General features: G+C 38.8%; 37 protein-coding genes, 3 tRNA genes and 1 pseudogene (1 of these 41 cut by a window edge). 25 read left to right on the plus strand and 16 right to left on the minus strand.

Annotated features, from left to right (window positions below; all coding sequences use genetic code 11):
* Together ppk1 and LUA86_RS07065 are read right to left on the minus strand one after the other, a co-directional pair.
* Positions 1-1,355: the 5' portion of a polyphosphate kinase 1 gene (gene ppk1 / locus LUA86_RS07060; protein WP_231459907.1), read on the minus strand. Its footprint begins 688 nt before the window's first position; only the first 1,355 of its 2,043 coding nucleotides appear in the window; its start codon is at positions 1,353-1,355; its stop codon lies off the left edge, out of view.
* The gene (locus LUA86_RS07065; protein ID WP_231459908.1) at positions 1,355-2,578 is read right to left on the minus strand and encodes a Pycsar system effector family protein; all 1,224 of its coding nucleotides are present in this window, start codon (positions 2,576-2,578) and stop codon (positions 1,355-1,357) included. The genes ppk1 and LUA86_RS07065 overlap by 1 nt, the downstream gene beginning before the upstream one ends.
* A 306-nt stretch (positions 2,579-2,884) precedes the next feature.
* On the opposite strand from LUA86_RS07065, the gene LUA86_RS07070 reads away from it, so the two are divergent.
* Positions 2,885-2,958: transfer RNA gene (locus LUA86_RS07070), tRNA-Ile, on the plus strand.
* A gap of 381 nt (positions 2,959-3,339) precedes the next feature.
* Here the strand turns inward: LUA86_RS07070 and LUA86_RS07075 are convergent.
* Positions 3,340-3,912 carry a UPF0758 domain-containing protein gene (locus LUA86_RS07075; RefSeq protein WP_231459909.1) on the minus strand — a complete coding sequence of 191 codons (573 nt, stop codon included), beginning with the start codon at positions 3,910-3,912 and terminating at the stop codon, positions 3,340-3,342.
* A gap of 118 nt (positions 3,913-4,030) precedes the next feature.
* Between LUA86_RS07075 and LUA86_RS07080 the strand changes: the two genes are divergently transcribed.
* Positions 4,031-4,432: a hypothetical protein gene (locus LUA86_RS07080; RefSeq protein WP_231459910.1), complete on the plus strand. Its 402-nt coding sequence runs from the start codon at positions 4,031-4,033 to the stop codon at positions 4,430-4,432.
* A 370-nt stretch (positions 4,433-4,802) separates the two neighbouring features.
* On the plus strand, positions 4,803-5,210 hold the full coding sequence (locus tag LUA86_RS07085; RefSeq protein WP_231459911.1) for a response regulator: 408 nt from the start codon (positions 4,803-4,805) through the stop codon (positions 5,208-5,210).
* 577 nt (positions 5,211-5,787) lie between these two features.
* Here LUA86_RS07085 and LUA86_RS07090 read toward each other — a convergent pair.
* Positions 5,788-6,132, minus strand: coding sequence for a hypothetical protein (locus tag LUA86_RS07090; protein ID WP_231459912.1), 345 nt, complete (start codon positions 6,130-6,132; stop codon positions 5,788-5,790).
* A 359-nt stretch (positions 6,133-6,491) separates the two neighbouring features.
* On the opposite strand from LUA86_RS07090, the gene LUA86_RS07095 reads away from it, so the two are divergent.
* From LUA86_RS07095 to LUA86_RS07145, 11 genes and pseudogenes are all read left to right on the plus strand, one after another.
* Positions 6,492-7,397, plus strand: a complete 906-nt coding sequence (locus tag LUA86_RS07095; protein WP_231459913.1) for a site-specific integrase — start codon at positions 6,492-6,494, stop codon at positions 7,395-7,397.
* A gap of 245 nt (positions 7,398-7,642) precedes the next feature.
* A tRNA-Met gene (locus tag LUA86_RS07100) sits at positions 7,643-7,715 on the plus strand.
* Positions 7,716-7,748: 33 nt separating this feature from the next.
* A tRNA-Glu gene (locus LUA86_RS07105) sits at positions 7,749-7,820 on the plus strand.
* A gap of 154 nt (positions 7,821-7,974) precedes the next feature.
* The gene (locus LUA86_RS07110) at positions 7,975-8,220 is read left to right on the plus strand and encodes a DUF6364 family protein (protein ID WP_231459914.1); all 246 of its coding nucleotides are present in this window, start codon (positions 7,975-7,977) and stop codon (positions 8,218-8,220) included.
* Between the two features lie 2 nt (positions 8,221-8,222).
* Positions 8,223-8,645 carry a PIN domain-containing protein gene (locus LUA86_RS07115; RefSeq protein WP_231459915.1) on the plus strand — a complete coding sequence of 141 codons (423 nt, stop codon included), beginning with the start codon at positions 8,223-8,225 and terminating at the stop codon, positions 8,643-8,645.
* Positions 8,646-9,607: 962 nt separating this feature from the next.
* Positions 9,608-10,162, plus strand: coding sequence for a hypothetical protein (locus LUA86_RS07120; RefSeq protein ID WP_231459916.1), 555 nt, complete (start codon positions 9,608-9,610; stop codon positions 10,160-10,162).
* Between the two features lie 369 nt (positions 10,163-10,531).
* Positions 10,532-12,754, plus strand: coding sequence for a S41 family peptidase (locus LUA86_RS07125; RefSeq protein WP_231459917.1), 2,223 nt, complete (start codon positions 10,532-10,534; stop codon positions 12,752-12,754).
* A 142-nt stretch (positions 12,755-12,896) separates the two neighbouring features.
* Positions 12,897-14,249, plus strand: coding sequence for an alpha/beta fold hydrolase (locus LUA86_RS07130; RefSeq protein WP_231459918.1), 1,353 nt, complete (start codon positions 12,897-12,899; stop codon positions 14,247-14,249).
* 597 nt (positions 14,250-14,846) lie between these two features.
* Positions 14,847-19,028 (plus strand): tetratricopeptide repeat protein, encoded by a 4,182-nt coding sequence (locus tag LUA86_RS07135; protein ID WP_231459919.1) that lies wholly within the window; start codon positions 14,847-14,849, stop codon positions 19,026-19,028.
* 351 nt (positions 19,029-19,379) lie between these two features.
* Positions 19,380-19,664: pseudogene (locus LUA86_RS07140) on the plus strand (VOC family protein); the annotation flags it as partial.
* A 362-nt stretch (positions 19,665-20,026) separates the two neighbouring features.
* Positions 20,027-20,650, plus strand: a complete 624-nt coding sequence (locus LUA86_RS07145) for a cupin domain-containing protein (RefSeq protein WP_231459921.1) — start codon at positions 20,027-20,029, stop codon at positions 20,648-20,650.
* A 156-nt stretch (positions 20,651-20,806) separates the two neighbouring features.
* Here LUA86_RS07145 and LUA86_RS07150 read toward each other — a convergent pair whose 3' ends face one another.
* On the minus strand, positions 20,807-21,694 hold the full coding sequence (locus LUA86_RS07150; protein ID WP_231459922.1) for a DUF2268 domain-containing putative Zn-dependent protease: 888 nt from the start codon (positions 21,692-21,694) through the stop codon (positions 20,807-20,809).
* A gap of 380 nt (positions 21,695-22,074) precedes the next feature.
* On the opposite strand from LUA86_RS07150, the gene LUA86_RS07155 reads away from it, so the two are divergent.
* From LUA86_RS07155 to LUA86_RS07185, 7 genes are all read left to right on the plus strand, one after another.
* A complete protein-coding gene (locus tag LUA86_RS07155) occupies positions 22,075-22,443 on the plus strand; it encodes a hypothetical protein (protein ID WP_231459923.1) in 369 nt (122 codons plus the stop codon).
* 82 nt (positions 22,444-22,525) lie between these two features.
* A complete protein-coding gene (locus LUA86_RS07160; protein WP_231459924.1) occupies positions 22,526-23,221 on the plus strand; it encodes an ABC transporter ATP-binding protein in 696 nt (231 codons plus the stop codon).
* A 9-nt stretch (positions 23,222-23,230) separates the two neighbouring features.
* Complete coding sequence (locus tag LUA86_RS07165; protein ID WP_231459925.1) at positions 23,231-25,738, plus strand: TonB-dependent receptor; 2,508 nt, start codon at positions 23,231-23,233, stop codon at positions 25,736-25,738.
* Complete coding sequence (locus LUA86_RS07170; RefSeq protein WP_231459926.1) at positions 25,738-27,183, plus strand: DUF3526 domain-containing protein; 1,446 nt, start codon at positions 25,738-25,740, stop codon at positions 27,181-27,183. The genes LUA86_RS07165 and LUA86_RS07170 overlap by 1 nt, the downstream gene beginning before the upstream one ends.
* A gap of 4 nt (positions 27,184-27,187) precedes the next feature.
* Complete coding sequence (locus LUA86_RS07175; protein WP_231459927.1) at positions 27,188-28,549, plus strand: DUF3526 domain-containing protein; 1,362 nt, start codon at positions 27,188-27,190, stop codon at positions 28,547-28,549.
* Positions 28,550-29,019: 470 nt separating this feature from the next.
* Entirely contained in the window at positions 29,020-29,250 is a 231-nt protein-coding gene (locus tag LUA86_RS07180) for a transposase (RefSeq protein WP_255713387.1), read from the plus strand.
* Positions 29,251-29,262: 12 nt separating this feature from the next.
* Positions 29,263-29,571, plus strand: a complete 309-nt coding sequence (locus LUA86_RS07185) for a hypothetical protein (protein WP_231459928.1) — start codon at positions 29,263-29,265, stop codon at positions 29,569-29,571.
* 339 nt (positions 29,572-29,910) lie between these two features.
* Here the strand turns inward: LUA86_RS07185 and LUA86_RS07190 are convergent, their stop codons facing one another.
* The 4 genes from LUA86_RS07190 to LUA86_RS19300 all read right to left on the minus strand — a co-directional run bounded on the left by LUA86_RS07190 (position 29,911) and on the right by LUA86_RS19300 (position 31,223).
* Entirely contained in the window at positions 29,911-30,255 is a 345-nt protein-coding gene (locus tag LUA86_RS07190) for a hypothetical protein (protein ID WP_231459929.1), read from the minus strand.
* A 61-nt stretch (positions 30,256-30,316) separates the two neighbouring features.
* Positions 30,317-30,496, minus strand: coding sequence for an integrase core domain-containing protein (locus LUA86_RS19290; protein WP_370634325.1), 180 nt, complete (start codon positions 30,494-30,496; stop codon positions 30,317-30,319).
* Positions 30,481-30,957 (minus strand): integrase core domain-containing protein, encoded by a 477-nt coding sequence (locus LUA86_RS19295; RefSeq protein ID WP_370634326.1) that lies wholly within the window; start codon positions 30,955-30,957, stop codon positions 30,481-30,483. Before LUA86_RS19295 ends, LUA86_RS19290 begins: the two co-directional genes overlap by 16 nt.
* Entirely contained in the window at positions 30,957-31,223 is a 267-nt protein-coding gene (locus LUA86_RS19300) for an ion transporter (protein ID WP_370634327.1), read from the minus strand. Before LUA86_RS19300 ends, LUA86_RS19295 begins: the two co-directional genes overlap by 1 nt.
* A 105-nt stretch (positions 31,224-31,328) precedes the next feature.
* On the opposite strand from LUA86_RS19300, the gene nhaA reads away from it, so the two are divergent.
* The 3 genes from nhaA (at position 31,329) to LUA86_RS07210 (ending at position 35,316) form a co-directional block, all read left to right on the plus strand.
* Positions 31,329-32,633: a Na+/H+ antiporter NhaA gene (gene nhaA / locus LUA86_RS07200; protein WP_231459931.1), complete on the plus strand. Its 1,305-nt coding sequence runs from the start codon at positions 31,329-31,331 to the stop codon at positions 32,631-32,633.
* 37 nt (positions 32,634-32,670) lie between these two features.
* Complete coding sequence (locus LUA86_RS07205) at positions 32,671-34,008, plus strand: TIGR00341 family protein (RefSeq protein ID WP_231459932.1); 1,338 nt, start codon at positions 32,671-32,673, stop codon at positions 34,006-34,008.
* Between the two features lie 78 nt (positions 34,009-34,086).
* Complete coding sequence (locus tag LUA86_RS07210) at positions 34,087-35,316, plus strand: sodium:proton antiporter (protein ID WP_231459933.1); 1,230 nt, start codon at positions 34,087-34,089, stop codon at positions 35,314-35,316.
* Between the two features lie 710 nt (positions 35,317-36,026).
* Here the strand turns inward: LUA86_RS07210 and LUA86_RS07215 are convergent.
* The 6 genes from LUA86_RS07215 to LUA86_RS07240 form a co-directional block, all read right to left on the minus strand.
* Positions 36,027-36,866 carry an endonuclease/exonuclease/phosphatase family protein gene (locus tag LUA86_RS07215; protein ID WP_231459934.1) on the minus strand — a complete coding sequence of 280 codons (840 nt, stop codon included), beginning with the start codon at positions 36,864-36,866 and terminating at the stop codon, positions 36,027-36,029.
* 21 nt (positions 36,867-36,887) lie between these two features.
* The gene (locus LUA86_RS07220) at positions 36,888-38,663 is read right to left on the minus strand and encodes a RagB/SusD family nutrient uptake outer membrane protein (RefSeq protein ID WP_231459935.1); all 1,776 of its coding nucleotides are present in this window, start codon (positions 38,661-38,663) and stop codon (positions 36,888-36,890) included.
* Positions 38,664-38,691: 28 nt separating this feature from the next.
* A complete protein-coding gene (locus LUA86_RS07225; RefSeq protein ID WP_231459936.1) occupies positions 38,692-42,000 on the minus strand; it encodes a TonB-dependent receptor in 3,309 nt (1,102 codons plus the stop codon).
* Between the two features lie 846 nt (positions 42,001-42,846).
* Positions 42,847-43,749, minus strand: a complete 903-nt coding sequence (locus tag LUA86_RS07230; protein ID WP_231459937.1) for an alpha/beta fold hydrolase — start codon at positions 43,747-43,749, stop codon at positions 42,847-42,849.
* A gap of 72 nt (positions 43,750-43,821) precedes the next feature.
* Complete coding sequence (locus tag LUA86_RS07235) at positions 43,822-44,241, minus strand: nuclear transport factor 2 family protein (protein ID WP_231459938.1); 420 nt, start codon at positions 44,239-44,241, stop codon at positions 43,822-43,824.
* A 40-nt stretch (positions 44,242-44,281) separates the two neighbouring features.
* Positions 44,282-44,845, minus strand: coding sequence for a TetR/AcrR family transcriptional regulator (locus LUA86_RS07240; RefSeq protein ID WP_231459939.1), 564 nt, complete (start codon positions 44,843-44,845; stop codon positions 44,282-44,284).
* 698 nt (positions 44,846-45,543) lie between these two features.
* Here LUA86_RS07240 and LUA86_RS07245 point away from each other — a divergent pair.
* Complete coding sequence (locus LUA86_RS07245) at positions 45,544-45,993, plus strand: VOC family protein (protein ID WP_231459940.1); 450 nt, start codon at positions 45,544-45,546, stop codon at positions 45,991-45,993.
* Positions 45,994-46,421: 428 nt separating this feature from the next.
* On the opposite strand, the gene LUA86_RS07250 is transcribed toward LUA86_RS07245, so the two are convergent.
* The gene (locus tag LUA86_RS07250) at positions 46,422-48,164 is read right to left on the minus strand and encodes an ABC transporter ATP-binding protein (protein WP_231459941.1); all 1,743 of its coding nucleotides are present in this window, start codon (positions 48,162-48,164) and stop codon (positions 46,422-46,424) included.
* Positions 48,165-48,503 lie beyond the last annotated feature (339 nt).

Consider the following 48,503-nt stretch of genomic DNA (forward strand, 5'->3'; position numbering starts at 1 on the left):
TTAAAATTTCCGGTGGCAAGTAAGCCTGTGTAATGCATACGGTTTCCTTGCTGTTTTTTAACCAATGCAATTTTAGCATGAACTTTTAAGGCAGTAACGCTGTATACAATTTCAACGCCTTGTTCCTTCATTTTCTTAGCCCATTTTATGTTATTAGCTTCATCGAAACGAGCTTTTAATTCAACTAAAACGAAAACTTTTTTACCATTTTTTGCTGCGCTGATTAATGCATTTATAATTTTAGAATCGGTAGCAACACGGTAAATAGTTAGGTAAATCTCTTTAACATCTTTATCAATAGCTGCCTCATTAAAAAATCTTAAAATGGTATCGTAGCTTTGATAAGGCGTATGTATGATAATATCCTTTTTGCTTATTTCATCTAGTAATGAATTTTGGACCAAATCGCAGTGACATATTTTAGTCCAATCTTTATTTGATAAGGCAGCGTTTTTAACCGGAAAAGACATTAAATCTTTTAAGTTATGATATTGACCGCCTTCAACCAGGTTAGCCTTTTTAAGATTGAAAAGCTTACGAAGGAGCTTGATTACATTTTTAGGGATGCCAGGCTGATGTAAAAAACGGGTGGCCAAGCCATTGTCTCTTTTAGAAAGCTGAATTTCAAGTTGCTCTGATAAGCTACCAGAATATTCGTCCTTTAAATCAATTTCAGCATCGCGGGTGATTTTGAAGCTAAAACAACCTGTTATTTCTGCATCACTAAAAACCACTTCTAAATTGAAGCGGATAATATCGTCTAAAAATACAATATAGGTTTTGTCTTCTTTATCAATTTTATAGAAACGAGGAAGTTCATTTGAAGGTATATTTAAAATAAAAGCCTTTTTTTCATCACCTCTGGTAACCGTTACCAAAAAATATAACTGATTATTTGAAGGGAAGAAAATTGTATTCTTTTTTACTGATACTGGTTGCAAAAAGGCTAAAACCTGACTTAAAAAATATCTTCTGGTTTCTTTCTGGATTTCTTTAGGAAATTTACGACCGTAAACAACCTCAATATTTTGGTCTTTTAATTTTGGGATAATATCTTTTTGAAGCGCCTTACCATACCTTTCCTGCTGCCCGGATATCATCGTATTTGCTGTTTCTACCAAATCTGCATTGATGTGCAAATCGTTATCCTCTTTACTGCTTATTTTCTCTAAAGCAAGTAAAACAGGCATCCTTACGCGATAAAACTCATCCAGATTGGAAGAAAAAATAGATAAAAACTTGATGCGTTCTAAAAGCGGAACGCTATCTCGTTCAGCTTCCATTAAAATACGCTCGTTAAATTTAAGCCAGCTTAAATCACGATTAAATAGTTTGCTTTGAACTGCTGTTTTCATTAAAGTTTACCGTAAGCAGCGTAAGCAACAACAAATGCAAGTACGGCTGCAATTAAGCCAAACATGAAAACGTTATAAGCCAAACGAATTAATTTATATTTTCTTCCTAATACCACCCCTTGCGAGTAAACATCAGTTATCAGGGTGCCATACAAGAAATCTTTATCGTTCATTACTTTAACCATACCATCGGTATAATCTGGTAAAGACATTTTATAAAAGTTACCGAAGAATAATAAGTTTACTTTTTTCTGCTCCATTTCTTCTGGTGTAAAAATTCCCGGCGGAATTGATGGGCGGGTTGATAGAATAGAAACCACCACGCATGTTAAGCTTACTACAAGCAATATGAATGTTGGAATAATTAAATTACTATGATTATCTAATTTATTTAATAATAAACTCACAATTAAAGAAAGCATAATGGAGTTTACAGTTATTAATATGTGTGCTTTATTATCGGCCATATCACTTAACCTTTGATTATTTGCAGAGGTTATTCTAAACATAGTTTCAATACCTTTATCAGGCTTGTCTTTTTTATCCTTTTTCTTGTCTTTAGGATTATCTATTTCTTCTGACATATGGGTATGTAAATCTGGCTCTACAATATTTACTTGTGCAGACTTAGCTGATAGTTTATTTTTTATCTTATCAACGTTCTTTTGCTTTTGATCGTTTAAGAGCAGTTTTGCATAATCGGTATGGTATTGGTGTGCTTCAAGAAACCTTATATCATCTATGCGCCAGTTTTTTTTGCTGATATCTTTATTGTAAATTAATTCAACTTCCTTGTGCATCAGTTTTCCTTTCTGTCTGAAATCTGCTGAGCCTAAATGGAATAAATCTGCATCGCACAAAATATTTTCAATTAAGTTTGAAGGTTTTTGAGGAATCTTTGTGCTTAAGATAGCGTTCGATATTTTTTCCCGAACCGCTTTATTTACCTCTTTAGATTCGAGATAACTGTTGGCTAACTCTGCTCCTTTTGCTTCATGATAAAGATTATCTTCAAAATAGCCGGTATCATGAAACCATGCGGCTACAGTTACAATAAAAAAGTCTTCATCATTTAACTGATAATGATTGGCTATCTGCTGTGCTGCTTTTACAACACTTTGTGTGTGTTCAAGATTGTGATATACCAATCTATCATCCTGATGGGTATTAAAATAATCGTTGATATGCTCTTCTACATCAATCTGTAGTTGCTTGTAATCCATGAATATAAAGCTAAAATATTTTGTTAATCTGGTATTTTGGTCATTTGTTAAAATGCCAAGTTTGCTTGTATAAATTTACGGTAATTTTAACAATAATTTAATTTGCTATTGTTAGTACAAAAAAGATAATTTATTTTTCAATACAACAATCTATAATCAAATTAACTTAATAATTGTTTTTTAAAACAAGCAAATCATTGAAAATGAATGGTAAAAAATTTTTGGAAGAAAATTAGTTAAAAACTTTTTCGCAAATTGAATGCAAATTTGTAACATTGCACTCGCAAAAAACAATATGTTTTTTCGGGGCCTATAGCTCAGTTGGTTAGAGTAGAAGACTCATAATCTTTTGGTCGCTGGTTCGAGCCCAGCTGGGCCCACAAAAAAAAATCACCCCTTGAGACACTCTTAAGGGGTTTTTTTATGCCCTTTAAGACTCAATAAGGAACCACTGCATCAGCGGTCAATCTTCCTGTGATTTCCATAATTAAAAAATTTAAATGTTACATTTTTTATTTCTCCTCCCTTTTCCAAACGTCTTTTCAAAAGAAAAACTGAAAAAAGAAAGTCCGGAAAAACGGTTACCTAGCGACAAAGAGCTATAAGTCCCGAAGGGGGCTCGCTAGCGGCGCGCGAGCATTATGCGCTCGCAGTAAGCGGAGTGACCGAAATTCACGGCCTTTTATCCGTTTTATTGAAAAGAATCGCTTTATTTTATCCCAGCTAATTGACTCATTTATAAACAGAAGAAACTTCCGATCTCATCCAGTTGCGCACATCCTCCTGCCCAGTTCCAGGGCCGCTAATATGGCGCAGGATTTAGCCACACCAATACCCTTGAACGTAGATAAGCTTTCAAAATCTTGCGCGTATATGCGGTCAAGTCGTCCTCCGGCTGCTTTTAAAATTTCTTCTGAAGTGGCCACTGCATTTTGACTGGCGCTACCCGTACCAATCAGCATCGAGATAAGTTCAGCGTCGTTTACTCCTTGCGCTCCGTAGGACACAAATTTTTCCCTTGGCTGCATCTCTGCAGCTGAGGAGCTAATCCCTTTTCGGCCCTTTATGCTAGTTTTGGATAATTGCTGAATGCCTCCTATTCCCTGATAATCAAGATGGGCTGCAGACTGGAAAAGCGAAGAAAAAGCGGAAACAAGAAAGTGGAAATCTTCTTCAAAAACCACTACATTTGACCTTCTGTATCCACCACTCTGCAACTTATCACTCCGGGTAATGCAGATGTAATGACTATCGTTAATTGCGCGCTTAAAGTCGATAAAATAGTTTCTTTTTCCGGATGAAAAGTTTTCACTACTAAGGTTTTCAGTTCTCATGTCTATCATTTTTGGTACACACAAAATTTGGATTTGAATATTTGCTAATCGGTTGTATATTAGCCTATCCGGTCCAATCGGATAAAAAACGGATAGAGTAACCCTAAATTTATTCGGAATGCCGCCATTAAAAGAAACCTTACGACTATGCAGCTATCAATATTGCGGCAATTCATTCGAGGGAAGAAGCGATAAATTGTTTTGCAGTGATCAATGCCGAAACCGTGCAAGACGCGATCAACTCAAAAATGAGCGATGGAATGCCCCTTTATTTTACACCAAAATCAACGAGATTCTTCGACATAATCATAAGATACTCCAAAGCATTTATGAGCAAAAAGGTGATTCAACTGTAGTCACGGATTTTCTGCTTCGGGACAGCGGTTTTAATTTTGCATTCATCAGCCGAATACTCCAAACTTCAAAAGGTATTTATAACTTTTGTTTTGATTATGGATGGCTTGAACTGGAAAACAACAAGATTTTAATCGTAAAAAATGAAAAAATGGTCCAGTTCTGAACTTGTTTATCTTAAGCAAATAAAGGAGTAGCCCTGAGCTGAGCTAAAAAATTAAACCCAAACAACAAGCATCCGTCAGTAAAAACCAAGGTAAATTCACCGTCATAAAGAGATTCAATACGGCCATAATCACTCAAGGACTAATACGCCTAACACCCGGAAGGCTTCAGCACCGAAAACTTTATAAAAGCGCCATCGGCAAATAAAAATCGCCCAGACTATTTTCAAAATCGTCATAGCATATTAATGCGGCCTGCCAAAAGAGATCACTGTTTTGGATTACATCCGGATTTTTTCCTGGCAATATAAAAGAGAACTATCGATAAATTCAAGTCAGGTGCTTGTTGAAAGCCTACCTAACATTAAGTATTTGCTAATTATTAAAAACCAATTGATTGATGCACTTGTCTTAGATTCAGGTAAAAATAACATGAGCACAATACTTTTATTAGAAGATGATCAGGGAATCAGAGAAATGATACATATTGTTTTAGAATCTGAAAATTATAATGTAATCTCATTTTGCAACATTGCGGACTTTAGTAACAGAGATAAAAAAATTGAAGCCGACTTATTTTTACTTGATATCAGATTGCCCGACGGTTCAGGACTCGCTGTATGCCATGAAATTAATGCAGTTCAAAACACACCGGTTCTGGTGATGAGCGCACATGCCCGTCTGGAAGAGATTGAGAGCAAGTGTCAACCAGCAAATTTTATTCAAAAACCCTTTGATATCGATTATTTACTCAGTCAGGTTAAAAAATATATCAATTAGAAATAGCCACTATAATCATTTTAATCAAAAAAAATATCGAAATCAAAACTTCCGCTAAACCACGATAAACGACTATTTTCAAATTTAAATTGAGGCACACTTGAATATTTCAGCGAAAGTGTTCGGTCATTCCGCATTTTCACTTTCCAACCATTTCGCTCCAAAGTAACTTATTGTTTCGAGTCAAACTGTTCGATTTAACGCCTGCGTTAATTCCATTCCTACTCCTAAGCTAAAACATCAGCATCCTGCTCACCTGAATTTAAAGTCTCCAGTGCAGCGTTGATTAATTTAGCGACCCCCATGAAATCCTCCCGAATGTAGTTAAAACGAGCTCGTTTGGAGAATTGAGCAGTCAAATTTAAATTGGATGACCTTTTGGACAGGATCCAGATGAATAGTTAGGCAGAAGATTTTTCTGTTATGCCGGGATTGGAATGGGAAAGAAATTCTAACAGTCCTATTTATCTGTCGAAGGGGAAATAGACACTTTAGACAAAATCCGGCTGAAAATTTACCGAACAGTTTGGACCGAAATAGATGGGTCACTTTCGCTGAAATATCCACTTAAGCGCCATCAAATATATTTGATACTTTGAGCAGTCAATTCAATTTGCTTAAAAGCCAGATATTCTTCGGTGGTTTGCAGCTTGTTCAGCTGATAATCATTTAATGAGGTATTGTATAACATCCATTGTGAGAGTTGCAAGTCCCCGTCATATAATGAAAGTTCCATTTCTTTACGAACCACTTTTGCAGAACCGGCTAACCATTTTAAAAAAGCATTACCAAATATTTTTCCTTCAGAAAAAACTAAATGCTGAGCAGCATTGTCAAAAGGTTGCAAACCAGCAACACTTTTAAATATTGCAACATCATTTGAGCCTTTAAACCTCAACTGTACATAAATCCCCTTATCCATACAATCTATAAATAAACAAATAAAATCCCAACTAGCCTACCTCTAATTCAGCAAACGCTTTGAATCACAGTCAAACCTGTTAGGTTTTCTGAAATCCAAAGGGCGGATTTTAGTAGGCAACTACAGCAGCTAAATTTATGAAAAAGCTAACAGACTTGCTTCGATTTATATTTGAAATCAAGTTGATAGCTTCCTTAACATGAATTAAATCCATTAGGCTATACTTAATCCATTGACAAACTTACTAAAATCATAAACCTGTCAGATTATCCACTCCCGCAGTCTTTTAAAATTTATGCTCCGGGACTGTATCCCCACAGGGCGAACTAAGGAGGCATAAAACTCAGCAGCATCTCGGCTTGTCAGAAGTCATTGCACAGGTTTCGACAGTACTTAAGCATACCAAACCCACCTTTTACTCATTTTGGCAGGAGCAGATCCAACTTTGGAAGCTGTCCAAGGCAGAAAATACCCTTAAAACCTATAGGTCCACGCTGAATATATTGAAAGAATTCAACCCGCGATTAAACTTTAGTGACCTAACTTATGATTGCATAGAAAAGTTTGAATTATATCTGAGGAGTATAAGAGGAAACGGTGTGGGTGGTGCATTTACAAAACAAAAGACCCTGAAATCCATGATTAATCAGGCCATCCTTAAAGGGCACATGAAGTGCAACCCATATCAAAACTTTAAGATAAAAGCTGCTGTCGGCAGAAGGGAGTTTTTGTCTATTCAAGAAGTTAAGACAATAAAAGATATGTGTATCGAGGAAAAAAATGGTTTCCTGAATAGAGTCCGGGATATCTTTTTATTTAGCTGCTTCACCAGTTTGAGATTTTCAGATACCATGAATTTAAAATACGGGCATATTCGACAAAACCCTGACCGTATCGAAATGGAAATAATGAAAACCAGCAAGCTCTTAACGATACCATTAAGTGCAAACGCAGGCAAGATTCTGGAAAAATACATGGTTTCGAGTCCCACTAACCCAAAACTATCCATTTTGCCAAAGATGGCCAATCAGGTAATCAACCGGGAATTGAAAGTATTGATTAAGAAAGCCAGTATCGCCAAACACATCAGTTTTCACTGTGCCCGCCACTCACTCGCCAGTAATTTAATAGAAAGTGGCACTTACATCAATCATGTAAAAGAACTACTTGGACGCACAAGTATGCTTCAGACCCAGATTTATGCAAAAAGCCTCAAGGCGGATTTATATGCATCAGTCAGCAGGTTAAATGAATTTTATCAATAATAATCTTAAAAGGTCCAGATTTCTGCTACCCATCGATATTCTTACTGTTAGCATTCAAGAAAAGACAAGAACAGGAAAGTCATTAAATAAATATAAAAACTCAAGACACTTATAGTCAAATCATTAAATAATGATCAAGAAAAAAGTTGATTTTTTTTTAATAAAAATCAGCACCATAGTTTGTAATTATGAAAACTAATCTTACTTTTGCACTCCTTCAAACAAAGAAAATTTGAAGTCTGTGATGCGGGGTGGAGCAGTTGGTAGCTCGTCGGGCTCATAACCCGAAGGTCGCACGTTCGAGTCGTGTCCCCGCTACAAAATGAGTTGAAAGACACTCAGGTTAAAAATGGCCCGTTCGTCTAGGGGTGAGGACGCCAGATTTTCATTCTGGAAACAGGGGTTCGATTCCCCTACGGGCTACGAAATCCAATCATGGGAACAACATGGGAATTTACTCCATGAAAATTATTAAGAGAGTCTTCAAAACCTGAAGGCTTTTTTTGTTGATTTTTTTAGCGCATCTTTTTAAATGAAATTCTAAACACGTATATTTGATTTATTAATCACACGTGTTATGACTACTAAACTCACATTAACGATAGAGGATACAGTAATTGATTCGGCAAAAAAATATGCCCGCCAAAAAGGAAAAAGTTTGTCCGATATCGTAGAAAATTACCTGAAATCTATCAGTGTTTCAGAGGAATCTGTGCAGACATTATCGCCAAGGGTGGCCAAATTAATGGGGTCGGTAAAACTTCCTGAGGATTTTGATTACAAAAAGGAGTTAGGCAAGGTTTTGAAAGAGAAACACGGGTAAGCATGAAACAAGTTTTCATGGATACCAACATAGTTATTGATTTTCTGGCAAACCGGCAGCCTTTTGCAATGGATGCTGCAAAACTTTTTGATCTAGCAATAAATGGTAAAATAAGGATTTTTATAGCCGCTGTCTCCTACAATAACATATATTACATTCTTCGTCAGTCTATGCCTGGAAATGCTACTTTAAGATTGCTGGAGGAACTGGCTGATATGACGGAAATAACAGATGTAACAGCTGCTGTTATTCGTCAGTCGCTTAAAACGGATTTTAAAGATTATGAAGATGCCATTCAATACCATAGTGCCCTAAGTATCCCCGATTTGGATTTTATTGTAACTCGAAATACCAAAGATTTTAAAAAGAGCAAACTTGCCGTTCTCACACCGACTGAAGCATTGGCTAGCCTTAGTGGTACATAGCGAATTCGTCTCATAGGCTGGTCAATAGATCATCTCCCATGTTCGCCAAAAGTATCAAATCGTCCTGAAAGGTGTTCTATAAATGTAACGCTTGGCTACTTAAGGAAGCAACATATTTTTTTCGTTTCCTTTTTTTATGCCAATAAAGACCTGTGGCCCAAATCTTTACAACTTGACTAGATGGTGTTCGACAATCGTAAAAAAACTTACTAAACATTTATCCAAATTGATCTAAAAAGCTGTACCTCAAATACCTCTAAGTGGATTTTGGCTTGTTCGACCTCCTCTTAGGGGTTAAAGGCTTTTCTAGTTGTGCTTCCCTGAGATTATTCTTCACTATCAAATAAAGGAAATCCAATATAATATCAGCTTACTTTTCATTAACTTTTACATTATTCTTTACCAAAATTGAAATAGCTTTATTGACAGACATTTTTCATTCGATAAATTTCATATTATTAGTGATTTAGATTTGAACCTGTGTATTTTTGAGAGCCCGTATGGCAACTTAATCGTGAGGTCGCCATTCGAATAATCGATTTTTTCTGGTGGAAAAAGCTTGACAAAGTGCTTCTTATCTGCAGGGTCCAATGTTTTATAAATATTGAAAATATCAATTACATCTCCATAATTAAGCTTCGTTTTGAATCCGCTGTCGAAAATCAAAAATATCAGCAGCAGGATGCTGAAGTTCCTCTTACTTCAGAAGGTTTTTCAAACAAGACCGAGAGAACTGGATTTATCCGTTTCGTCAGGATAGCTAAGTCGTAAATTCAAGATACTTCCAAATAATTATTTGTCCAATGACTCTGGCTTCCATTTTATTAACTCCAAAAAGGACTGACAACCGTAGAAACCATAGAATTTAGCATTTATTTACAAAGTTTACATTTTAATTTACAAAGAATATTACTCCAATCCATGTTATGACCGATAGATTTGCTTCATAAATCTCAATAGTCATGAAAAATAAAATGAAAATTATCAACGCGCTTATCCTGGCATTAGCTGTTATAAGCGGACTGGCACTTGCCAAAGGCAAATTTACAAATGAAGGACTAAAGGCAGAGCAGCGCTCGAAAAATCTAAAGCACCATCGTTCTGATGAAAGAAAAAAATGGGAAGCGTCACCAGATGGAGTAGCCTACAAAAATTGGACATTATCTGATGCAGGCATCAGCGTACGCGCAAGTCATGTAGAAATAGCAGACCATATAAAAAACTTTACCAGCATGGATGCCGTAGTCACCGCAGTTAATTACCAACGTGAGCATTCAAAATTAAAAGGACCAAAATGGCTTGTCCTTAAAATCGGTGAAAGCCAGTACATGATGCAGTTTAGCCCAAGTGAGTTTCTGCAGCTAAACCAGCTTCGCATTAATGACAAAATCAAAGTGAAAAGCCGCAGCGTTGGATATTCACCTAATCACTTGTACTTAATTTTATCAAGCGATTACATTGAGCATAACAATAACGTTATTTTCAAACGGGATACTAGTCAAAATAATGGCTGTTAGGGATTTTTTAAAGTCCAAAAGATAATGACACATAGCACCCCATCCTCCACCTTGTCTGAATTAGTAAAATTAGGAGCCCTTCCTTGGAATTTAAAGTCACTATCAGATGTTAATCTGAAGCAATTGATAAACTATAGCGAATACTTGAGTTTTTTAACCCCATCTGGAAACACCAAACTACTTCACCCCTCCTCGCCAAAACACCAACACAAAGACATTCAATAATTTACAATAAATTTATTTCTGGTGGACAGGGGTCAATCTGTTCTGGTTTATCCAGTTAAATATTAAAACATCACAATTTACATTTAATAGCAAAATGACTACCTTCAAAGGCAATCCAGATCAGCCCAGTCCGATCAATAAACTATGACCAAGCTTTACCTACCGTTTTTCCTAATTCTGCTCTTCATACTCAATAAAACACCGGATGATAATAGCGGATTTGAATCTGCAGATATACCCAGCGCTCTTCCCAGCGGATGGTGGATTCAGGCACCCAACTACAACAATATCCGGTTGGACTCAGCCACCAAATACGAAGGAAAATACAGCTTATCCATACAGAATTCGATAGATTATAATACCCCTCAGGAAGCAGGAAACTATTTCTTCATTAATCAAAATGAAACTTGGGGCAACTCGGAAGGTACAATTGAATTAAGAGGCTACATGAAACTTGGCGAGGTTCAAAGTGGTTACGCCGGTATATGGTTAAAAGCGGAAGGTGTTGATGGCCGGATAGAACTGCTTGACAAAAAATACGCCGGAACGCATGATTGGGCAGAATATCGACTGAGCATACCCTACTCAAAAAAAATAACCCAGATAGCTTACGGAGGAATTCTGGACGGCGTTGGCAAAGTCTGGTTCGATAATTTTAGACTTTACAAAGACGGCAAAACCCTGAATAACTTAACAAGAATTCCCCCAAAAAAAGCGCAGCAAGATACCGCCTACCTTCATGGCTCGGGAATAAAAGACATCAAAATAAATGCAAACAACATCGCCAATCTCGCCATCGCTGGTCAGCTGTGGGGATTTTTAAAGTATCACCACCCCTACGCGGCTAGCGGAGATGTGAACTGGGATGCGGAGCTATTTAAAATCATACCCCGTACACTAGAATGCAGAAACGCCAAAGAACTAAGTTATGCCCTGGAAGATTACCTGAATACCCTTCCAAAGGTCAGTACATGTACAGCCTGTAAAACCCCATCTAAGGAAAAGGTAATACTCGCAGCAGATTACGGCGACCTTTTTACCAGTAAAAAAATAACCAAAAGCCTGACCAATAAACTCAGGCATATCCAGCAAAACAGCGCCATTAAACAAAACTACTGGGTTAAAAAAGATCCAGGACTCGGCTATCCCCAGTTTGTCAACGAAAAAAGCTATGATAAAATGACCTACCCAGATGCTGGGTATCGACTACTCGCCCTGTTTCGATATTGGTCAATGATAAATTACTATTCACCCTACAGAAACCTGACAGCATCCAACTGGAACCAGGTCTTGAAAGATTTCATCCCACAATTTCTGGCCGCGCAGCATGCGATGCAATACACGCTCAGCACGCTAAAGCTTATCGCAACAATTAAAGATACCCATGCAAACCTCTCTGATAATGTAACCCTAGAATCATACAAAGGAAAATATCGAGTACCCTTTCGTGCAGATTTTATCGAAAACAAGCTGATTGTCAGCGGATACCGGACAGACAGCCAAAGCATACAACAGCGGGTTAAATTAGGAGACCTTATCGAATCCATTAACGGACAAAGTGTAAAAAAACTCCTGAAAAAGTATCTCCACATCACCCCCGCATCCAATTATCAAACCCAGTTAAGAGATTTGCCCTGGAATTACCTGACGCGGAGTAATCAGGAAGAACTGCAGTTTGTGCTTCTAAGAAACGGAAAACGAATCAAGTTAACCCTAGCAACGCTTAAAGGCAAATCAAGCTACAGCACCTCAGATCAAAAAGAAAAAGAACCATATTATCTCATACGCGATCAGATTGGTTACGTTGATGCTGGCAAATATCAGAATGCAGAACTGCCAAAACTAATCAAGACCCTTGCGAAAACAAAGGGAATAATCGTAGACCTAAGAAGCTATCCATCTGATCTGATGGCTTACAGCTTTGTAAACTATTTCAAATCCGCCAAAACCCAGTTTGCAAAAATATCATTGGTAGACTATTCACATCCGGGCAATTTTTATTTCGCGGATTCTGTTTATAATGAACCTGCAAAAAACAGCGAACCCTATCAAGGCAAAGTAGTGGTGCTGGTCAATTCCGATACCCAAAGCCAGGGCGAGTTCACCGCTATGGCTTTACAAAGCTCCCCAAATGTCACTGTCATAGGAAGCCAGACTGCCGGCGCTGATGGCGAGGTAAGCGCTATTGTTCTTCCCGGGGGAATTTTCACCATGATATCCAGCAGAGGCATATTCTATCCCGACAACACCCCTACCCAAGGACCCGGCATAAAAATCGATATTGTGGTAAAGCCAACCATTAAAGGAATCAGGGATGGAAAAGACGAATTACTGGATAAAGCGATTAACCTGCTAAGCCACAATTAATTTTTAGCAGAACACTTAATTCCACAAAATCCAATCCTTCCTTAGTATTGACTGCTACCGAGCGGCAATTTGTTAAAAATAGTTAAGCATAGAGGAGACTTTAATGTCAACAGGTATCTTCGCTTAATGCTAAATGTCTGTCATGAAAAAAATTCTCCTTTTTATACTTATTGGCCATACTTCACTTTGCAGCTTTGCGCAGCAAGCTTCAATCAGATTGCAGGACAAGAAAGATGACTACAATTTGGATTTTGAAAGTGGCCCTCACACCTGGAAATCATCAGTGGATTGGCAGACTGGCCTAACCCAGAGCGGATACAAGGTTTCTATAGATTCAAATCAACAACATTCCGGCAAGTATGCTTTACTCATAGAAAACGTAAAAAAAGAGGTCAACAAAACCTCCGGTATGTCAAACCTCATCATCCCTTCAAAATTTGAAGGAAAGGAAATTGAAGTAAAATTTTATTTGAAATTAGCAGATGTAAGCGGCCATGCAGACTTTCCAATCAGAATTGAAGATGAGGACAATGATAAACTGGAATTTACAAACCTGCTGGCTAAAAGAATATACGGAACACAGGACTGGAAAGCCTATCGCCTCAAACTTCCCTTACCGAAAGAAGCAGTAAGGATTAACATGTTTCCGCTATTATACGGGCAAGGTAAAATGTGGGTAGATGATATTCAGATTTTAATTGATGGCGTAGACATCAAAGATGCCAAAATCAAGGCTGACTATAAAAATATTCCCTATAAACCAACGGATTACGGAAACAATAACCGTGCGTCTGGCAAAGTGAAAGTTAAGGATGCAGCGTTATATTACGAAACCTACGGAAAGGGAGCACCTTTATTATTGCTACACGGCAATAGCCAGTCCATCAGTGTTTTCAAAAAGCAAATCAAAGAATATTCTAAAACCTATAAAGTAATTGCTGTAGATACACGCGGACAGGGAAAGAGTACAGATTCAATACCCGGCCCACTTTCTTATGATTTGTATGCAGAGGATATGAAAACAGTACTTGACTCACTAAATATAACCAAAACAAATATCCTGGGTTGGAGCGATGGAGGAAATACCGGTTTAATCATGGCCTCAAAATACCCTGAATATGTGCAGAAACTGGCCATAACAGGCGCTTGTACAGATCCAAATAAAGCTGTTTCTATCCGTACATTAAAAGAAGTTTCCAGCGCCATCGAAGGTTTAAAATCTAAGAACGACAAGCAATCCGCTTATCAGATTAAGCTTTTTACAATGCTATTAACCGAGCCACACCTCTCAACCGAAGATTTAAAAAAGATTAAATCACCCGTTTTAGTCATGGCCGGAGAAAAGGATATCATTTTAGAAAAACACACAAAATACATTGCAGCCAATATTCCTGATGCTGCGCTTTTCGTTTTCAAGGGCGCGTCACACTATGTGCCTGTTGAAAAGGTTTCGGAATTTAACAAGAAGGTTTTAGAATTTTTTAACCAAAAATAATAACGACCGGTCAAAAAAACCGCTAAAATCTTTAATGTACTAAGATTTCTGTATTGAAATTTCGTCTCAAAAAACGAATGTTTAAACCATTTAATAATATTCCACACTTATGACTGATATAAGATAAACAAAATTTTTAAATAAATTTACTTTTTTAGTAATGTAATATTCATTTGCCTTAAATTTTTGTCAACAAAAATAAATGAAAAATTCAGCCTTGGTTAGGTATGGTATCAGTTTCTGTGTTCAACATTCAAGATAATGGAAATTTAAAGACTACTGGTGCATGCTTCGGCTTTATTGCAAGCAAGAGGGAAGTTTTTTACCATCGATAAAATGGGTAGAAAAGGAAATTAATTCATCATCCTAAGAATGATCTGATAAAGGAAGAAGATTTATTATAGCTGAGCTAATTTAGGCTAGGATTTTTTTAGAAAAATCATTGTTTAAGTAAGCTAAAAATTGCATTTTAGGGTTAATAATCAATGTGATACAATTTCATTAATGTCTCTAGCATTCTGCCTCTTTTTAATTTCAGGTTGCTATTGAATTCTGGGGTTCCACTTGAATTGTCAGTTACATCTCTAAATTAATTATATGTCTTTTAAAAATCCCTTTCCAGCCGACCGGTTCTTCACGAACCGGGAAAATCATTTTGTCTCTTTTCAAAAAGCGATATCAAACCTTACCGATAAAAACTACAGTGTGCTTACTTTTTATGGAGTAGGTGGTATTGGCAAAACTAGGTTAAAAAAAGAACTTGTTAAAAAAGCTTTAGAGAGTGAAGATCTCATTATTTCTAAGAGTTTAGATTTTCATCAAACCGAATATCGTGATCAATCAATTGCGTTGCATATGCTATGCAGGGATCTTAAAAGTCAGAAGATAATGTTTCCAACCTTTGAGTTGGCTTATGCGTTATACTGGCAGAAGACACATCCTGAACAGCATTTGTCCAAAAGCAATATACCTTATCTTGATGAGGGAGGGATTGTTTTTGATATCGTATCAATAATGAAAGATGTTCCGTTGGTAGGTCTCATTCCAAAGATTGGGATAATCCTTCTTAACGCAAAAAAAGGTTGGGATGATTGGTGGACTAAGATTGGTCAGCGTGAGCTATCAAAATTAGAGGACATGGATGCTCACCAAATTTTGTCAACTTTGCCTTATTTTTTCGCAGTTGATTTGAGAGCAGCTATGGAGCAATCTGCCAAAAAGCTTGTCTTTTTTATAGATACTTATGAATCACTGTGGACAAATCAAGATGACAGGAAAATTGAGAAGTTTTTTGAGAAAGATAAATGGGTTAGAGATTTGATTGGATATTTACCTAATACCTTATGGGTCATTCTTGGTCGAGAGAAATTACGGTGGGAAGAATTAGACGAAGATATTATTTGGGACAAGTATTTAGATCAGCATTTGCTAGGGGAATTGTCTCATAAAGATGCGAACAAATTTTTGGAACATTGCGAAATTGTTGAAGAAGATATTAGAGAGCATATTATCAAAGCATCGAAAGGACTCCCATTCTACTTGGATTTACAGGTAGACACATATTTAAAAATCTTGGCGAGAGGTGAAAAACCAAGCATTGAAATGTTTGGAAAAAATTCAAATGATATTTTGGTTCGTTTTATAAAATATTTATCACCTTCTGAAATTGAAACTTTAAAGACTCTCTCTTGCTCGAAGTATTGGACATACGAGATTTTTGAATTAATGGTTGAGGATTTTAAAACAGGATTTTCTTTAACTGCATTTGAAGAGTTAATTGGATTTTCATTTATTACTCCGACAAAATTGTCTGATGGAACACAGGCCTTCACTATTCACCAAATTATGCGTGGTCATTTGAAAAAGATTTTAAACGTTGAGATAAGAAAGAAGATTCATCGGTCTTTATACAATTATTACTACGGATTACTTGACGTTGAATCTGGTTTAATTGAACTTAATACAAGAGTTTTATATCTTCTAGAAGAATCAATATATAATTATCGAAAATTTGAGGTTGATATTACTTTTTATTCGTGGCTATTGAAATTATCACAGAAATTATATGGGTATGTCAGTTCTGATACAATTCAGCGCTCATTATCTAAAGCCTTTGATGAACTGGTATTTGATGATCATTATCTTATTGTTTTAGAGATTTCAATTGAACTCAGTAGGTTAAATCACTGGACTAACAATATTGAACTTGAGCATCAATATGCAGAAAAAGGACTTGAATTAGTTAATAAAATTATTGCTGATAAATATTTTCAGGAAAATATGGCCATTGAAAAAGAACCTGATCTACTTGAATGTAAGATGAGCTTATTGGTTCGAAAAGCTGAGGTTTTGTATACACTGGATCAAAATATTGCCGCCTTTGAGCTTTTTAGGGAAGCTAGAACACTGGGAAGCAAAATCAATATTTCACCAAACTTACGGACCTATTCCAGGTTACTACGCGAATTAGGAAGGTTGCCAGAAGCTGAGGGGTATTTTTATAATGAACTCCGAGGTTCTGTCCGTGACAATGATACGGATCTTATGGCGTTAAACTATTGGGAAATAGCCAAACTTTTTCGCATTCAAAAGTGCCATACCGCCGAAACTCGATATGCAAAAAAAGCCTTAGAATTATATGAACAAAAAAGGGGTAAAGAGCACCCATTTTGTTGGATTGTACGTGTTGGTGTAGCAGATGGATTGTTGGGTATGCAAAAGTATAATCAAGCAAAATCTATATTAGAAGAAGCACTGTCTTGGTCAATTAAGGAGTATGGTGAACAATATATTGATAACGGTTATATATATCTTGAAATAGCCAGGTGTAATCTTGGATTGAAAGAATATGCTGAAGCGCTCACTAGCATCGACAAGTGTATCATTCTACTTTCGCCGAAATTCGGTAAACGGAATGTGGAGGTAATGGCTGCAAAGGCTCTGTTTTGTCAATTGATTCAATCAACTCTTCTAACAGGAACGTTTGACGGCAGCTTAGGAGATGAAACCGCGGAAGAATATGTTATTCGTTATAATAAGCATATGCTATCTTTCGAAGAGGTTTTTTACCAGGACTTTGATAGTTATAAAATGAACTATGGTTATTTTACTTTTTTGACAGATATTTTATTTCATATTTTCGAATTTCAGTTCTCATCCGTTGATATGTCCATCGAAAAGTTGAGCCTTTTAAATTTAAGAAAAGCAGAGCTCGATAGGATTTTTGATGAACAGTTTCGCATCCGAGAATTAGAGGGAGCAGACTCTGTTCCACTAAATAAAAGTGAAGAACAGGTTTTCTTAAAAAAATGTAATGAAAAACTAGGGATGCTTGATGATGCTGATTTTAAGATTAATTTATTACAACTCCCTTATTTTCTCAACACAAACATCTATGAATTAAATTATTCGGGTCTTGCAAAGAAATACATATTACAAACCGAAGATGAGCTCGAGGTTATTGATTATACTTCAGCTCCAATTTATAATATTACAAAAAAACAGTTTTATCTTTCTGAGCAAACAATATTAAATTATTTGATTTTTTTCTTTGATAGTGTTAAGGGGCGCAACGGAAAGTTTCATCTTGTAAAAAACCAGGATGATTGTGTTCCTTTTACGCTAGATAATGGTATAACTCAAGAAGTCAAAGATAAATTTTTGTCATATATTAAGCCATATGAGATTTTGACATCAAGCCCTTCTTCGGTATCGGTTAAAATAGATATGATTTTCCAAAATTCGTTGTTTAATGCCGTCTGCGAAGTTAAATCCGACGGAATGGTTTCAATGAGTGATGAGAAGCTTGTTTTCGAAGATGGCCCTGTTCGAGTAGAACCGTATATAATGTTGAAGGATAAATCATCTGATGAGGTTATAGAAAGAACTTTTCACGCAATCGAAGAATATCTTGTAAATGCTGAGGTTGATGAAATCGATAGAGGCATGACGCAAATAATGTTTGAAAGAATAGCTAGCTACAGAAAAGGTGACCAAGAGAGTAAAACCGATGAAAAATTACATCTTATACTGGATGATGCTGTGTTTCTAATTGATAAGTATGTAAAGGGAACTTATCAAAATAACTTGGTCTTTGCAAAAGATGTTGGAGATTTGTTGCAGGAGATGAAGTCAGTTTTGGAGAATTCAGCGCTTATCAAATGGAGGATGGCAATAAATTTAAATTTACAATCAATATTCGAATATTCCTCAAAACAAGAAACTGACAATGACTTAACAGCGAAGCTTCGTATTCATTCTGAACTTGATGAAGAGCCTATCAAAGTAGAGTTTTGCAGACCTTCGTTTTTTGCGAAATCAGTACTATATCAGCTATGGTACAATTCGGGAAGACGTAAGTATATACTTGAACTTGAAAATTCTTATCATTTACTAGATGCGACCAATCGCCCAATATATACAGTATCTGATAAAGATTTTGTTTTGTCAACTGATACGGTAAAAGACTATGTAGATTTTTTCTTTCGTGCTGTGATTGGGAAAAATGGAGGTTTCTTAATTTTCACTCAAGAAATGGAGATACCATACAAAAGAGACATAGACATTGATGAAAATATACATAAAAATATCTTGGAGCACATTCAGCCAATTGAAATTATAGAAAGTTCTGAAGAGCAAATAGCGATGGTGGCAAATATATTTTTCAGGGATGCTTTATTCAAAAGCAATATTGTAGTAAATAAAGATGGTACATGCTCACTTAATAATGAAGAACTTGTATTAGAAAACTTGCCGATTGATACTAAGGGTTTTGTGTAAACAAACCGTATTGATAAAACGAATTACTAATTTAAGTTTATCGTAACATCGATTAACTGCTTAAAAAAGAACAGAATATTGCCGGGTTAAAAGAAATGTACCCGGCAATTTCCAATTTGTTTGTAGTCTTTAATCTATTATTCGTATGACTTCATATGTTATTGATAACGTATAGGGTCTGCGAGATAGTAACGTTATTAATTGTATAATAAACATACTTAAACAAATTCACCATGCAAACGTCAATGATATGGGGTAACCTAGCTGTTGAAGATCTAAAAAGAACAAAATCTTTTTAAGCAATTAGGATTTAAAAGCAATGGATATGATGAAGTCGAAAACCTCGCTAGTTTCAAGTTTGGAGATAATCAGTTCGTAATTAATTTTTTTAAGTCTGATCGCCTTGCCTCCAGTATGAATGGCAATGTCAGCTCAACCAGAGATGGCAATGAAGTGATCTTTTCAATGGCAGCCAAGAGTAATGAAGAAGTTGATCAATGGGCTGAACTGGTAAAGTCGTCTATAGGAACTCTTAATATGGGTCCTAAAATTCATGAAAACGGTTTTTATGTTTGTGTATTTTCCGATCCCGATGGACACAAGTTTAATATAGTTTGTATGGATGAACGGATGTAAATTATTGCTTACATAATAAATAAGAATGTAATCTATAATTTTTACTTACGATTAGTATTCACATTTAGCAAAAAGTAATACCAGCGCTCAAATTTGCAACTGGCTATAATTGCTGTTATCAATAAAATGTAGATTTTTTAATAAGACTAAGGACTTTCATTAGATGTTATTAGTCTTACAAAACGAAAGTATTCATCCCCAACTGCATATCTTTCTTTCAACTGTAACTTTGATTGCACCAATAACGGCAAAGAGAAAAATCCTTTCTCATAATGAAGATTAATCTTGGTTCCTTATCGCTTGATTTTTAAATGATTAGATAATTCATGAAATTTTTTGGATATTGTATTATATACTCCAAAATGGAAACTTCAACAATTGACCGGAGAAACATTCTAAAATGTCTAGCCCTTGCCATGGGTGCAGCAATCATTCCCGAAAATGCGATTGCCGGGTTAGGAAATCATAACAATATTGGAATCTCTTCCAGTGATGGCTTTCAACCAATACATATAAAAAGTGGAGAAGGGAAAAACGGGAAAATTGGTGACGGAGATATAATTTTCAAGCTCGATAAAATGCAAACAGATGGTCACTTTGCCGTAACGGAATCAACCTTACCAGTCGGCATACTTGGTGCACCACCTCATTTTCATAAAGGATTTGATGAAATCTGCAGAGTAACTCAAGGTACCCTGACGATTCTTGTTGGTGAGCAAATCTATGAGGTCAATGAAGGTGACTGGCACCTGCGACCAAGAGGAATTGTGCATACCTTTTGGAATTCTGGCAATAAACCTGCGAAATTTATCGAGATTTACGCTCCAGGAGGACATGAAGCTTATATGAACGAACTTTCGGATCTGTTTATTCAAAATCAAAGACCGAAACCTGGCGCACTTGACCTACTTGCTAAAAAGTATGACATTAGTTTCGACTGGCCCAAACTCAAAGTCATTATGGATAAATATAAAGTTCATCTATAATTCTATATATCATAATTTCTTTTTTGAACTCAAATGGTATTCGCATAAACAGTCTCAAGAAAGGAAGGGATGATTGATTAGTCTTTTTTTCTTGAGTAGAATGTTGATAGACAAAAAAAGCAATCTAAAAAAACCAGCGGATGTTGATAGCACATCTTATTTAAACTTTGACGCATATCCACTTTCATCCAGGAACTTTCTAAAGTCTTTTATGTGAAGGATATCTGAAATAGCTTTTTTCTTATTGGAGGACTTGTTGTAGTAGGATTCTGTAATTTTATATCCAATCCAATAACCTAGATCAGGAGGATAACCATTTTTAGGTTTATAGTTATACATCCAATCATGGCTATCCTCCCTACCATCCATAATTTCCTTGAATTCCAACCACAATTTTGCCTCATTAGCATTGCCATAATTATGTGTCTGTTTATTTGGCCCTCCACCGGAAATAAGTTCTCCTATGAAATCAGCACTACCTTCATTAATACAAGCAGCCAGTAGATCTAGGCTTTTCTTGGGAATACTATCCTGTTGATAGTGGATGAGTTCATGGGCAACCATATAGGGAACTGTTGCTGATTGAATCATTTCGGCTCCTATAATTAAGCCTTTTGGATTAGAGTGTCCTCCAGAATTAAATCTACCAATCACGAAATACACATTGGGATAAACTGCTTTAGGATAAAGATATTTTAACGCCATAAATGCCGCACGGCATTGCTTCTCGTTGTCCAACATTTTTAGGCTGTTCAGCCTGGTTTTTTCATAGTCATTCTTCCGTTCTCGAACTGTGTTGATCAAAGACGTTGCATTTTCTATTCTGCCTTTTGTAAATGCTTGCACACCAGCGGAACCCTGTTTTAAATAGATGTATTCAAAAGAGTTGGACTGTGGATCAGCATCAATCTTATCAAATGCTTCCCAAAAGTTTATTATATCCCTTGTTACAAATGATGTTTTCAGCGGATCAGAAACAGATTGCGCAGAGGAAAAATCGAAAAAAATGATGGTGGCAAAAATTGCTAATAAAGCATTTTTCATATTAATTGAATAAATCTAAGATAAGATGATATAAGCCTAAAATAGATATTCAATGATCAATAAACAAAAAGCTATTTAAATATAGCCATACCATCATTAAACAGCGGATTTTTTAAGTGCCAAGAATTCTTAATGAATTTTTGTCTCACAAAAATAAAGTATTCATGCAAGCTTTATATCTTCCTTTCAGTTAATAAATTTATATTCTCAACTTATCGCAACGAGACAAATGTCTCAAAAACGAAGACTTTACTAAAACTATCCAAAATGTTTAGATAATATGCCTGCGGTAAAATCTTCCGGCAAATATTATCACCCACCACTTATTTAATTTCCCGAAATAAGTTGATCAATTTTTTTTAAATGTATATTTGCTGCAATTGGCAATTTCATTCACCACATATCACCAGTTTTTTCAACCTCAAGTAAGGGCATTTCTGCTACTGATCTTGTTTGTGGGTGCATTATTAGTTCAAGGTTTACACCACCATGAGCAGGAAGTTCTCGAACAAAGTGTTCACAATAAAGAAAAAACCTCTCTGTTGTTCAAGTATTCAATAGCCAAAGCAAATTGTAAACTTTGCGAGCTGATCAAAAATCAGTCGCACGATTTTGATTCGCCGAATCTTCCGGTTTTATCACTAAAAACAGCTAAATATCCTGGGCATATTTTCGGCTACCTTTTCGGCCATACGGATAATTATATTCTCTCTGCAGCCAATAAAGGCCCGCCCGCTCTAGTCGCCTAACTTCTAAAAGGCTAATTATTTCATTTTATTTTTTCGATTTAACAAATGCATGGCATTCGCCTGTGCGTTAATAATTATTTTTATGCTTGAAGCTATCTCACTTTCTAAAAACTATGGGGACTACCGTGCCCTGAAAAACCTAAACCTCATTGTTAATGCAGGCGAAGTATATTGCTTGCTTGGCCAGAATGGGGCAGGAAAAACCACCACCATCAATTTATTTCTGGGATTTATAGAGCCATCTGAAGGCAAAATATTAATTAATAAACAGTCTGTATCTTCTGGTGATGAGTTAAGAAGACAACATCTCGCCTACATTCCGGAAGTTGTGATGCTTTATGGCTATTTGAGTGCTACAGAGAACCTTGATTATTTTTCAAAACTCGCTGGTTTTAACTATAGCAGCAGTCAACTCCAATCATTACTAAGTGAAAGCGGATTACAAGAAGCTGCCCACCACAAGCGCTTAAACGGATTCAGTAAAGGAATGCGACAAAAGGTTGGGATAGCCATCGCTGTCGCAAAAGATGCAAAGATTATTCTAATGGATGAACCCACAAGCGGCCTTGATCCTAAAGCAACTGCCGAATTTAGTTTGCTGATTAAAAAACTCGCAAATGAAGGTCGCTCGATACTGATGGCTACTCATGATATTTTTAATGCAGTGGAAATCGCGACCCATATCGGGATTATGAAACAGGGAGAACTGATTCATACCCTTAAAGCAAACGAAATATCTGCGACTGATCTTCAAAAACTGTACCTGCAAACCATTTAAAGTTTTAAGATGTATCACATAAATAAATCAGGCTATTTCCTGCAATTCGTTTTTATTTCACTTCTGCTGCTGGCCGTTTTACCGTCCGCATATGCGCAATCGAAACTAAGCGGAAAGGTGACCGACCGAACGGGCCTAGCGATTAAGGGTGCAACACTCCTTTTCAACAAGAACAATAAAGATTTAGTTACCAGTACCGATACACTAGGTGTGTTTTCTATTACGTTGGAGAAAAACAGCACATATCAGCTCCGCGTAACGGCACTGGGTTTTACTACTTACCAGGCAAATATTAAAACTGCATTGGCTGATAGCTTAATCAAAGATCCAATAATGCTTGATGCCACCAACCAGGAGCTCCAAACCGTTGAAGTAGTAGGCACTAACGATAAAAAATACTATGGAAACTACTCCTTTTCTGCCACTAAAACAGCGAGTTTAAACAAGGATATTTCACAGGCTATCTCTACAATTTCCAAAGAGTTAATTGCTGATCGCCAGGCGGGTGTGCTATCTGAAGCCATTAAAAACGTAACGAGTGTATCACAAAGCAGCTTTTACAATCAATTCGCTATCCGCGGAATTAATCAGAATGAAGAGGGCGTTATTATCAATGGTATGCGTACCCGCCAAAATTATTTCAACCAGCCACTTACGAGTAATCTGGAGCGAATTGAGGTGATTAAAGGACCTGCAAGCGCTACCTTTTCAAGCGTAGATCCTGGAGGAAGTATTAATCTGGTAACCAAAAAACCTTTGCCTCAAAAACGCCGTGAAATCAGCATCTCAGGCGGTAGCTTTAGCACCTTCCGTGGTGCCCTTGATTTTACAGGCCCCATGGATGAGGGCAAAACCCTATTGTACAGACTTAATGTCGGGTATGAAAACAGTAGAAGCTTTCGCGATCTCCAGTTCAGGAAAGGCTATATCATTGCACCTTCGTTCTCCTATATCCCAAATGAGAAAACCAGTTTAAGTATTGAAGTGGTGGTTAACAATAGTGATTCGAGGCTTGATCGCGGGCAAGCGATTTTTGGTGCCACAGCCGGTCAGACAGATCTAAGCAGCACACCAATCCGCTTTAATATGGGCGCCAGCAATGATAAGTTTAACACGCGTGATGTAATGCTGATGGCCAACTTTTCTCATAAGCTAAGTAAAAACCTATCTATCAATTTAGTTTACATGAAACAGGACTGGAACGAAGACCTGGTAGAGCACCGCACAAACAATGCCTTTGCCCTCGACGAAAATAGCCAGCCGATTCGCAGTCTGGCAGGAATGATTGCCGTACAGAGACAACAAAAGTTTAGTACAGAAAACTTGAGTCCATATTTCTCTCTTTCAGCTAATAGTTTCGGTGTTAGGCATCATATTGTTGCCGGCTACGATCGCATCAGCACACAAAAACTTCGCGGTGGTGGATCGAGTACCGCACAGGGATACCGTTTGAAAGATGGTACGGTAACGCCCAGATATGATGCAGCAAAAAAAAATCTTTATCAGTTTAGCATTGTCAATGGTGTAAATGCGCCTGTACCAAATGTAGAACATTTCAACCTGCTTAATCCCTCCTATACACTTAAAAGCCTAAGCGATTATACCTTTTCCAAAACCGAAATCGCACCGGCATACTATCTGGTAAATGCTGTTTATCTTCAGGATCAGGCTACAGTAGGCCGGTTTACAATTACCTTGGGTTTAAGGCAGGAATGGTATGAAGATTATGCCAATTATCAGCTGGCTACCGAGCAGAAAATAAACTTTGCGAAACTGCTTCCCAGACTGGGCGCAACTTTCCGCATTAATCCACAGATAAATGCTTATGCAACCTATCTGCAGGGTTATCAGCCACAGGGCAATACCTCTTCGCTGGTCATCACTCCTCCGCCTTCCGGTTCAAATTTCAAACCACTGGAAAGTGATCTTCGTGAATTCGGCATCAAATCAGAATGGCTCGATGGAAATTTGATGGTTAATGTTGCCGCATTTGAAATCAACCAGAAAAACCTGCTTATGAACGCCAATGATCCTTTGGACGTCAATCGTCTTATCGAAAGAGGCGCTCAGCGAAGCCGGGGGATTGAGATCGAATCTTCGGGTTTCATCAAAGATAACTGGCAGTTTAATATTGGCTATAGCTATGTAAATGCTATTTTAACAGCGGATTTTAATCCCCAAATCACCGGTCAACGCGTTCAGAATACGCCAAGGCACAGCGCAAGCCTTTGGACAAGGTATGATCTCCGCCAGGCAAAACTTAAAGGCCTGGGTTTTGGTGCAGGGCTACAGTATAGCGGCAACAAACTGCCGCTTTACATCCGAGATTTTACGCTGCCTGCTTATACCGTGGTTGATGCTGCAGTTTATTACTCACCAAATACATCCAAAGTGCAAATTTCTATGAACCTCAACAACATCCTGAACAAAACCTATTGGGTGGGTGCACAAAATTACCTGCGTCTTTTTCCAGGTACACCAAGAAATGTGATGTTTAATATAACTTATCGTATTTAATGAAAAATATTGTTTTTACCATATCCCGGCAAAGCTACAAAAATATAATAGCCAATCGGGCTACTTTGGCCTTAGCGGTTCTTCTCGGCCTTTCACTTTGCCTGGCAACCTATGTTGGATGGCAGAATTTTAAATCGCAAAATAGCCAGCGCCTGCACTACAAACAACTTGTTCGGGCGCAGTGGCTGGCCAAGCCAGACAAACATCCACACCGGATGGCCCATTACGGATATCTTGCTTTCAGGGAAAAGCATGAACTGAGCTTTTTCGATTTTGGAATAGAAAGTTTTGCCGGTGTTTCTATTTTCCTAGAGGCACACAAACAAAATACGGTCAATTTTAGCGAAGCTGGTTTTTCTAACGGTATGCTGCGATTTGGAGAAATAAGCGTAGCCATGGTGCTGCAGCTTCTTGTTCCACTGCTGATTATTTTTCTTGGATACGATAGCATTTCTGCAGAAAGGGAATCAGGAACGCTGAAAATTCTACTGTGTCAAAAAGTAACCTGGAAAAAACTTTTATGGGGTAAAACCTTTGGAATTTTAGCTGTAGTACTTTCCATGTTTATTCCGCTGATTTTATTGACCATATCGCTATGGGCATCTTTAAGCGATTGGGCAGTAAGCGGAGATTCGGCCATTAGGCTACTGATATTGATTATCTGCTACTCCGCATATTTTTTCATCATCGTGGCGATAACCGCTTTGGTTTCTGCATTTTCAAAAAGCTCCAGAACAGTATTAACTACGCTGCTTGCTGCCTGGATTGTGCTGATCATCATCGTTCCGAGGATTACACAGGCCGTTGGGAACAGGATTTTTCCGGTTCCATCCAAACTTGAATTTTTGGACCAGATTGCCTCCGATGTTCAAAAGCAAGGTGATAGTCATGATGCGAATGACCTTCACTATGCCGGAATAAAAGATTCTTTGCTCAAAGCTTACCGCGTAGATGACGTGAAAAAACTGCCTTTTAATTATGGCGGCTTCATTATGGCAGAAGGAGAACGGATTACCTCAGGCATCTATTCCGCTCACCAAAAAAAACTGAACGAGAAATTTCAGCGGCAAAACAGCATTACCGCTATGGTAGCCTTGCTCAATCCATACCTGGCATTAAAACAGGTATCAATGGCTTTAACGGCTTCAGATTTTGAGACTTTCGTAGATTTCCAGAATCAGGCCGAAGCTTATCGCTATGGATTGGCGCAAAAAATGAACAAGCTTCAAATTGATAAAATCAGTAATGAGAAGCCAGATGAACACGACAAACCGCTTTCCATCAGCCGCTCCAACTGGGCAGAACAGCCCGATTTTAATTATAAGTTTAAGTTTTACGGTAAAGTAGTGCGTCAGGAAGGCGTTGCTCTTACTGCCCTGGCGCTTTGGCTAGTAATGGTTATTCTTTTACTTCAATATTCCCCTCGTTGGATCAAAACAGTTTAGCAAAATGAAAAATACCTATAATTTAGAATTCAAACTTTTTTTCAGGAGTACTTCAGCATGGATTGGCATATTGGTGTTGCTGATTACCGGAACTGCTGGCTTGTATTTTGGCAAAACCTTTATCGATAAGCAAAACCAGGCAATAGAAAAGGCCGCATTGCTCCAGCAGAAGAATACCCAAAATAATGTGAAACATTTTGGCAATGACATTGGCCTTTTCTTTTTCCACAATAAATTTTCAATGGCCAATGTACCTCAGCCATGGGCAGCATTTGCCAATGGCCAGCGGGATGTAAATCCATACCTCATTTCTGCCACAATGCTGGCGCTGGAAGGCCAACTTTATGATACCGAAATCAGCAATCCTGTGAGCTTATTATTTGGCAATATGGATCTGAGTTTCGTGTTCATCTATCTTTTTCCATTGGTAATTATTGCTCTAGTGTACAACTTAATCGCTGAAGAGCGGGAGTCGGGAATATGGCCACTCTTGAAATCCCAGACTAACCAACTTTCGAAATTAATCTGGAAAAAATTTATGGTCAGGATGATGACGATTTACTTAAGTTCTATCGTTTTGTTTTTAGCCGCCATACTTTATCTTCATTTGCCGATTGATCAAAATTTGTTTGCAGTAACCGTTATTATCTGGCTGTACCTTGCCTTTTGGTTTGCCTTGTCATTTTTTGTGGTTAGTTTAAGCAAGTCTTCCAGCTACAACGCCTCCGTTTTGGTTGCCCTGTGGGTATTATTATGTGTGGTATTGCCCGCCAGTTTGAATCTGGTACTAACCCAGAAATATTCAGTTCCCGAAGCGTTGCAAAATGTGATCAATCAGCGTGAGGGCTACCATGAAAAATGGGACATGCCAAAAGAAGTAACCATGAAACCATTTTTTGAGCATTACCCTCAATTGAAGCAATATCCATTTCCCGCTGATAAGACGTTTAGCTGGTTTTGGTATTATGGCATGCAGCAGATGGGCGATGATCAGGCTTTTGAAAGCAGAAAATCAGTAGTCGAAAAGCTTAAGCTAAGGCAGCATTTTACTTCGATTGCAGCACTTTTTCTACCAACCGTTCAAACTCAATTGGGCATCAATGAGGTTGCCGGAACAGATTTAAATGCTCATCTCTCTTTTCAAGAGGCATACCGATCTTTTCACGAGAAAACCAGACTACAGTTTTATCCTGCAATTTTTTTGGAGAATGGTATCGAAACTACGAAGGTAAGCTCCACTAAACTTGAGGCATTTACACCAGGTACCATTAAAGATTGGAAAAGATTGGCATCATTGAGTTTGCTCACCATACTGTTTCTGACATTAACTTTGAGAAATCTAAGGAAAATCCAATTAGTTAAATAGTTATCTCAGATGCATACTCGTTGTAGTCATGCATTACGTTTTCGATAGCCCTAATTTGGGAGTGAATTTATTTGTCGAAAATAACCAGTCATTAAAAATTAATTTCAGCAGGACAACTAAAGTCATTAAGAAACATTGGAAAAAGATTGCTGGGTTGACCTGATATCAATTTGTTATTGTGAAAAGGCACATTAAACGTCATTTTAAAACTTAAACGGGACTGTCTCAAAAAGGCAGTCCTTTTTTTGTTAGAGAGACATTTATTTTTAGGTTTTTATTTGATTTATTGTAGTGATTTTCAGATGTTTATGCATACATAATCGAGATTCGTGGCTACCCAAAAACCTGTTTTTAAGCCCTATTATCAGTCCCAGATGATGGCTATTCCTCCAACTATGGACTAGCTTGCGGCAAAAGGCCACCCGGCGTATTGTAAATGACATTGTTGAAAGACCTAAATCCAGGCACTATTGGATGCTTATAAGATCAAGGATACCTCGAGCTATCATCCACAAATGCTTTTAAAGGTTTTGGTATATGGATATATAAGCAATGTACATAGCAGCAGAAAGCTGGAGGTAGCCTGCAAAGAGAACATCAACTTTATGCGGCTGAGCGGAATGAGCTATCCTGACCACAATACCATCAATGGTTTTCGCAGTGTCCGCCTTAAGGACGCGCTCCGCAGCGTGTTTGAATAGGTTGTTAAGCTGTTGGCTGAAGAAGGGCTGTTAAGTATTGCGGAGGTTTATACAGACGGCACCAAGATAGAGGCCAATGCCAATAGATATACCTTTGTGTGGAAAAAGGCTATCCAGACAAACAAGGAAAAGATGAAGAAAGCCCTGAGTGACATCTGGGAATATGCCCAGAGCGTTGCCAAGGTCGAGGATGGCTTACCTGAGCCACCCGATTTTACGGATATTGATACGAAAAAAGTACAGCAGACAGTGAATACGCTCAATGCAGTGCTGTCAGAAAAAACGGATCTGGACAAAAAGGTTAATGCGAAACTGAAATAAGTAACCAAAGAATATCCAGAAAAACAAGCAGAATATGAGCGTAGTGAGGCAATGTTGGGGGAACGGAACAGCTTAAGCAAAACAAATACCGATGCAACTTTCATGCGGATGAAAGATGACCACATGCAAAATGGTCAGCTCAAGCCCGGTTACAATGTACAGATATCGACCTCCAATCAGTTTATCGTAAACTTTAATGTCCTGGTTAAACCGTAGTAGATTCACCCAGTCTCGCCAGTTAAAAACATATTACAACACAGTATGTTCGAAACATTTACAGATAATTAAAAATTAGTGAAAGGGGTCAAATAAATTGGTTTGTACGCCCAGGCGCCTGTTTTATTCAATTTCGCCGTCTGCAAGGCCTTCTAAAAACCAGCCTGATTTATATTCAAATTCCGCACGGTGGCCGGAAGCATTAACCACGAAACTGCTGAAATCATGCGCAATTAACTGCTCTGCTTCGAGGGTTCTTTTGGCTAAAACAGCAAATTCATCGAGATCAAATTCATCCTTAATTACATAATGTGGAGTACCAGTATCGCTCCAGATGGTTTCTGCAACGCCTGATGCAAATTTTTCTATTTCTTCGTCACTTACTTTTTTTATAGTTTGTTCATTCTTTTCCATCGAGATAGGGTAATTAATGCAAACAACATGAATTTTGTATAATTTGTTCTCCATCGCAACAACTTTCCTAAAGGAGTTAGAAATCTACTCGTTAGAGTGACGTCCCCCCGAAAAACTAGCCAGTTGAAACCAGAGAATTGGGAGTTATATTCAATGTTTCAATGAACTCATTCGGAGTGAAACCATCTAACGAGCTATGTGGCCTGAAAGAGTTATATTCCTCACGCCATAGTTTGATTTTCTTTTTAGCATCATCCATCGATAGGAACCAGTTGGTATTTAAACATTCATCCATTCTTCAGTTATTGTTCTTACTTCTTGAATGGATTTAAACACATATGCATTTAATATATCCCTTCTCAAAGTTCCGTTCAGTCTTTCGATGTAAGCATTCTGCGTAGGCTCTCCAGGCTGGATGAATACAAGTTGTATCTTATTTTCCTTGCTCCAAATATCCAGTTTTGCACTAATGAATTCTGGCCCATTATCAACCCTTATCATCTTTGGATACCCTCTGTGACGTGCAATTTCCTCCAAGCTCCTTATCACCAGGGTGATTACGCTGGAAAGAAACATGACAATTTTATACAGGCTTGCCCTTAGTGCCTTTTTTAGAATATTACCTTCATAAAGAAACTGGGTGAGCTTAAGTATCCTGAATACACGGAGCAGCCGAAAGGCTCTCATCACGACGAGGTATTGCGTTCCTAAAAGGAAAAGACTTAGGTAGCTTGGAATAAAGGCAATCAGATCCACTATTCCGTAAAAACTGAAATATAGCGAAGTGGTTTATGGCTCGCATATATGCGAAGAAGATACTCTAAGGTCAATAAAATGGTAAATATCCTTTCCAGTATATGTATGAGCTGATAGTACCTTTCCCGCACTGCGCTGACGCTTTCCAGAAAAACTGAAAGGATGCTGAGCAGTATCAACACCAGCAATACTACATCAAAAAGTTTCCCCGCTCTGGTGTCTGAGCGGAGAATAATGATGTATATTTTTTTTCCGCAGGATGTCATTTGCTCTATTCATATTATCTGAATCCGTTTTCGGTAAAGTAAGATAATAACGCACAATGAAACCTATAGTTTCTTTAAAAATGTATATTTGAAATTTTGAGGGGTATGAAAAAAACAACAATCGAAAAGATTATGGCGCCGGTGAGCCGCTTCATTCATCTGGAATACACTAGTGGAATTGTGCTGCTCATCAGTGTGGTCATCGCAATTGCCTGGGCGAATTCTCCCTTTCACAAATTTTATGAGCACTTGTGGCATATCAAATTCAGCGTAGGATTTGACAAATTTCTGCTTAGTCATCCTTTGCACATCTGGATCAATGATGGGTTAATGGCTATATTTTTCTTTGTAATAGGCCTGGAACTCAAGCGGGAATTTATGGAAGGAGAACTCTCTTCGCTTCAAAAGGCCTCACTCCCGATGACCGCTGCGCTTGGCGGAATGCTGGTTCCGGCTGCAATTTATTTTTTTATCAATAAAGGTACGGATGCTGCCCATGGCTGGGGAATTCCAATGGCTACAGATATTGCCTTCGCATTAGCCCTCCTTTCCATGGCCAGCAAACATATTCCCGTTTCCATTAAAATCTTCCTATCAGCTTTAGCTGTGGCTGATGATCTGGGCGCGGTCCTGGTGATTGCTTTTTTCTATACAGACCAGATTAATTTTGTGCCGCTGGCCATCGGTGAAGGATTTTTGATACTGCTTATGCTGGGAAACAGGATCGGCATCAGAAGTACAGTTTTTTATCTGGTGCTTGGCATTTGTGTCTGGATTGGCTTTTTACTCTCTGGCGTCCATGCCACTATTGCCGGGGTACTGGTGGCCTTTACCATTCCTGCGGTGACCAGAATCGATGAACAGATTTACTCCAGTAATTTAAGAAAACTTTCTTATGATTTTGAAGTGGATATCCCTGAACGGGGAACCCTTATCACACCGCTTCAAAATAAAACCATTCAGAAAGTAAAAACCTTAAGCATGGCCGCTGAAACACCCCTGCAAACCATAGAACATGCGCTGCATCCATGGGTGGCGTTTGGCATTATGCCACTTTTTGCGCTGGCCAATGCAGGCATTGTGATTACCGGAGATTTTTTAAGTTCTGTAATGAATCCAGTCTCAACTGGTGTTGCCCTGGGGCTTATCATTGGTAAATTTACAGGCATTTTATTTTTTTGCTGGATCATGGTCAAATTCCGGATATCCAGCCTGCCTGAAGGGGCAAACTGGAAACATATCGCCGGAGTTGCGCTACTGGCTGGAATTGGTTTTACCATGTCGCTGTTCATTAGCGGACTGGCGTTCAAGAACCCGGTATTTATCACTCAGGCTAAATACGGGATATTGATTGCCTCTGTCCTTGCAGGAATTTCAGGAACGATTGTCCTCAAACGCATCGCGAAATAGTCATCATACAATAAATAACCAATTACAACAAAGGTTTATGAAAAAAAAAACAGACGATGTGCGTGGTGCCCTAAAGGCTTTTATCGAAAATCGTTTTAACCTGCATATTGATAAGGCCGAAGAAAGCGAGGTGGTAGAATCGATATCAAGGAACTCCATATTTGTTGGCGGCCCGGTCTGGACATTGATCTTTGCTATCATCATTGCATCCATCGGGCTGAACGTAAATTCCACAGCGGTAATCATTGGAGCGATGTTAATTTCGCCCCTGATGGGTCCGATTATGGGCATAGGCCTGGGCATAGGAACAAACGATTTTGAGCTCGTCAAAAAAGGGGGAAGAAACCTGCTCATTGCTACCATAATCAGCATTGTTACATCGACCATTTATTTCTACATTACCCCGCTTCATGAGGCGCAAAGTGAACTGCTAGCCAGGACGACCCCATCCATCTGGGATGTATTCATCGCTTTTACCGGCGGGCTGGCCGGAATTATCGCAGCCACCAGAAAAGAGAAAAGTAATGTAATACCGGGCGTAGCCATCGCCACTGCACTCATGCCTCCCCTCTGCACCGCGGGCTATGGCCTTGCCGTGGGTAACTGGCCATTTTTCTTTGGCGCACTTTATCTGTTTTTCATCAACAGTTTATTCATTTGCATCTCCACCTATTTGATTGTAAAATTCTTGAAGTTTGACAAAAAACACTTCGAAGACCCGGGGGTTGAAAAAAGGGTATCCAGATACATTCTTATTAGCGTATTAATTACCATCATTCCAAGTATTTACCTTGCCTATGGTATAGTCCAGAAAAGTATCTTTGAAAATAATGCACAGCGATTTGTTCGCGAACAGTTCAACTTTCAAACTACGCAGGTTATCAATAAAAATCTGATTTATTCAGAGGGTGAAAAAGAGATAGATCTCCTGCTCATTGGAGCTGAACTTCCCCAAACAGTCATAAATGCCATCAAAAACAACTTAAAAAAGTATAAGCTGCAAGGCACTACCTTGCACATCAGGCAAGGACTTAACGCCAGGCAGGAGATAGACTTCTCCCAGATTAAAGCCAGTATTATGGAAGATGTCTTCAAAAAAGAAAACGGCCCTGGAAAAACAATTAAAGCTGATAAGTTAGTGAGGCCCTTGCCGGATATCAGGACAGAACTTATTGCGCTGTTTCCTGAAATCAAAAGCTATTCCCTGTCCAATATCATTAGCCGCAGACTCGATACCCAGCGCATGGATACCCTGACGCTATTCAGGGCCGAATTCTCTGCGGTTCCGGGAACAAAAAACCAACTCAGGATTCGTTCCTGGCTAAAAAGCCGGTTAAAAGTGGATTCTGTTCAAACCGTTTACAGTACGCAATAAGGCCATAAGCAATAATAAAGGATATGGAATTCGAGCGCGCGTTTGCCCTTATATTTTAATAAATTAACCTATTCAACCATGAACCAGTACCTTATACTCATGCTTATTGCCGGCATTGCCAGTATTGGAATGGCTTTCATCCCGACAATCTCGAGTAGAATAGGCATATCTTACGCGATTGTGTATGTTGGGATTGGTGTGCTATTTTATCTGATTTGGCCCAAGGCACTACCAAGTCCACTACCAGATAAAGATAATAGCCTTGTGGTTCACCTAACAGAACTTATAGTCATTATTTCCCTGATGGGAACAGGCATCAAAATAGACAGAAGTTTCTCTTTCCGGTCATGGGCTACGCCATTGAGACTCATCCTGCTCTCCATGATTCTTGCAATAGGAATTTCAACAGCAATGGGTATTTTGGCTTTGGGGCTAAGTCTCCCGGCCGCGCTACTGCTTGCCGCTGTGCTGGCACCAACAGATCCGGTGCTCGCTGCTGATGTGCAGGTCGGTCCCCCCAATGAGCGCGGCAAATCCGAGACCCGTTTCGCGCTAACTTCTGAGGCCGGACTAAATGACGGGCTCGCCTTTCCATTTACCTGGTTAGCTATGATCATCGCCTCCAAGGGTATAAGTCTATCGGCTTTATGGCACTGGGCCTGGTATTATCTAGCATATAAAATTTTAGCAGGTCTGGTTATTGGCTGGGTGTGTGGTAAACTAGTTGGCTATCTGGTTTTTTCCATCTCAGAAAAGTACAGACTGCTCAAAGCCTCTGATGGCTTTCTGGCAATATCTCTAACACTATTGACCTATTCGGTAAGTGAATCTTTTCATGCCTACGGTTTTATATCCGTCTTTATCGCCGGACTTACGCTACGCCATTACGAAAAAGGACATGATTACCATCAGCAGCTTCATTCTTTCACCGACCAGATGGAGCGTATGCTACTTGCTGTGCTGCTTATATTTTTCGGGGGTTCTCTGGTTGGTGGAATTCTTGCTCCACTTACCTTAACAATGGCAATAGTCGCCCTGGCTTTTATCATACTGGTAAGACCTGCAACCGTCTATCTATCATTGTTGGGCAGTTCAATAGCGCTTAAGGAAAAGCTGGCCATCAGTTTTTTTGGTATACGGGGCATGGGGTCAATATACTACCTGGCTTTTGCTTTCGGTGAAATAAATTTTGAGCAGCAGGATGAGCTATGGGCAATTGTTGCTTTTACGATTCTGATTTCTATCGTACTACATGGACTTACCGCTACTCCTGTAATGAAGCGTCTTAGCAAAGCCACTGATGCTTAAAAGCTTTGCAATCAAAAATAGTTAGCTCCTTTAAAGTCTCCATTGACTGAACTTTACGAACAACTATATTCCTTTAATCACTCGGCTGGCAAGATAATGAATAAATAGAAGTCCTGTTAAATAAACATGCCTGATTGATAAATAAGTAAATCTTGATATATTTCGTCTCAAAAAACGAACCTTTAAAACATAGCTCATTGTTATTTAAATTTTTATGTAAATCTTCGCGATTCTTTTAGCACAAATGCAACAAAGATAAGACTATATCCATCGTTATAACATGCCATAGCAGGAAAAGATAGCTGAAATATTACGGAGAAATTGTAGGGCAAACAATGATAAAGCCATTACCTGTCAGATCATCTGGCATAGTTATGGATGTTTGTATCTTATGAAAAAGCTATACTTAATATTTGCCCTGTCGGCAGTGCTGCTGACAAGCGCCTGTTATACGGTGGGGACAGATGGAAATAGTGGGAAGGTTCCTCCGGGACAAGCTAAAAAAGGAACAGGTTCTAAATCGGCAAGGACTTTTGCACCGGGGCAACAAAAAAAGCGCAATTAGGTAGGAAGCCATTAGTTGGCTACCTTATTCCTTCGTGTTCGGGACTTAAACGCTATAGTTGATTGCCATGCCCGGCGCACCCAAAAAAAAGAGGGATGCGGCGAATGCCACATCCCCCTGGATAAGATAATCTAAAAATAACTCCTCAATTCAGTTCCACCTCCGCTAAAACCGGAAAGTGATCAGAGGGAAATTTACCATAATAGGTGTCCGTTAAAATTCCCCACCTGCTGGCAGTAAAATGATTGCTCACAAAGATGTGATCAATCACAGTTTGCCCCTTTGGTGTTCTGAATCCATTCGCAGATGAATTGTTTGCATAAGGGAATTTAACTTTGCCGTATGCATCAAACAGGATGCCTGAACTGGCCAAACGCTGGTACCATTCACTATCCCTGCCCCCATTGAAATCACCTGTCAACAAAACCGGAGCAGAACCGGCTATTTCCGCTATTTTTTTAAGGATTAGCTCACTGCTCTGCAGACGGGCAACTTTACCTTGGTGGTCATAATGCACATTGAACACATAAAACTGGTTTTTGGTCTTCAAATCCTGAAGATAAACCCATGAGCAAATCCGGTTACAACAGGTCGCATCCCAGCCTTTCCCAGGTTTTTCAGGTGTTTCAGATAGCCAGAAATCACCACTTTTGATTAATTTAAAGCGGTCTTTTTTATAAAATATCGCCGAATGTTCTCCGCCATCCTGACCATCATCGCGTCCTTTTCCATAAACTTCATATTCAGGCAAAGCAGTTTTGATATCTGTTAGCTGATTATCCAAAGCCTCCTGAACACCCAGAATATCGAACCTATGAAAGCGGATAAGGTTGGATACAACAGGCGCCCTGTCTACCCATAAATTTCCGCTGTCCCGGGGATTATCAAAGCGGATATTGAAAGTACCGACTGTAATTTGCTGCGCCTTAAGGCCTACCGCATTAAGGGAAAGTAGCACCGTAGCGATTAATAATTTTATTTTCATTGTATTAAGCTTTGAAGTTTATTACCAACCCGGATTTTGTTTAAGATTAGGATTGCGCTGAAGGTCATTTAAAGGAATCGGGTAATAATAATTACGTTCATTCCATTTTCTTGGAATTTCTTTCATCCAGGTTAATTCCCCAGAGCTGCCGTTTTTCAAAAGCTGTGAGTTTACAGCAGTACCAACAGTAGCCGAAACATCTACATAGGATACCCCAGCGGCAGCAGGCGTAGGTCTTGTCCCCTGATAAAAGGCAACATCCAGGACACCGTCCTCATTTAAATCCATTGGAGTTACTAAAGAAGGTACAAAGAATCCGTTCCATTCCTGCTCCATCAAGCTACCCCTTTTCCACCTTAAGAGATCCGCAAAACGCAGTCCTTCCAGACTTAATTCAATGCCTCTTTCCCTCCTGATTTCCAGCAGCGTAGCATCAGAAATTTCAGGAAAATAATTTGTTATCAGATAAGGGTCGGCAAGGGTTGGTTTAACACTTAATCCACCTGTAATTCCCGCACGTGATCGTAAAGCCCCAATGCTCAATGCCCAGTCTGCGTCAGTTAGCGTCCCCAGTTCTGCTTTAGCTTCAGCAAAGTTCAATAACACCTCAGCATAACGGTACAATGCAACCGAATTTGTATTTAATGCACCTGCATCATAGTATAAATCATCCAGCGTCCATTTTATTGGCTGATAACCCGTAAAAGTATAAGAGAAAACCGGTGGCGCGGCAACCTGCTGACCATTACTGATGCGTTTATAATCGCCTAAGCGGATGGTCTGCTTGAGCCTTAAATCCCGGTTTTTCACCTCATCCTTGAACACCATTGTACGGTAAGCCGGGTCGTTCGTATACGGCGTTCCATCCAACTTCATATAAGTATTGATAAAAGTTCGGGTGAAACTCGCCTTGGCACCATAGGTACCACTTGTCCACCACCAGTTCGCCTCATTCAGTACGCCCAAACTCACATCAGAAACCGCTGCCTGTATGACTTCACTTGCAACAGGGGTGTTACTGGTGAATACCTGTCGATAAGAAACCCCTGGACCACCTGCGGTATTCAGCGAAAACCCACCATTTTTAATGATTTCTTCTGAAGCAGATGCAGATTCCTGTAACCAGCGGCTTGCACTGGCTGATAAATTTAAATTTGTATGGTATTTTCTGAAAGTCCCTTCAAAAAGACATAACCTCGATTTGAATGCATAAGCTACCCATTTAGTTATAGTGGTACGACTTGGATCTGAAGCGGTCTGAATATTAGCGCAGGCAAAATTTATATCCGCCAATACCGAATCCATTACTAATTCCCGTTTATCACGGCCGCCCATCAATGCTGGTTCATCGATATCCAGCGGCATTCCAATCCAGGGCACATCGCCAAAACGTTTAACTTTCTCCAGATAGAAATAAGCCCTGAAATAGCGGGCAATACCCAGGTAATTATTCCTCACCGATGCTGGAACAGCCGGGTCATTACAGTTTACGATAAAATAGTTAATGTTCCTCAAATCTCTCCAGCTCCAGCCTGAGCTAGTGTTTGCGCCATATGCGCCATCACGAATAAAATCCTGGACAGAGCGCACCGCTAAATAATCAGACATTGCATCCTGACTTGTAGAGTTCTTAGGCAAGAAATCCATTCCGTAAAATGAATTGGTATACAGCTTTAGTCCGTTCTCCGTACCAAAAATAGCTTGTTTAGTCGCCGTAGACTGCGGTTGCTGATCGAGCTTTTTACAGGCGGCAAGACCAAGGCAACCCAGTAAAATCAATATATAATATTTTTTCATGTTTATCTTTTTTTACAAGCTCCCAAGCTTAAAAACTAACGTTTAAACCAAAAGAAAAGCTTTTCATTAATGGATAATTATAACCATCGCCATTTGTGCTGCCTGAGTTCAAATCCTGATCGGATGGGACTGCGTTTTCAACATCAATGGTATTTTTTACAACCTTATACATCGGCGAATAAGTGAACAGGTTTTCTCCGGAGAAAAATATCTTGGCCGTTCTGCCGCCAATTCGGTTAATCAATCTAGCTGGCAAAGAATAACCTACCTGAATATTCTTCATTCTCAAATAGGCCACGTTTTGCAAATAACGGGTTTGCGCCACACCAAGGGTACGGTTTGTATTGCTTGAAGCAGCCCTGGACATTGTTCTTGGAAAATAAGCATCCGTGTTTTGCGGGGTCCACATATTGCCTAAGTGGAAAGTTGGGATATTGTTGTATGGCCTGTTATATTGTCCCCAGAACATTTCTGTCTCTGTACTTGGATACCATTGTTGTTTGCCCACACCCTGAAAGAAAACTGCGAAGGAAAAGCTATTCCAGTCTGCGCCGAGGTTTACACCATAGGTATATCTTGGCGCTGAATTACCAATAATCCTTCTGTCGCCAGACTTGCCAACCTTGTTCTCGCCAACATTAATCAAACCATCCCCGTTTAAATCCCTCAGCTTAATGTCACCAGGAAACCATCTGCCAGTTGGAGAAGCACGCATCTGCGGATCCTGCCTCGCATGAGATGCAATGTCAGCCTCATCAATAAAAAAACCTTCTGTTTCGTAACCCCAGATTTCCCCCAGCGTCTGTCCCTGGTAATAATCACTCAGCAGCTTATCCGGGTTATTATATTTGTCAATTCTGGTCTTATTATCCGCAAGGGTTAACCTGACATTGTAGCGTACAGGTTTATCCCCACGACCAATTTTATCGTTCCAGCTAACCGAAGCTTCCCATCCGCGTGTGGTTAAATCAGCATAATTCCCTTTAGGCACATCCGCCCCGAATACCGCCGGCGGCGTCAGTCCGAAAGTGAACATATCCGTTGTTTTGCGGATATAAGCATCACCGGTTAAACTTAAACGGCCTGATAACATTGTCAAATCCAGACCAAAGTTGCTTGTTGTGGAAGTTTCCCAGGTTAACCCATCCGGTAAAACCGCAGGGTTACGGGTAGTTTGAGGGCGCGAGCCGTTGAGAATGACGCCAGACTGGCTAACATTAAAGATTTCCTGGAAAGCATAGGATGCAATATTACCATTACCCAGTGAACCATAGGATGCCCTAACCTTTAAATCCGAAATCAATTTATCAGATACCTTCCAGAAGGATTCTTTATTAATCCTCCAGCCAGCAGAAACAGATGGAAAGAAGCCGTAACGCTGGTTAGCCGGAAATTTAGATGAGCCATCATAACGGGCATTTACTTCCAACAGGTACCTGTCTTTAAAGCTATAGTTTAACCTCGAGAATCCACCCAGAATCGCCCATTGTTCATAACCGCCACCAGTGGTGATGGACTGGCCCAAAGCCAGGTTCAAATCTGTAGCATCCTCGAAAATAATTCCGTTACGCTGTACCGCAAGTCTGTTGTAGGTTGACTGCTCATAGTTGTAGCCTGCCATAGCTTTTAAGTAATGGTCTGAACCAAAACGATCCTCAAACTCAGCATAAATATTTGTAGCCAGGTAATTGGTTTCACGCTGATCAAAAGATAAATCATTTGTCGTTGTTCCAATATAGGAAGTCACGCCACGGGAGTTACTATATGGTACCTGTACCCTTTTTTGATCCCGGTTATTATCTGTATTTCTGAAGGTAAAATCTGCATTCACCCTGAATTTATTACTAAAGAAATTACTTCTTAGTCCGGTAATGTTCCTGAAAACCTGACGACGGGTATCAATCCCGTTTTTGCCATAAATAAAATCACCGACAGTATAAGCAGCGGCAAAGGTTAATGAACCGTCAGGATTAAAAATAGGCATCGTTGGCTTCCCTTCATCAGCAATATTTCTCCAGATACCGCCACCCTCTCCAACATTAATCGGGTTGTGGTAATTCATAATCGAATAATCCGCATTGTTCTCAATGCTTAACCATGGAAAAACCTGTACCGAGCCCCTTGCTCTGATATTTTTCATATCATAGTCGTCAGTGTTGTACCTGAATAACCCGTCCTGGTTTAAAAAGCGGCCCGATACTAAATACGAAACCTTGTCACTCCCACCACTCACCGAAAGATTATTTTCTGTTGCTGAGGTATTTTTCTTGTACAGTTCAGCATAATAATCTGTGCTGCCATAATAGGTATATTCTCCGGTGGTTGGATTCACCTCGATTTGGTTGTAAGGCTGACCAGATTCTACCCTACGTTTAAACTCATCCAAATAAGCTTGTGAGAATTTCTGGGTTTTGTTAGCATTCTGCGGGAAGGCACCATCACCGTTAACAAAGGCTTCGGCAAACATTTTAGCCCAGGTATAACCATCGGTTACAAAATCAGGCACCTGCAATGGGTTTTTAATTGAATAATTTGTAGAAAAGGCAACATTTGTCCTTCCCTTTTCTGCTTTCTTGGTTGTGATTAGAATTACACCGAAGGCTCCCCTGGCACCATAAATAGCTGCCGATGCTGCATCCTTAAGTATAGAAACGGTCTCCACATCGTTTGGATTCAGCAAACTCGGATCACCCTCAAATCCATCAATTAAAATCAGCGCACTCCCGCCCTGACCGATAGAAGTTGCCCCACGAATATTATAACTTGGCGACTGCGTCGGTTTACCATCCATCATCTTTAAATTTAAGTTCGGCAGTAAACCCTGTAAACCTTGAGTCAGGTTGGTAATCGGACGGTTCTCTATATTTTTAGATGTTATCTGATCAACCGCCCCGGTTGCATTTTCTCTTTTTTGCGTGCCATAACCAACAACCAGTACTTCGTTGAGCGTTCCAGTCTCGCCTTTCATGGTTACATTTAGCGGTGTGTTTTCATTCGCTTTCACCACAATCTTACTTAAAACCGCCGTGGTGTAAGAAATGAAAGTGACCGTTAGGTTATAAGTTCCGGCTGGCGCAGTTACCGAAAAAGTTCCATCAGGACTACTTTGCACAACTTTGTTAATTTCTTTGATAAAGATGCTGGCACCAGGAAGCGCTTCGCCCTTCTCATCCACAATTTTACCACTGATTGTTCCCGGGGACTGGCTGATATTTTCAAACACAGCAGCACCCGGTTTTGCAGCTGCCATTACCGGCGCCGAAATTGCATTGCACAGAAAACAGGCTATTGTAGAATACAGTACAAACTTCCTGACTTGCAGTAAAGATTTTTTCATTAGTCAATTAATTAGTTTATTTTAATAAAAGGTTTTAGTTCTTTCCAGTTGGGTTGGATGCGGCAAAGCTAGCCCTGTAATGTGAAGGTATCGTTAAAGTTAATTTACCTCTGCGTAATGATTAATAGCTATAAGGTTATCAAATCAATAACCCGGGAGCTCATCGGTTAAGCTAAACCAGATTTAAAATTTCCAGATATAAAAATTAGCTCAACCCTTGTCACCAGACCAGGGTCTTCGAACTGCTTGGGTAATAGACAGGCTGGAACAGTGACTGTTCCATTCATAGTTCTGATAAGCTGTATGTCTCGGGATTGCAGCAACTCAGGATAATCGCCAATATTGGGTATAAATTCGGATTATACAGAACAGGGTACTAATGAATTCATCAGTTTTTATTAACAAAAACTTAATCTGAATAACTGGGCGGTGGTTAATGAAACAAGTTTTATGTTTTAAATGCCTAGCAAGCACGAATGGGGAAACTTGACCAAAGCAAAAAAATTCATCCGTATATACAGGATAAGAATTTTAAAATCAGAAAAAATAAAAATACCTTTCACGATGCCTGTGAAAGGTATTAGTTTAGCGTATTTGGCTCAGACCATCAAATTTCTCCGAATCGACCAACATCAACTTGTCAAGATTATTGCATTGTCGGCCAAATCTCGCAAAACATTCTATAGCCGAACTGCAGAAATTTATATATGTTCATTCAATAATTGGCCAAATTTTAGACATTCGGTTAGCATTATCACCTATGGTGAGCAACCTTATAGAGAATACCGTGATGATCTAATTTCATTCCCTGCCTTGCAAATCCCTTATCTTATAGGCAAATGACACCTATTTGCTAACTTTGGTCATAAATACTCTAATTTTTGCAATTATATCATCTCCGTCTTCTTCCAATGCGAAATGCCCGGTATTATAAATATTATAGTCGATATCCATTACATCTTTTTTGAAAGCAGCTGCTCCACTTTCAGGAAAAAACTCGTCATTTTTTCCCCAAACCATTAGTAAAGGTGGTTGATTGTCTTTTAAATACTGTTGCCATTTGGGATATAATTTCAGGTTGTTCTGATAATCGTAAAATAAATCCAAATTTACTTTATGTGCATTTGGTCTTGAAAGTCTTAAATAGTCTAAATGCCAGGTATCCGGATTTATGGTTTCAATATTTCTTGTTCCATGTGTATATTGCCATTTCAAACCGTCCAAAGAAAAGGCCGGCAGGATTGCTTTTTCAGTCTCAGGGTTTCGGTCTTTCCAGAGAGCTCTGATTCCAGCCCATGCATCTCCCAAACCTTCCAAATAGGCGTTTCCGTTTTGATTTATTATTGCCGTAACCCTTTCCGGGTGAGCTGCTGCAATTCTGAAACCAATCGGTGCACCGTAGTCTTGTATCATTAATGCATAGGAGACAATTTTCTTCTTTTCAAGAAAGGCGTCCATTGTTTTTGCAATATTATCAAAAGTGTATTCATATTCATTTTCTGAAGGAAAGTCGCTATTCCCGAATGAAGGGTAATCTGGTGCAATCAGATGAAAATCATCAGATAGCTGCGCCAACACTTTACGGTACTGGTGTGAAGACGAAGGGAAGCCATGTAATAGCACCATCGTTGGTTTTTCAGGGTTTCCAGCCTCTCTGTAGGCAATATCAACACCCTCTACTTCGATGGTTTTAAATAATGTGGGATGGTTGGGTATCATACTTTTTGATTTATTGTTAGTTTTACTCATTGTTTGGCTCTGACATCCAAAAACTGCGAATATTAAATAAGCTTTGAAAGGATTATTTTTCTCATGGTCCAATTATAATAATCTTCTTTCTGCCTCTTCAATTTTTAAGTCATTGATGCTTGCGAACCTTTTTTGCATTAGTCCATTTTCATCAAATTCCCAATTTTCGTTCCCGTAAGCTCTATACCATTGACCTTCTGTATCCCGGTATTCGTACTCAAATCTAACTGCAATACGATTATCAGTAAATGCCCAAAGCTGTTTTTTAAGCTTATAATCCAGTTCATTTTTCCATTTGTCAGCAAGAAAATTCTGTACTTCATTTCTTCCGTTAATGAATTGGTTTCGGTTACGCCATTGCGTATCCAGTGTATATGCTTTTGAAATCCGGATAGGGTCCTTGCTGTTCCAGGCATCTTCTGCCTTCTGAACTTTTTGCAGTGCTGTTTCCTCGTTAAAAGGTGGTAGTGGATGCATTGGTGTCTGTTTCATAATTTACCGAACGTTTGTTAATTAATTTATTTAAATTTTTTTAATCTTTTAAATATCGCTCTTCAATATTTTTCAACGTACTTTTAAAAATACTGATATCAGTTAATCCTTTTGATACAATTAGGCTGCCTTGTAATTCTATCAAGGTCTGAATAGCGTATTGCTGAGATTGTTTGGCAGTAAACTTTAAGGCTAAACCCAACGCATTGAAAGCGAAAATCCATTTATCCATACCGGATTTTATCTGTTGCTCAAATAATGACAATCCGCTTTGCATAGAAAAAGCGCTGAAAACACACGTTTCTTTTCCGCCATCATAGAGAACCTCAATGTTTTTCAGAGCAAACCTCAACCTTGAGTTTGTTGATTTGTTGTCGTCCAGCAGAGGAAAATAAATATTTTCATCCACCCAGTGATCTATATTGTTCAAGACACATTCCGCCATCTCCTGTTTTCCATTTGGAAATCGGTGATAAAGACTTGCTTTTTTTAATCCGGTAACTTCTGCTAGATCATTTAAACTCGCTCCTTCATAACCTTTAGCCCTAAAAACTTTTGTAAGTCCGGAGATCATATCTGCATCTAAAATTTTCTGTGGTCTCATGCTGCAAATATATAAAAAAGATTTAAATTACCAAACGTTCGTTAAAATATTTATTTTTGATTCTTCGCGGTCAAAGCTAAAAAGCATTAACGAGTATTTCCACAGAATAACGGTTGCCCACCTATATTAGGAAGCCAGAATCACAGGAATGCAAATCAGTTATGGGGATACCGTATGGAATTACCAGACAAAACGGACTTTAAGTGTCCACGAAAAAATGAAAAATATTGTGAGTCATAAACGGCGCAGCCTATTCAATTTTCAATGCGAATTTAGATTTCCAGTAATCCGCTTTGCGTCTTCTTAAATAAAGGAAGAAAATTAGTATTATCTTATATAAAGAATAGACAGAGATTTTTGGTGCGTTATGCCTTTATAATTAAAGGAAGATTATTGATAGAGCTAAAGAATTACTTTAGGTTATTGTCTCGAAAAATGAATATTATAGTTAGGAAAAAAAGAAATCTACATTCAGCATCTTCTAATGGTAATATAGTCTATTGTAAATGGCAAATATAAGAGAACAAAAGAAGCAATAAACCTGACGTTTCTTGTTGTTTTACTGCAGAATATTTGAAGGAAAAACAATACTTTTAAATGGCTTAAAGAACAAAAAAAATTATTACCCTAGGAAAAGACGAATTGCAAAAAATTATAACTTTAATACTGATACGTACAATCAAGTCAATATTTATATCATGAACATAAAGTATGCACATACCAACATCATAACAAAGGATTGGAAGGAACTTGCACGTTTTTATGAAACCGTGTTTAATTGCATAGCGGTTCCGCCTTTACGAAACTATCAAGGGGAGTGGCTTGAAAAAGGCACTGGTGTCATTAATGCGAATTTACAAGGGGTACAATTACGGCTACCTGGCTATGGGGATAATGGACCGATATTAGAAATCTATCAGTATTCAGAAATAATTAATGCTGAAAGACACTTAGCTAATCAAAAGGGATTTGGACATATCGCATTTAAGGTAGAAGATATTGCTGGGGTTTTAGCAATAGCATTAAACAATGGAGCATCGAAAATTGGAGAGCTAAGCGAACATCATTTTGATAATATCGGTGTACTTAGGTTTATTTACATCGCAGACCCGGACGGGAATATAATAGAACTCCTGAACTGGAGTTGATATTAATTTCGCAAACATAGAAATTTGAAATTGAACGCTTTGTGATTAGAAATTATCAGCCATCTTGCAGCCTAAATATTATAATTATTAGAGGGATTTCGAGCTAAAATTTTAATAGGATGCTTTAAGACTGGGCATTTAATTTTATAGCCTGCATAAACCAATTTCCTTGACCCCTTATCGCCAATTCTCCAAAATGCAGACAAGCAAAACTTTATAGCAAATTTATTTCCGGTGAGAGGGGGTCAGCGTACTCAGGTTATCCAGTCAGCGTATGAGGCCACCAAGAACATAAAAAAGACGGTAATCATCTTTTTTTAAAAATGATACCCCTCTTTTTCACTGATGATATACTTGTTTCATTTAAAGAAGTAAATGCCAATAGGCGGATTGATAAAAATCTCTCAAGTCATCGGTAGAAAGAAGTATTATCTTCTCTCCCCAATTTGCTGGCGCCACATGGAATAATACAATCCTTTGGCTTCCAGGAGCTCGTTGTGCGATCCTACTTCTGAAATTCTGCCTTTTTCCAACACAAAAATGGTATCAGCATGCATTATCGTAGAAAGCCTGTGGGCAATCAGTATCGTCATCTGTTCCCGCCTGCCGGAAATATTGCGGATTGTGGTTGAAATTTCCTCTTCGGTGATGGAATCCAATGCAGAGGTAGCCTCATCAAAGATCAATAGCCTTGGTTTTCGTAGTAATGCCCTGGCAATAGAAATGCGCTGCTTTTCCCCACCCGAGAGTTTCATTCCATTTTCTCCCAATACCGTTTCAATGCCATTGGCGGTCTTGGCTATTAAACCTAAAGCCGAAGCTTTCCCGAGCGCATCCATAATATCCTTATCACTTGCAGCAGGATTTACAAAAAACATATTATCCTTAATCGATCCGGCATAGAGCTGAGTTTCCTGGGTAACAAAGCCAATCTGACGACGAAGCGGATTGTATCTCACCAAATTTGAAGATATCCCGTTGAAGTTTATCTCGCCGTCATTTGGAAGGTAAAGGCCAACCAGCAGTTTGACCAGGGTTGATTTACCAGAACCGGATGGCCCGACGAAAGCCACTGTTTGTCCACGATTTATAGAAAATGAGAGGTCATCAATAGCATTGTAAGAAGCTGTCTTATGCCGGAATACGACATTCTTAAATTCCAACCGTTCAAGGGCTCCAACTTCGACTGAATTTTCCGGACGTACCTCAATTTGCTTCGCCATCAACAAATCAAAGGTCTTTAAGGAAGCATCCGCCTCTCTGTACAGAATTATCATGTTACCAAAATCCTGAAGTGGCGTAAATATCGCGGTGGATATAAACTGCATGGCAATAAGCTCACCTGTGGTCAGTATATTACGAAATATTAACCACAGCAATATGAACAATACGGATTGTTTCAATAGGACCAAAAGTCCACCTTGCAAAAACGAAAGGCTGCTAACCTTTTTGGCCTTTAGCATTTCCAGGTCAAAAATCCTTTTAGTCTGATCGTTTAGCCTCCTGATTTCTGCAAAGGTCAGTCCCAGGCTCTTTACCAGCTCAATGTTCCGAAGACTTTCAGTGATGATTCCAGCTTGTTTGTCGGCCTGTCTGTTGATGGACCTCTGGATAAATTTTATTTTTTTTGAAACCAGACCAGTTAGCGACCCCAGCACCAGTACACCGATAAAAAAAACAGGGATGAGCATCCAGTTTTTATTTATACTGTACCATAATAAAAAAGCGACACCAACCAAGGAGGAGAATAGGATATTGATAAATGCATTAATGAACCGCTCCGCATCAGTCTTTACCTTTTGGAGTACAGATAACGTCGTGCCACTCCTGTTTTCCTCAAATTCCTGAAAAGTCAGGCGCAGTGTCTGCTTCAAGCCGTCATTAAATATATTCATGCCAAAGCTGGCAACAGCTTTCCGGGTAAGAAATTCCTGGACTGACTTGCATAACCTGGCGAGCAGAGCGATTCCCAGCGCAATGATTAACCAGTAAATTACTTTAGAAACCAATTCAGACTGATTGAGTCCAAATTTGTTGGTTGAGTAATCATCAATAATCTTCCCGAAAATAACCGGGTCAAGCAGGCTTAACAGCTGCGAAATTGCAGCCAGGCACAGCGATAATATAATTAACCATCTATGGGGAAGTAAGTATCTGACTAAAATCTTCATGTAACATATTAATAATAATATCTTATTCAACGTCAATCCCGCTCAATGGTTTTGATTCCTTGAGAAAGATACCTGACAGAGGAAGGCATCATGTCATGATAAAAAATGGACACATGTTCGCTTTGATTAATGTGAAGATGCTAACTACAGAACCTATATTGCAAGCTCGCCGATTTTTAGATCCATTTAATGCATAAATTGAGGTAGGCTTAAGTGGAGTTGCTACATTTGACTGGAGGAATTTAGTCGTCAGATTTAGAAAGAAACTTTTAAATTTGATTATATGAGCAGACGAATGTTTGATGAATCCTTCAGGAAGATGGCAGTAGAGCTTTCTTA

Source organism: Pedobacter sp. Leaf132, assembly GCF_920984695.1.
Taxonomy (GTDB): Bacteria; Bacteroidota; Bacteroidia; order Sphingobacteriales; family Sphingobacteriaceae; genus Pedobacter.

What these genes read in the sequence shown, in the direction of transcription:
- LUA86_RS07205 (WP_231459932.1), top strand. Translation starts at nt 32,671, where the DNA reads ATGAAAAAAAAAACAGACGATGTGCGTGGTGCCCTAAAGGCTTTTATC.
- nhaA (WP_231459931.1), top strand. Translation starts at nt 31,329, where the DNA reads ATGAAAAAAACAACAATCGAAAAGATTATGGCGCCGGTGAGCCGCTTC.
- LUA86_RS07250 (WP_231459941.1), bottom strand. Translation starts at nt 48,164, where the DNA reads ATGAAGATTTTAGTCAGATACTTACTTCCCCATAGATGGTTAATTATA.
- LUA86_RS07210 (WP_231459933.1), top strand. Translation starts at nt 34,087, where the DNA reads ATGAACCAGTACCTTATACTCATGCTTATTGCCGGCATTGCCAGTATT.
- LUA86_RS07135 (WP_231459919.1), top strand. Translation starts at nt 14,847, where the DNA reads ATGTCTTTTAAAAATCCCTTTCCAGCCGACCGGTTCTTCACGAACCGG.
- LUA86_RS07150 (WP_231459922.1), bottom strand. Translation starts at nt 21,694, where the DNA reads ATGAAAAATGCTTTATTAGCAATTTTTGCCACCATCATTTTTTTCGAT.
- LUA86_RS07130 (WP_231459918.1), top strand. Translation starts at nt 12,897, where the DNA reads ATGAAAAAAATTCTCCTTTTTATACTTATTGGCCATACTTCACTTTGC.
- LUA86_RS07090 (WP_231459912.1), bottom strand. Translation starts at nt 6,132, where the DNA reads ATGGATAAGGGGATTTATGTACAGTTGAGGTTTAAAGGCTCAAATGAT.
- LUA86_RS07075 (WP_231459909.1), bottom strand. Translation starts at nt 3,912, where the DNA reads ATGAGAACTGAAAACCTTAGTAGTGAAAACTTTTCATCCGGAAAAAGA.
- LUA86_RS07125 (WP_231459917.1), top strand. Translation starts at nt 10,532, where the DNA reads ATGACCAAGCTTTACCTACCGTTTTTCCTAATTCTGCTCTTCATACTC.
- LUA86_RS07110 (WP_231459914.1), top strand. Translation starts at nt 7,975, where the DNA reads ATGACTACTAAACTCACATTAACGATAGAGGATACAGTAATTGATTCG.
- LUA86_RS07245 (WP_231459940.1), top strand. Translation starts at nt 45,544, where the DNA reads ATGAACATAAAGTATGCACATACCAACATCATAACAAAGGATTGGAAG.
- LUA86_RS07120 (WP_231459916.1), top strand. Translation starts at nt 9,608, where the DNA reads ATGAAAAATAAAATGAAAATTATCAACGCGCTTATCCTGGCATTAGCT.
- LUA86_RS07165 (WP_231459925.1), top strand. Translation starts at nt 23,231, where the DNA reads ATGTATCACATAAATAAATCAGGCTATTTCCTGCAATTCGTTTTTATT.
- LUA86_RS07175 (WP_231459927.1), top strand. Translation starts at nt 27,188, where the DNA reads ATGAAAAATACCTATAATTTAGAATTCAAACTTTTTTTCAGGAGTACT.
- LUA86_RS07115 (WP_231459915.1), top strand. Translation starts at nt 8,223, where the DNA reads ATGAAACAAGTTTTCATGGATACCAACATAGTTATTGATTTTCTGGCA.
- LUA86_RS19290 (WP_370634325.1), bottom strand. Translation starts at nt 30,496, where the DNA reads ATGGATGAATGTTTAAATACCAACTGGTTCCTATCGATGGATGATGCT.
- LUA86_RS07225 (WP_231459936.1), bottom strand. Translation starts at nt 42,000, where the DNA reads ATGAAAAAATCTTTACTGCAAGTCAGGAAGTTTGTACTGTATTCTACA.
- LUA86_RS07145 (WP_231459921.1), top strand. Translation starts at nt 20,027, where the DNA reads ATGGAAACTTCAACAATTGACCGGAGAAACATTCTAAAATGTCTAGCC.
- LUA86_RS07170 (WP_231459926.1), top strand. Translation starts at nt 25,738, where the DNA reads ATGAAAAATATTGTTTTTACCATATCCCGGCAAAGCTACAAAAATATA.
- LUA86_RS07220 (WP_231459935.1), bottom strand. Translation starts at nt 38,663, where the DNA reads ATGAAAAAATATTATATATTGATTTTACTGGGTTGCCTTGGTCTTGCC.
- LUA86_RS07065 (WP_231459908.1), bottom strand. Translation starts at nt 2,578, where the DNA reads ATGGATTACAAGCAACTACAGATTGATGTAGAAGAGCATATCAACGAT.
- LUA86_RS07160 (WP_231459924.1), top strand. Translation starts at nt 22,526, where the DNA reads ATGCTTGAAGCTATCTCACTTTCTAAAAACTATGGGGACTACCGTGCC.
- LUA86_RS07080 (WP_231459910.1), top strand. Translation starts at nt 4,031, where the DNA reads ATGCCGCCATTAAAAGAAACCTTACGACTATGCAGCTATCAATATTGC.
- LUA86_RS07240 (WP_231459939.1), bottom strand. Translation starts at nt 44,845, where the DNA reads ATGAGACCACAGAAAATTTTAGATGCAGATATGATCTCCGGACTTACA.
- LUA86_RS07215 (WP_231459934.1), bottom strand. Translation starts at nt 36,866, where the DNA reads ATGAAAATAAAATTATTAATCGCTACGGTGCTACTTTCCCTTAATGCG.
- LUA86_RS19300 (WP_370634327.1), bottom strand. Translation starts at nt 31,223, where the DNA reads ATGACATCCTGCGGAAAAAAAATATACATCATTATTCTCCGCTCAGAC.
- LUA86_RS07190 (WP_231459929.1), bottom strand. Translation starts at nt 30,255, where the DNA reads ATGGAGAACAAATTATACAAAATTCATGTTGTTTGCATTAATTACCCT.
- LUA86_RS07235 (WP_231459938.1), bottom strand. Translation starts at nt 44,241, where the DNA reads ATGAAACAGACACCAATGCATCCACTACCACCTTTTAACGAGGAAACA.
- LUA86_RS07230 (WP_231459937.1), bottom strand. Translation starts at nt 43,749, where the DNA reads ATGAGTAAAACTAACAATAAATCAAAAAGTATGATACCCAACCATCCC.